General features: G+C 65.2%; 57 protein-coding genes and 2 pseudogenes (2 of these 59 running past the window's edge). 23 read left to right on the top strand and 36 right to left on the bottom strand.

Annotated elements, in window-relative coordinates:
• Both AB0I14_RS20300 and AB0I14_RS20295 read right to left on the bottom strand, forming a co-directional pair.
• A protein-coding gene (locus tag AB0I14_RS20300) for a hypothetical protein (RefSeq protein WP_358025524.1) crosses the window boundary here: on the bottom strand, nucleotides 1-34 show its beginning. It extends 89 nt beyond the left edge of the window; 34 of the gene's 123 nt are visible here — the first part of the coding sequence; the start codon lies at nucleotides 32-34; its stop codon lies off the left edge, out of view.
• 121 nt (nucleotides 35-155) lie between these two features.
• The gene (locus AB0I14_RS20295; RefSeq protein WP_358025505.1) at nucleotides 156-1,202 is read right to left on the bottom strand and encodes a DNA methyltransferase; all 1,047 of its coding nucleotides are present in this window, start codon (nucleotides 1,200-1,202) and stop codon (nucleotides 156-158) included.
• Between the two features lie 256 nt (nucleotides 1,203-1,458).
• Here AB0I14_RS20295 and AB0I14_RS20290 point away from each other — a divergent pair, with 256 nt between their 5' ends.
• Nucleotides 1,459-2,763 carry a DUF262 domain-containing protein gene (locus AB0I14_RS20290; RefSeq protein ID WP_358025248.1) on the top strand — a complete coding sequence of 435 codons (1,305 nt, stop codon included), beginning with the start codon at nucleotides 1,459-1,461 and terminating at the stop codon, nucleotides 2,761-2,763.
• Nucleotides 2,764-2,765: 2 nt separating this feature from the next.
• Nucleotides 2,766-3,785, top strand: a complete 1,020-nt coding sequence (locus tag AB0I14_RS20285; protein WP_358025246.1) for a HEPN domain-containing protein — start codon at nucleotides 2,766-2,768, stop codon at nucleotides 3,783-3,785.
• A 178-nt stretch (nucleotides 3,786-3,963) separates the two neighbouring features.
• Here AB0I14_RS20285 and AB0I14_RS20280 read toward each other — a convergent pair whose 3' ends face one another.
• The 4 genes and pseudogenes from AB0I14_RS20280 to AB0I14_RS20265 form a co-directional block, all read right to left on the bottom strand.
• Nucleotides 3,964-4,335 carry an HAD family hydrolase gene (locus AB0I14_RS20280; RefSeq protein ID WP_358025244.1) on the bottom strand — a complete coding sequence of 124 codons (372 nt, stop codon included), beginning with the start codon at nucleotides 4,333-4,335 and terminating at the stop codon, nucleotides 3,964-3,966.
• A gap of 522 nt (nucleotides 4,336-4,857) precedes the next feature.
• On the bottom strand, nucleotides 4,858-5,640 hold the full coding sequence (locus AB0I14_RS20275) for a hypothetical protein (protein ID WP_358025242.1): 783 nt from the start codon (nucleotides 5,638-5,640) through the stop codon (nucleotides 4,858-4,860).
• A 104-nt stretch (nucleotides 5,641-5,744) separates the two neighbouring features.
• Nucleotides 5,745-6,101, bottom strand: a pseudogene (locus AB0I14_RS20270) (type II toxin-antitoxin system antitoxin SocA domain-containing protein); the annotation flags it as partial.
• Nucleotides 6,102-6,457: 356 nt separating this feature from the next.
• On the bottom strand, nucleotides 6,458-6,757 hold the full coding sequence (locus AB0I14_RS20265) for a hypothetical protein (protein ID WP_358025240.1): 300 nt from the start codon (nucleotides 6,755-6,757) through the stop codon (nucleotides 6,458-6,460).
• Nucleotides 6,758-7,026: 269 nt separating this feature from the next.
• Between AB0I14_RS20265 and AB0I14_RS20260 the strand changes: the two genes are divergently transcribed.
• Both AB0I14_RS20260 and AB0I14_RS20255 read left to right on the top strand, forming a co-directional pair.
• On the top strand, nucleotides 7,027-7,176 hold the full coding sequence (locus AB0I14_RS20260; protein ID WP_358025238.1) for a hypothetical protein: 150 nt from the start codon (nucleotides 7,027-7,029) through the stop codon (nucleotides 7,174-7,176).
• Nucleotides 7,173-8,369 carry a hypothetical protein gene (locus tag AB0I14_RS20255; protein WP_358025236.1) on the top strand — a complete coding sequence of 399 codons (1,197 nt, stop codon included), beginning with the start codon at nucleotides 7,173-7,175 and terminating at the stop codon, nucleotides 8,367-8,369. Before AB0I14_RS20260 ends, AB0I14_RS20255 begins: the two co-directional genes overlap by 4 nt.
• A 331-nt stretch (nucleotides 8,370-8,700) precedes the next feature.
• Here AB0I14_RS20255 and AB0I14_RS20250 read toward each other — a convergent pair whose 3' ends face one another.
• Nucleotides 8,701-8,865 carry a hypothetical protein gene (locus tag AB0I14_RS20250; protein WP_358025234.1) on the bottom strand — a complete coding sequence of 55 codons (165 nt, stop codon included), beginning with the start codon at nucleotides 8,863-8,865 and terminating at the stop codon, nucleotides 8,701-8,703.
• Nucleotides 8,866-9,335: 470 nt separating this feature from the next.
• Nucleotides 9,336-9,815: a rhodanese-like domain-containing protein gene (locus AB0I14_RS20245; RefSeq protein ID WP_358025232.1), complete on the bottom strand. Its 480-nt coding sequence runs from the start codon at nucleotides 9,813-9,815 to the stop codon at nucleotides 9,336-9,338.
• A gap of 105 nt (nucleotides 9,816-9,920) precedes the next feature.
• On the opposite strand from AB0I14_RS20245, the gene AB0I14_RS20240 reads away from it, so the two are divergent.
• A complete protein-coding gene (locus AB0I14_RS20240; RefSeq protein ID WP_358025230.1) occupies nucleotides 9,921-10,640 on the top strand; it encodes a DUF1326 domain-containing protein in 720 nt (239 codons plus the stop codon).
• Nucleotides 10,641-10,708: 68 nt separating this feature from the next.
• Here the strand turns inward: AB0I14_RS20240 and AB0I14_RS20235 are convergent, their stop codons facing one another.
• The gene (locus tag AB0I14_RS20235; RefSeq protein WP_358025228.1) at nucleotides 10,709-11,527 is read right to left on the bottom strand and encodes a mycofactocin-coupled SDR family oxidoreductase; all 819 of its coding nucleotides are present in this window, start codon (nucleotides 11,525-11,527) and stop codon (nucleotides 10,709-10,711) included.
• A gap of 311 nt (nucleotides 11,528-11,838) precedes the next feature.
• Between AB0I14_RS20235 and AB0I14_RS20230 the strand changes: the two genes are divergently transcribed.
• The 4 genes from AB0I14_RS20230 (at nucleotide 11,839) to AB0I14_RS20215 (ending at nucleotide 15,737) form a co-directional block, all read left to right on the top strand.
• Nucleotides 11,839-12,066 (top strand): hypothetical protein, encoded by a 228-nt coding sequence (locus AB0I14_RS20230; RefSeq protein ID WP_358025226.1) that lies wholly within the window; start codon nucleotides 11,839-11,841, stop codon nucleotides 12,064-12,066.
• 113 nt (nucleotides 12,067-12,179) lie between these two features.
• Nucleotides 12,180-13,394 (top strand): acetyl-CoA acetyltransferase, encoded by a 1,215-nt coding sequence (locus AB0I14_RS20225; RefSeq protein ID WP_358025224.1) that lies wholly within the window; start codon nucleotides 12,180-12,182, stop codon nucleotides 13,392-13,394.
• Nucleotides 13,391-14,839: a carotenoid oxygenase family protein gene (locus AB0I14_RS20220; RefSeq protein WP_358025222.1), complete on the top strand. Its 1,449-nt coding sequence runs from the start codon at nucleotides 13,391-13,393 to the stop codon at nucleotides 14,837-14,839. Before AB0I14_RS20225 ends, AB0I14_RS20220 begins: the two co-directional genes overlap by 4 nt.
• Nucleotides 14,840-14,873: 34 nt before the next feature.
• Nucleotides 14,874-15,737, top strand: a complete 864-nt coding sequence (locus tag AB0I14_RS20215; RefSeq protein WP_358025503.1) for a helix-turn-helix domain-containing protein — start codon at nucleotides 14,874-14,876, stop codon at nucleotides 15,735-15,737.
• Here AB0I14_RS20215 and AB0I14_RS20210 read toward each other — a convergent pair.
• On the bottom strand, nucleotides 15,709-16,878 hold the full coding sequence (locus AB0I14_RS20210; RefSeq protein WP_358025220.1) for a Cmx/CmrA family chloramphenicol efflux MFS transporter: 1,170 nt from the start codon (nucleotides 16,876-16,878) through the stop codon (nucleotides 15,709-15,711). The two genes, AB0I14_RS20215 and AB0I14_RS20210, sit on opposite strands and share 29 nt — an antisense overlap.
• Nucleotides 16,879-17,417: 539 nt before the next feature.
• On the opposite strand from AB0I14_RS20210, the gene AB0I14_RS20205 reads away from it, so the two are divergent.
• Nucleotides 17,418-17,867 (top strand): Hsp20/alpha crystallin family protein, encoded by a 450-nt coding sequence (locus AB0I14_RS20205; RefSeq protein WP_358025218.1) that lies wholly within the window; start codon nucleotides 17,418-17,420, stop codon nucleotides 17,865-17,867.
• Here the strand turns inward: AB0I14_RS20205 and AB0I14_RS20200 are convergent.
• Nucleotides 17,864-18,469, bottom strand: coding sequence for a GNAT family N-acetyltransferase (locus tag AB0I14_RS20200; RefSeq protein ID WP_358025216.1), 606 nt, complete (start codon nucleotides 18,467-18,469; stop codon nucleotides 17,864-17,866). The genes AB0I14_RS20205 and AB0I14_RS20200 overlap by 4 nt on opposite strands.
• Nucleotides 18,470-18,500: 31 nt before the next feature.
• Complete coding sequence (locus tag AB0I14_RS20195) at nucleotides 18,501-18,935, bottom strand: hypothetical protein (RefSeq protein WP_358025214.1); 435 nt, start codon at nucleotides 18,933-18,935, stop codon at nucleotides 18,501-18,503.
• A 19-nt stretch (nucleotides 18,936-18,954) separates the two neighbouring features.
• Between AB0I14_RS20195 and AB0I14_RS20190 the strand changes: the two genes are divergently transcribed.
• On the top strand, nucleotides 18,955-19,407 hold the full coding sequence (locus tag AB0I14_RS20190; protein ID WP_358025212.1) for a cupin domain-containing protein: 453 nt from the start codon (nucleotides 18,955-18,957) through the stop codon (nucleotides 19,405-19,407).
• Here the strand turns inward: AB0I14_RS20190 and AB0I14_RS20185 are convergent.
• From AB0I14_RS20185 to AB0I14_RS20130, 12 genes are all read right to left on the bottom strand, one after another.
• Entirely contained in the window at nucleotides 19,382-20,155 is a 774-nt protein-coding gene (locus tag AB0I14_RS20185; protein WP_358025210.1) for a VOC family protein, read from the bottom strand. The two genes, AB0I14_RS20190 and AB0I14_RS20185, sit on opposite strands and share 26 nt — an antisense overlap.
• Nucleotides 20,156-20,216: 61 nt before the next feature.
• Nucleotides 20,217-21,251: an acyl-CoA dehydrogenase family protein gene (locus tag AB0I14_RS20180; RefSeq protein ID WP_358025208.1), complete on the bottom strand. Its 1,035-nt coding sequence runs from the start codon at nucleotides 21,249-21,251 to the stop codon at nucleotides 20,217-20,219.
• A complete protein-coding gene (locus AB0I14_RS20175; protein WP_358025206.1) occupies nucleotides 21,251-22,414 on the bottom strand; it encodes an acyl-CoA dehydrogenase family protein in 1,164 nt (387 codons plus the stop codon). The genes AB0I14_RS20180 and AB0I14_RS20175 overlap by 1 nt, the downstream gene beginning before the upstream one ends.
• Nucleotides 22,411-23,331 (bottom strand): acyl-CoA dehydrogenase family protein, encoded by a 921-nt coding sequence (locus AB0I14_RS20170; RefSeq protein ID WP_358025501.1) that lies wholly within the window; start codon nucleotides 23,329-23,331, stop codon nucleotides 22,411-22,413. The genes AB0I14_RS20175 and AB0I14_RS20170 overlap by 4 nt, the downstream gene beginning before the upstream one ends.
• Nucleotides 23,332-23,336: 5 nt before the next feature.
• Nucleotides 23,337-24,506 (bottom strand): acyl-CoA dehydrogenase family protein, encoded by a 1,170-nt coding sequence (locus AB0I14_RS20165; protein ID WP_358025204.1) that lies wholly within the window; start codon nucleotides 24,504-24,506, stop codon nucleotides 23,337-23,339.
• Nucleotides 24,507-24,529: 23 nt separating this feature from the next.
• Complete coding sequence (locus AB0I14_RS20160) at nucleotides 24,530-25,681, bottom strand: CoA transferase (RefSeq protein WP_358025202.1); 1,152 nt, start codon at nucleotides 25,679-25,681, stop codon at nucleotides 24,530-24,532.
• Entirely contained in the window at nucleotides 25,678-26,598 is a 921-nt protein-coding gene (locus AB0I14_RS20155) for an SDR family NAD(P)-dependent oxidoreductase (RefSeq protein WP_358025200.1), read from the bottom strand. The genes AB0I14_RS20160 and AB0I14_RS20155 overlap by 4 nt, the downstream gene beginning before the upstream one ends.
• The gene (locus AB0I14_RS20150; protein ID WP_358025198.1) at nucleotides 26,595-27,437 is read right to left on the bottom strand and encodes a TauD/TfdA family dioxygenase; all 843 of its coding nucleotides are present in this window, start codon (nucleotides 27,435-27,437) and stop codon (nucleotides 26,595-26,597) included. The genes AB0I14_RS20155 and AB0I14_RS20150 overlap by 4 nt, the downstream gene beginning before the upstream one ends.
• Nucleotides 27,434-29,281 (bottom strand): NAD(P)/FAD-dependent oxidoreductase, encoded by a 1,848-nt coding sequence (locus tag AB0I14_RS20145; protein ID WP_358025196.1) that lies wholly within the window; start codon nucleotides 29,279-29,281, stop codon nucleotides 27,434-27,436. The genes AB0I14_RS20150 and AB0I14_RS20145 overlap by 4 nt, the downstream gene beginning before the upstream one ends.
• Complete coding sequence (locus AB0I14_RS20140) at nucleotides 29,278-30,450, bottom strand: LLM class flavin-dependent oxidoreductase (protein WP_358025194.1); 1,173 nt, start codon at nucleotides 30,448-30,450, stop codon at nucleotides 29,278-29,280. Before AB0I14_RS20140 ends, AB0I14_RS20145 begins: the two co-directional genes overlap by 4 nt.
• Before the next feature lie 65 nt (nucleotides 30,451-30,515).
• The gene (locus tag AB0I14_RS20135; protein WP_358025499.1) at nucleotides 30,516-31,847 is read right to left on the bottom strand and encodes an aromatic ring-hydroxylating dioxygenase subunit alpha; all 1,332 of its coding nucleotides are present in this window, start codon (nucleotides 31,845-31,847) and stop codon (nucleotides 30,516-30,518) included.
• 32 nt (nucleotides 31,848-31,879) lie between these two features.
• Nucleotides 31,880-32,728, bottom strand: a complete 849-nt coding sequence (locus tag AB0I14_RS20130; RefSeq protein ID WP_358025192.1) for an SDR family oxidoreductase — start codon at nucleotides 32,726-32,728, stop codon at nucleotides 31,880-31,882.
• A 153-nt stretch (nucleotides 32,729-32,881) separates the two neighbouring features.
• Here AB0I14_RS20130 and AB0I14_RS20125 point away from each other — a divergent pair, with 153 nt between their 5' ends.
• From AB0I14_RS20125 to AB0I14_RS20105, 5 genes are read left to right on the top strand one after another with little or no spacing between them, the layout of a single operon-like run.
• Nucleotides 32,882-34,525 carry an SMP-30/gluconolactonase/LRE family protein gene (locus AB0I14_RS20125; RefSeq protein ID WP_358025190.1) on the top strand — a complete coding sequence of 548 codons (1,644 nt, stop codon included), beginning with the start codon at nucleotides 32,882-32,884 and terminating at the stop codon, nucleotides 34,523-34,525.
• On the top strand, nucleotides 34,522-35,259 hold the full coding sequence (locus tag AB0I14_RS20120) for a GntR family transcriptional regulator (protein ID WP_358025188.1): 738 nt from the start codon (nucleotides 34,522-34,524) through the stop codon (nucleotides 35,257-35,259). Before AB0I14_RS20125 ends, AB0I14_RS20120 begins: the two co-directional genes overlap by 4 nt.
• An 18-nt stretch (nucleotides 35,260-35,277) precedes the next feature.
• Nucleotides 35,278-36,831: an AMP-binding protein gene (locus tag AB0I14_RS20115; RefSeq protein ID WP_358025497.1), complete on the top strand. Its 1,554-nt coding sequence runs from the start codon at nucleotides 35,278-35,280 to the stop codon at nucleotides 36,829-36,831.
• A gap of 2 nt (nucleotides 36,832-36,833) precedes the next feature.
• The gene (locus AB0I14_RS20110) at nucleotides 36,834-37,619 is read left to right on the top strand and encodes an SDR family oxidoreductase (RefSeq protein WP_358025186.1); all 786 of its coding nucleotides are present in this window, start codon (nucleotides 36,834-36,836) and stop codon (nucleotides 37,617-37,619) included.
• Entirely contained in the window at nucleotides 37,616-39,100 is a 1,485-nt protein-coding gene (locus tag AB0I14_RS20105) for a long-chain fatty acid--CoA ligase (protein WP_358025184.1), read from the top strand. Before AB0I14_RS20110 ends, AB0I14_RS20105 begins: the two co-directional genes overlap by 4 nt.
• A gap of 24 nt (nucleotides 39,101-39,124) precedes the next feature.
• Here the strand turns inward: AB0I14_RS20105 and AB0I14_RS20100 are convergent, their stop codons facing one another.
• From AB0I14_RS20100 to AB0I14_RS20080, 5 genes and pseudogenes are all read right to left on the bottom strand, one after another.
• Nucleotides 39,125-39,865 carry an SDR family oxidoreductase gene (locus AB0I14_RS20100; protein ID WP_358025182.1) on the bottom strand — a complete coding sequence of 247 codons (741 nt, stop codon included), beginning with the start codon at nucleotides 39,863-39,865 and terminating at the stop codon, nucleotides 39,125-39,127.
• Nucleotides 39,866-39,928: 63 nt separating this feature from the next.
• Nucleotides 39,929-40,291, bottom strand: coding sequence for a nuclear transport factor 2 family protein (locus tag AB0I14_RS20095; protein ID WP_358025180.1), 363 nt, complete (start codon nucleotides 40,289-40,291; stop codon nucleotides 39,929-39,931).
• Nucleotides 40,292-40,332: 41 nt separating this feature from the next.
• Nucleotides 40,333-40,761, bottom strand: a complete 429-nt coding sequence (locus AB0I14_RS20090) for a MarR family winged helix-turn-helix transcriptional regulator (RefSeq protein ID WP_358025495.1) — start codon at nucleotides 40,759-40,761, stop codon at nucleotides 40,333-40,335.
• A gap of 103 nt (nucleotides 40,762-40,864) precedes the next feature.
• Nucleotides 40,865-41,938: a dihydrodipicolinate reductase gene (locus AB0I14_RS20085; protein ID WP_358025178.1), complete on the bottom strand. Its 1,074-nt coding sequence runs from the start codon at nucleotides 41,936-41,938 to the stop codon at nucleotides 40,865-40,867.
• A 19-nt stretch (nucleotides 41,939-41,957) separates the two neighbouring features.
• Nucleotides 41,958-42,263: pseudogene (locus AB0I14_RS20080) on the bottom strand (SDR family oxidoreductase); the annotation flags it as partial.
• A 167-nt stretch (nucleotides 42,264-42,430) separates the two neighbouring features.
• Between AB0I14_RS20080 and AB0I14_RS20075 the strand changes: the two are divergent.
• The 5 genes from AB0I14_RS20075 to frdD are packed head-to-tail and all read left to right on the top strand — an operon-like array spanning nucleotide 42,431 to nucleotide 45,897.
• Entirely contained in the window at nucleotides 42,431-42,673 is a 243-nt protein-coding gene (locus AB0I14_RS20075) for a hypothetical protein (protein WP_358025176.1), read from the top strand.
• Nucleotides 42,674-42,682: 9 nt separating this feature from the next.
• Entirely contained in the window at nucleotides 42,683-44,425 is a 1,743-nt protein-coding gene (frdA, locus tag AB0I14_RS20070; protein WP_358025174.1) for a fumarate reductase (quinol) flavoprotein subunit, read from the top strand.
• 1 nt (nucleotide 44,426) lies between these two features.
• A complete protein-coding gene (locus tag AB0I14_RS20065) occupies nucleotides 44,427-45,170 on the top strand; it encodes a succinate dehydrogenase/fumarate reductase iron-sulfur subunit (protein WP_358025172.1) in 744 nt (247 codons plus the stop codon).
• Nucleotides 45,167-45,541 carry a fumarate reductase subunit C gene (locus AB0I14_RS20060; protein WP_358025170.1) on the top strand — a complete coding sequence of 125 codons (375 nt, stop codon included), beginning with the start codon at nucleotides 45,167-45,169 and terminating at the stop codon, nucleotides 45,539-45,541. Before AB0I14_RS20065 ends, AB0I14_RS20060 begins: the two co-directional genes overlap by 4 nt.
• Nucleotides 45,538-45,897 carry a fumarate reductase subunit FrdD gene (gene frdD, locus AB0I14_RS20055; RefSeq protein ID WP_358025168.1) on the top strand — a complete coding sequence of 120 codons (360 nt, stop codon included), beginning with the start codon at nucleotides 45,538-45,540 and terminating at the stop codon, nucleotides 45,895-45,897. Before AB0I14_RS20060 ends, frdD begins: the two co-directional genes overlap by 4 nt.
• Nucleotides 45,898-45,966: 69 nt before the next feature.
• Here frdD and AB0I14_RS20050 read toward each other — a convergent pair whose 3' ends face one another.
• From AB0I14_RS20050 to AB0I14_RS20030, 5 genes are read right to left on the bottom strand one after another with little or no spacing between them, the layout of a single operon-like run.
• The gene (locus AB0I14_RS20050) at nucleotides 45,967-46,416 is read right to left on the bottom strand and encodes an SRPBCC family protein (RefSeq protein WP_358025166.1); all 450 of its coding nucleotides are present in this window, start codon (nucleotides 46,414-46,416) and stop codon (nucleotides 45,967-45,969) included.
• A gap of 3 nt (nucleotides 46,417-46,419) precedes the next feature.
• Entirely contained in the window at nucleotides 46,420-46,599 is a 180-nt protein-coding gene (locus tag AB0I14_RS20045; RefSeq protein ID WP_036447720.1) for an antitoxin, read from the bottom strand.
• Between the two features lie 58 nt (nucleotides 46,600-46,657).
• Nucleotides 46,658-49,144 carry an HAD-IC family P-type ATPase gene (locus tag AB0I14_RS20040; RefSeq protein WP_358025164.1) on the bottom strand — a complete coding sequence of 829 codons (2,487 nt, stop codon included), beginning with the start codon at nucleotides 49,142-49,144 and terminating at the stop codon, nucleotides 46,658-46,660.
• 58 nt (nucleotides 49,145-49,202) lie between these two features.
• Nucleotides 49,203-50,315, bottom strand: a complete 1,113-nt coding sequence (locus tag AB0I14_RS20035) for an MBL fold metallo-hydrolase (RefSeq protein WP_358025162.1) — start codon at nucleotides 50,313-50,315, stop codon at nucleotides 49,203-49,205.
• 1 nt (nucleotide 50,316) lies between these two features.
• The gene (locus tag AB0I14_RS20030) at nucleotides 50,317-51,051 is read right to left on the bottom strand and encodes an enoyl-CoA hydratase (RefSeq protein WP_358025160.1); all 735 of its coding nucleotides are present in this window, start codon (nucleotides 51,049-51,051) and stop codon (nucleotides 50,317-50,319) included.
• A 26-nt stretch (nucleotides 51,052-51,077) separates the two neighbouring features.
• On the opposite strand from AB0I14_RS20030, the gene AB0I14_RS20025 reads away from it, so the two are divergent.
• Together AB0I14_RS20025 and AB0I14_RS20020 are read left to right on the top strand one after the other, a co-directional pair.
• Complete coding sequence (locus AB0I14_RS20025) at nucleotides 51,078-52,547, top strand: carboxyl transferase domain-containing protein (protein WP_358025158.1); 1,470 nt, start codon at nucleotides 51,078-51,080, stop codon at nucleotides 52,545-52,547.
• Nucleotides 52,548-52,643: 96 nt separating this feature from the next.
• Nucleotides 52,644-53,480: a hypothetical protein gene (locus tag AB0I14_RS20020; RefSeq protein WP_358025156.1), complete on the top strand. Its 837-nt coding sequence runs from the start codon at nucleotides 52,644-52,646 to the stop codon at nucleotides 53,478-53,480.
• A gap of 52 nt (nucleotides 53,481-53,532) precedes the next feature.
• Here AB0I14_RS20020 and AB0I14_RS20015 read toward each other — a convergent pair whose 3' ends face one another.
• On the bottom strand, nucleotides 53,533-55,527 hold the full coding sequence (locus AB0I14_RS20015; RefSeq protein WP_358025493.1) for a YhgE/Pip domain-containing protein: 1,995 nt from the start codon (nucleotides 55,525-55,527) through the stop codon (nucleotides 53,533-53,535).
• 14 nt (nucleotides 55,528-55,541) lie between these two features.
• Nucleotides 55,542-55,727: the 3' end of a hypothetical protein gene (locus tag AB0I14_RS20010; protein WP_358025154.1), read on the bottom strand. It continues 555 nt past the right edge of the window; the window shows 186 of its 741 coding nt (coding positions 556-741); the start codon falls outside the window, past its right edge; its stop codon occupies nucleotides 55,542-55,544.

Here is a 55,727-nt window from a genome sequence, read left to right as displayed (position 1 = left end):
CCGCATCCCTACTCACGACAACCCGCTTCGCCATGATTTTAGGCTACTAAGTCCCATTACCAACTGAGGAGGGACGATCCAAATCGGTAGTCGGCATTGCCGCTAGGCAGAAACTCCGACCCCAGCACGTCTTGAGCCTGCCGAACTGCGGCCCGTCAGCGCAGTACCGCGAGGACGTCTACCTCATTGGCATAGGCGCCTGTCCTACCCATTTGCGATGCCTGCCGCGCTTGGTCGCCAGGTCTACCTGAATCGTGCACTCGCGTAATTTTCCAACGCCCCGATTGATCAAGTGAGCGTCGAAGAAGCTTCTCCGGCGACAAGCCGCTGTCCACGCTGGGGAGTGCGCCGAAACGTACGGCAAGCCGTGCGCCCGGATTGGAACGCAAAGCAGTGCGGTCCCACACCGCCGCGAGACCGTCTACAAAAACATCAACATTCGTGTGTCGAAGCTGATTGTCAGTCGAGTAGTCGACGTGCGGCGGACCGCCAAGAAACCACGACCTAAGCCATTGGTCAGGCACATAGGTGTACATCCGGTAGTAAGGCGGACTCGTCACAATCCAATCAAACCGTTGGCGTACGCCCTTCAATACCTCAGCCGCGTCGCCACAGTAGACCGCACCTCCGTGATGAATTGGAACCGCGGCCAGGGTGTAACGAATCCGTCGCGTTAAGGTGTCGAGGACGCTCACACGCGGCGGTGCCATGGCCCGTGTGGACCAAAAGCGCACCGCAGCATCGGGTTTCGTGGCATACGTACGCGGCATTTGGTTTGATAAGTAGGTGGGTTCACCTTTGAGTAGAGGACCGTGCAAGATTCCCAGCACAATGGCACGCAAGACTGCAGCAGCGTTGTGATCCGTCGGGAGTGACGCAAGCTGTTCACGAAGCCAACAGAGTTGATTCAGGGTTTCTGGGTGAAATGCCCAATCCCAGAACTCGCCGACAGGCACGTCGACGGGCGACTTCTCCTGCTGGAGGATGTCACACACGAGGCTTTCCACTTCGCGGGGGTCCGCACGCGCAACCTTCGCTGATGCGATCGCAGCCGCGACTGGGCTGGCATCAATCCCCACCGAGTTGAGTCCCTTAAGCCGAGCCGCGAACATCGTCGTTCCTCGCCCACAGAACGGATCCAGGACCCACTCCCCCGCCCTCGCACGAGCCAGACGCGCTAGCGGGAAGTCAAGCGGGAACATCGTGAAGTACGGACAGGCCGTGTTGAGTCGCTCCTGCACCCTCACAGCCGATGACACAGTGCTGACTGAAGCCTTCGGTGCCACGCGCGAAGCATATATGCGCCGACCGACATCGAGCTCGAAGGACATGGGCGGTGACGAGCTCCCAGGCATCCCTACGCGCATATTTGCAGTACGCCTAAGTCCACGTGGGGGCCGTTCAACGGCACACCCTGGTTGTCGAGCTAATATCCAGGCAGTAACGAAAGGTAGCGTCGTGACAGAGCCAGATGACCATGACTCAACACTGAATGTTGATTTGTTCCCTGGTGAGAGGATCGCCGCGTCGGAACCGGAAACGCTCGAGCAGTCGAGCGATGCGGAGCTAAGCGCGCGTTATCTCAGTAATGGGGTGCGCATTGTTACGGAGCAAGCTCGATATCCACTGAACCAAATCCACTCAATGTTGACTCGGAAAACCGAATCAGAGTCGGGAGAGTTCGAATTTACATATAACCGCGACCCAGAATATCAGCGCAGGCACCGGTGGGATGCCACAAGGAAATCACGGCTGATCGAGTCATTCCTTATGAACGTCCCAGTTCCGCCAATCTTTCTGTACGAAAACGAGCTTGCTCGATACGAGGTTATGGACGGCCGGCAACGCCTCAGCGCTCTTATGGATTTCTATTCTGACTCGCTTGTGTTAGAAGGCCTTCAGCATTGGCCCGAACTGAACGGTAGAACCTATAAGTCGCTGCCCACGGCCATAAGGAACGGGATTGACCGTCGATATTTATCTTCGATTATCCTGCTCAACGAAACGGCCGCCGCGGGCGAGCAGGCGGCCTTACTAAAGAAACTGGTCTTTGAGCGGCTAAATTCCGGCGGCGTCGAACTGAGCGGGCAAGAGACACGGAACGCAATATTCGATGGCCCGGTCAACTCTCTGTGCATTGAGCTGTCGGAATTGCCCGAGTTTAAAGAAATGGTTGGTGTTCCTTTTGACGTACCAGAATCGTCCGGCACCACGCAAGATGGCGGAGACGTCGACGATGAAAATGAGAGTCCAGACCTTCGAAAGGGGACACCAATTGGCAGGAAATGGTACGAATCCATGGATGATGTGGAACTCGTATTGCGCTTCTTCGCCTATCGCCACCTTCGCAATTTCTCGCAAGGCTTGAACCGTATAAGGGAATTTCTTGATCAATTCCTTCTCAAGGCTAACACCTTTGACAACGCCACGATAGAAGCGTATCGAAGCCTGTTTACGGAAAATATCAAATTCTGGTACGCCGTGGGTGGGCCGAACGCTTTTCAGCCAAGGGGAATCTCGCGCTCACGCCATTTCAGCAAGATTGCGTATGACGCCCTTATGTATTCCAGTTCCGCACTAACGCCTGAACAACGAGAAATTCTCATGAAACATCCAGATGTGCTGAACAGATCGATCAACGAGATGTACGAGAAAAACTCCGACGCCTTCGGCGGAAGAAAAACTAACGCCTCAGACGCTCACCGCCGTAATCTTTACGCATTTGAGGCCCTTCAGTCAGCGTTAACCCAGATCCAAGCCTGAATATGCTGGTCTATTACCAAGAGTTGGCGGCCGATTTAACACGCATCCGTAACTTTTTGGCTCTACCCAGTTCGACTCCATCGACTGCTGACGAGCGCACATTTAGTTATGTCGCGTGTATTTCGACCCTGTATGCTTCATTCGAAAATTTCGCCGAACGACTTGCATTTCGATTCTCGGAAATCTTGCTTTCCAGCCCGGCTTACCTCTCAAAAGAAGAAGTGCAGAAGTTACGAAAGCGGTACGTATCAAATGCTTCATCGCTACTTTCACAATCGCTCGGATCAGGCAGATACCAAGATGTCACAGAACTAGATGTCGCACAAAGCTTGGCATCGTGTCTCGACGAGAACGTCCCGTACCAACTCCGCCTCGAAATCCTCTCTCTCCACAACGCAAATCTGCGATGGCAGGTGCTCGGAGACATGTTCAGGTGGGCCGTCGATGACCTCCTAGCCGGTGTCGCCGCCTCTGACGCTGTTGCGAAATGGACCAACCTTAATGGCGCAACTAGTAAGGCGATCGCCGATGAACTAGACGCCGAGCTCAAGGAATTAGTCTCCAGGCGGAACGAGATTGCCCACCGCGGTATACCCGACGAAATCCTGTCGCCGGAAAGCATGCTAGACAAAATCGATTACATCGAAGTTGTCGCGCTTGCCATGATCGCAAGCCTCGCTACGCGCGTCTTGGAGCTGAGTGCAGAGACGGGCGATAGTGTGTCTGTCGGGACAGTAATGGACGTCTTTAAGCAGGACCGCGTCGCTATCGTGACGCTAGAGCACCCAGTCTCGGAAGGCGAGACCGTCTGGGCGACACATTCCAAGAAGGTCAGATGGGGTCGGATCAAACAGATCCAATTGGAGGACACGCGAGTACCGAGTGCAGACACCGGCGAGGTGGCCGGGATCGAACTTGAGTTTGCCACCGCCAAAGGAGCAGTGCTTCACCGGTGGGGGAATCCAACCGACGACCTGGTGCCGGCGCCGAGCAACATTTTCGGCGACAAAGGCCCACTTTAGTGGCGCCCCGACGGGACTCTGTGTGGAGTTGTTTGCCGATACGCCGGGACGCCCGAGCCGATGGTTGTCGGTTCGGATGCAAGCCCGACAAGTACCGAGCCAGCCGAACCACGGTCCGTCACGCCATGGCCAATCCGTTGCCGTTACCGCGCAAGGAGCCGGTGCGATGTCGGTGCACTCAAACACCCTCTGCGCCGAACAATGTTGCCAGTTCTCGCAGAGAATCCACCCGGATATCAGCAAGCGCCGCTTCATCTTTGAGGGCGTGAATATATCCCCACGGACCGCGCCGCACAAACACCGTGCGTATCCCAGCCGCCCGGGCAGGCAGTATGTCGTTATCGAGCCGATCACCGATATACAAGATGCTCTCGGCAGGAACGTCCGCCTCGGCGATCAGCCGGACGAAGAACCCGGGATCTGGCTTGGAGACACCCCACACCGCCGAGGAAGCCACGAAGTCCGCCTCCAGCCTGGCCGCTGCAAGCATCTCCGCGACGCTCGCCGGCTGGTTACCGACGACGCCAACGATGAGACCGACACGACGCACAGCTGCGACGCACTCCAGCGCATCGGGGTATAGATCGCCCTGGCTCGGGTCGAGTCCACCGCGGGGCGACCGACACTAAGAACATCCCATAGATCGTGATGATCTCGCCCGGTGGCGATTAACGCTCCCAGCACCCCGGCTAAGGCCAATGGCGTTACCCCTGACCGCTGGGCAAGTTCGCTCCACATCCGAGTCTCATCAACCAACGTCTCGCCGACGTCGAACGCCACGCATCGAATCTGCGACAAGAACTCCGAAGACACCGCCCCAGGGTTTCACACCACCTCGAGCCCTATCGGTGGTCCGAGTCAAACCGCCGTCTGGCTCGAACAAGGTTGACATTCTCCGCAAATGTCACGTCCGTCGATCTTGAAGGATTGGGAGGCATCAACGGCCTCGCTTACCCCTAGGGCTAGAGCGAAACAGGGTCCCTACGGGCCGGTTGCACCACCGGCCCAACGTTCCAGACGACGACGGGGAAGCAGAGGCCATCGTGTGATCCATCGTTCGTAACCACATGGTCTATCGGCTCATCGCGGCAACGAATACGATGGCTTTTGGCTTATCCGCCCACAGTTTTGCGAACCCATGAGGGAGCGGCTGCTGTCCCCACGTGTGTCCCCAGATAGGTGGATCTGCGGACCGAACCGCGTCGCCAAGGTCGTCCATCATTGCCAGTAGCCGGTTGTGACTGAGCGGAACGTCACCGTAGACCGAGGCCTCTCCCACGTGCCAATCATCGGGATCTCCCTCGTGTGAGTACCGGTCACGCAACTCACGGCTCCGCAATTCGCCTCGCTGATGCGACAGGAAGTGCCGCAGTTCGCGCACGTACTCGACAGGGGCCGGATCGACCGTACTGCCAAAGGCTTCGTGGATCTGCTTCAGCGTCATCCACGATGGCGACAAATGGTTATGAGACACTCTCGCCACCGGCCTGAGAATTTCGCCGCCTTCGGTCTTGAAGCGCAATCGCTTCAAGACCTCCTCGACCGCCTTCTCCAAGTAGACCTCGTAGGCCGTCACCGCATCACGCAACACACCCGAGCGGAGCATCCAGAAAAAATCACTCGGCCAAAGCCCGCCCGCTTTTTCCAGGTATAGCCCGACGGGGCCCCAACCAGGATCGTCTAAATCGGGATCGAAGGACGCCGAGAACTCTTCATCGGCGTCCTTCTCCGCCGCCGCGTACGCAGACTCCACCCACGCGCGTGAGGTCTCCAGGTAAGCCCTGATTTCTGCGTCCGTCTGTTTCCAGTCATCGAAGGCATGGCTCACCACACCGGCCGCTTCGTTCCAGCTCACCGTACGAATGTAGAACTACCCGCAAGTCATTTGCAGGAGTGCCGACATTAGACCGCTGTGTCCGGCGCTGCGAACCTGCCTCGCCGCTGGGAATCCGGGGCACCTCAAAGAGGTCGCCGATAGAAGTAATACTGCTGCGCCTCCTCAGCGATCCGGAATTGATGCGCGTCACCGTCGAACGCGTCCCTCCACGGAGCCTCACGATGAGCGCGCTCATGCAGCGCCCACGCCGCCAACGACCCACAGCGGTCCCACACGTCCCCGAGAAGATCCGAAACCTCAGCGAAGTCATCCCAGTCGAAAGCTTCACCCAGCGCGACGTCGGGGTCGATTGGATTCTTCCCGAAGTCCTTATACGCGCGGTATACCTCAGCGACCACCGGCCCGTGAGCCCAAGCCTGAATCGAGTCACCAAACAGCGGATACCCAGTCTCACCGAGCCGATGGCCCTGGGCGTAGTAGAGAGCTTTTGCAACTTCAGGTTCGACACCTCAGCGTCGACGTTCTCCGCCCACGCAATGAGCCACCGCGCGATGTCACTTGCACGAAACGTGGTCATGGCCAATCGCCTCCTTTCATACGCCGTCAAAGCCTGCCCCATGGACACGGCAACAGACACCTCAGGCCAGAGGAACGCAAGGACGGTGCCGCAAACGAGTTATCGGGGCGGTCGCGTCAATGTCGCTCCTACAGCTCCAAAGAGCGTTGGGGTATCTCAATTAAGGCACTGGTCATGCGATTTCAGGGACTTGGTGTCATCGATAGCGACCAGGCGCGCAGTCTCTACAAGCAGATCTCCGCGCGCGGCTGGAATAGATCAGAACCAATCGAGGTCGGAGGCGAGGACGCCATATGGCTTCAGCGGGCAATCAAGCAGATCGCCGCCGACGCGCCCGACAGTTTGCAGTTCGCATCGAAGACCGCCGGCATCGGTTTGTTCTATCTTCAGAGGTGGACACAATGGGGACCACCCGAATGCGATAGCGCGGATTCTGCACTGGCGCTCGCAATGCGTCCGCAGTCTCGAAAAAGATTGCCTCCACGCTCTGTAGGCACCGCGCCCCCAGAAGGCAACGATCGTCAGCTTGCCCGCCAGGCGCAACAGGTAGGCGGTCATGCGCCGATCATGCGTCTAACGAAGCGAGCCGCCCCCGACCGTTCCCGGGCCGAGAACGCCGTGGCATCAGTCGGCGTCACGGCGCTCAGCAACGCCGAGGTACGCTCACAACCAGTGTGTTGGCCGGGTGGGGGGTTGGCATGGCAAACGAACTACATGTGGATGCAGCGGGCCTTAAGGCAGCGGCTGCCAGCAGCGATGATGTCGCAGCGGGCCTGGCTAGCTTCTCCTTAGCGTCCGCCGCCTCCGCACTGCCCAGTGGTGCCGGCGTGGCCGCCATGAACGCCGCGCTCACCTCCGCGAAGAGCCGCCAGTCGGCGCGCATGACTGGCCAGACCGAGGACCTCTCGGTGAGCAGCGCCCGCTACGACACCACCGACACCGACGGCCACGACGCCATCACCACGGTGTCCGTGTGAGCCCCGCAGCCACGCCCGCTCCGCTGCCTACCCGCTCGGAAATCGAGGAGTGGAGTACTTCGCACCTCTCCGACGCGGCCCGCAGCTGGCGGACCGCGGCCGCCGCGAGCGAGGGCGCCTTCGACCAACACCGGCAGAACGTCTCCGCACCGGGCGGTACCGCCTGGGAGGGTGGCGCCAAAGACGCCGCGCTTGACCGGGTAACCGCAGACGTCGCGGTGGTCGGTCGCCAGAGCAGCGTCCTACGTGAGGCTGCGGGCCTCGCCGAGAACGGCGGCCACGACATCGCGGCTGCCAAGGACAAAGTCGTGGAGGCGATCAGCGCAGCCGAGAACGACGGGTTCCGTGTTGGTGAGGACCTCTCGGTATCCGACAGCCGCAAGTACGACATCACTACGATCGTCGCGCGGAACAGGGCCTTGAAGGAGCACGCCGAAGATATCCGCTGGACCGCCGAGCATCTCGTCCAGGCCGACAAGCTCGTCGGTGATCGCTTGCAGGCGAAGGCCGCCGAGCTCGATGGAATCCGGTTCGACGGTGACGGCGAGGGTGGGTCTGTCCAGGTGGCCAGCTTCGGCTCGGTGCCGGAGTCTCCCCGTTTCCCGCTGCCGGAGAAGCCCTGGGAGTACAACTTGGACCTGACAACCGATCTCAAGGTCTCCGGCGGCAAGAGTGCGGGCGAAGGGATTACGGTTGATGATGTGTGGAATGAGCTGCACCGGTGCTTTAACTGCAACTTCCCGATGGGAGGAGCACCCAAAGAGTTCCCGAAGGTGGGTGACGAGCTACCTCTCGAAATCAAGATGGCCGGCGTGAAGCTCGCAAACTTTCCCGTGAAGGTCACCCACGCGGAGAAGACAGGTTCCGAGATCAATATCGAGTTCGTCACGCTTCCTGGTCACGTGGACGGTCCAGGCAGCACCATCCACTTCCGTTTCTTCGAACAGGGCGGGGAAATCCATCTTGGTGTCAACGCGCACATCACCGACCCTGGTCCAGGCACCGCTTCTGGGCTGCCTGGTGCGCTTGCGCGCGCGGGTTATACGGGTGTCGCGCACTTGAACTGGCAGCCGTACATTGATCGGCTGGCGGACAACATCCAGCAGTCACGCGGGGTCGTACCGAACACGGGACCACCGGTGGTGCCGCCAGGCTTGCCACCCATCGCTGTGCCGAATACGGGGCAAAGATGAAGCGGGCCTTAGTCGTAGCCGCCTGGTTCGTCGGCGGTGTCGCTGCTGGAATTGCCGTGTACGCCGTCTTGACGATGTTGTTGGGAGCTCTTGGGTTTTACTCCCTGGCAGTCAATACCGCGTTCGTTTTCGGGTTCGTGTTGTCCCTTGCAGGCGCAGGCATCGCGTTGTGGCGTTGCCGCAATCGCGGACCGGCCCTGTATTCGTTCCTGGCCGGACTGTTGCTGTTGCTTGGGTATTCATCCATCCAGGTGTTGGCGCTTCAGCCTCAGACAGTCTGGCCGCTCAATCTGTGGGCCTAAGCGTCACCCTGGCGCATGATGACGGGTCGTCACGTCTCCCAAATGTCAGCCTCGGTAAGGCCGGCCGCGCGTTCAGCATCCTGCAGAGGCATCCGGTACCCGTAAGTTTCCAAGTAGTACGCACGCGACTGGGCGAGCTGGTCGAGGTCGGTCACGACCCGGGTACCGAGCGTGCCGCTAGCAAGTGCGCTCACCGTGCCACCACCTCTCTCTGCGGTTCCTAAGGTACCGCTGCGCGGTCGGCGTCGAGTACCACCGTTCGAGCAACATGTCCTAGCACCCAGCGGCCCACAGCTTGGCCAACGCGAGCGACTTGCCCGCGTAGGGATTGACCGCACGCAGCTGCGCGGCGCGGCCCTCGGCCCGCCCACGACGGCAGTTGTCTCCGGTAACCAACTTGGCCCTCTCGCCACTTTCCTGTCATAAACGATGGTAAATCTAGCTAAATCGGGATGGACGCACTTGGACGAACTTTGACTAGTCGCGTTGTTGCGCAAATACTTTCATGGACGAACAGGGACGCCTGTAATACGCGCTCCAGACTTGCCGGTGTCGCAGGTTCGAATCCTGCCGGGGGCACTCTCAATTTTTGTATGACCTCGGGTGATGCTTGACGTTTTGTCTCCGGTTGATGGGTGACAGCGTTTCGGCTGATGCCTTACACCTACGTCGGTTGATCCTTGACACTCCCTGGATGAGGGAGTTGAGCGTGGTCGACCAGTGGCCGGCCACTGGCCTGCCAGGCCCTCATCCCACCCTTGAGTTCGACCACATCGGTGTAGCCCAGCGATTTCAGCGCTTCGGCGGCAGTCGCGCTCATGGGGCCGGTTCGGCAGTAGATCGCGATCGGGGCACCGCGATCGGTGGGCAGCTGATCAGCCTGCTCGGCGATCCGATCGAACGGAATCGACAGGTCCGTACCGGCGATGTCGCCTTCGAATGGCACGTGGACGTTGATCGTCGTGCGGTCGGGTTCGCCTATGGCAGTGGAGAATTCATCAGGGCCGACCAGTCGATGCTGTACAACGCTCGCGGCCGCGGCTCCAGTGGAGGTGGCCGACGGCGACTCGGCCGGTGAGCTGCACGATGCCAGCGACACGGAAGCAACGACCGCCAGTGCACCGATGCACATCCTTGTGAACATGCCGAAAGAATACCCCTAGGGGGTACTTGCGCTCCAGTCTTCGGCGGTGCTACGTTCGCCGTGTCATATACCCCCCAGGGGTATTCAACGAAAGGAGCGGAATCGATGACCACTTCATCGACGCAGGTCGATTGGCATTTGCGCGGAGAATGGTTCGACGTGTGCAGCTGCAAGTTGCCTTGCCCGTGCAGCTTCGCCCAGGAGCCCACGCACGGCGATTGCCTGTTCACCCTGGTGTGGCACGTGCGCGAAGGCCATTACGGTGACACCGATTTGGCGGGTCTCAGCGTGATCGCCCTCGGTGAGTTCGCCGGCAACATGTGGATCGGCGATCCGAACGCGACGATGAAGTTGATGTTCTACATCGATGAGAAGGGCGACGCCGCCCAGCGTGATGCGCTGGAGCGGATCTTCACCGGCAAGGAAGGCGGTTGGCCGGCCGAGTTCGGCAGCCTGATCGAGGAGATGCGCGGCATCGAATACGCCCCGATCAGTTTCGAGGCCGCCGACGACCTTGCCTACTGGCGTGCCGAGATTCCCGGCAAGGTCGACCTCAAAGTGGAGGCCCTGACCGGCCCGACGGCCGACCCGACCCGACGGGTGACCACCACCAATGCGCCGGGCGCCGAGGTCGGCCCGGGCCAGGTCGCGACCTGGGGTGTGGTCAAGGAAGACCACGCCGTGGGCTTCGAGTGGTCGCACGAGCACACCGGTGCCTCGAGCAAGCACTTCCCGTTCGACTGGCGTCCCGAGTCTGCGGATGCGGGCACGAATGAGGCGGACACGGAAGCACAGGCTTCGTCCTCCTGCACCTGCGGCTGCTGAGTCGTTGGCCGGCGCCGGGCGGGACGGCAGCAGCCCCCGCCCGGTGCCGGATCACGGTGTACCGCGTATCAGTTCAGCCCGTTCGACAGGATCATCGACTCCCCGGTCTGCAGCCGACCCCGATCCGACACCAGGTACAGCACGGCATCGGCGACATCCTGCGGCTCGAGCAGGCCGGGCCTGGGCCGTCCCTGCGCGAACATCTCCTCGACGTCCTCGGGGCCCGGGTTCTCCAGGTCGGGCCGGATCACCTTGTACGTCGCCGGGTTGTGGATCATCGGCGTATTCACCCCGGACGGGAGCACCGCGTTCACCGTGATGCCGTACTCGGCAACCTCGTACGCCACCGATTTCACCAGTGCCACCACCCCCGCCTTGGCCGCCGCGTAATGACCGCAATTGGTCGCGCCGGTGCCCGCGACGATCGACGACGTCGCGACAATGCGTCCGGCCCGGCGTTCGATCAGATGGGGCAACACCGCACGCAAGGTGTTGAACACCCCGGTCAGATTGATGTCGATCATGGCCTGCCAGCGCTGCGGCGACATGGTTGCGATCGGGTCGTTGCTGGCGATCCCGGCATTGGCGAGCACCACATCGATACGGCCGAACCGAGAGACTGCGGCATCCACCACCGACTGCATGGCCGCCAGATCGCGAACATCGGCGGTCACCGCCAGGCAGCGTCGGCCCAGCGCGGACACCTCCTCCAACGTCTGTTCCAGGTCGGCCGGGGTCGACAACGGATAGTCGACAGATTCGACCGGCGCGGCGATATCGCACATCACGATGTCGGCGCCTTCGCGCGCGAGCGTGAGGGCATGCGCACGCCCCTGTCCACGCGCTCCCCCGGTGATGAAAGCCGTCCTGCCGTCGAGCTCTCCCATGCCTGCCCTTCCTGTTTTTCGGTCCTTGGATGCAGACCGCCAGTCCCGGCAAAACTCGTCGGCAGCACCCTTCGCACCACCCGACACGCGTGTCACACGGACCAGCTGGCAACACTCCGAAGCGACGCCACGGAACCCTGTTTCCCTTGGCAAATGAATTCAACGCTCTGACCGGGAAGGCTTCGATGAGAGCAAATTGGCTGCACCGTGGCATTCCAGGCGGTTCCCAGGAACATCGTGAGATGCACTAATGTTATCTATAGACGGGGGTCTTGAGCTCGTACACAGCTAACAACCCGGAGGCGAGAAAGATGCGTTCGAAACTGAAGAAGGTCGCGGCAATCGGGCTGGGCACGCTGGCGGTGCCGGTCGGCGTGGCGGTCGCCGCGGCCGCTCCGGCGTCTGCCGGTCCCGACATCTGCGCGACCGGGCCGTACGGCTACGTGCAGGCCTGCGTCGAAGGTCCCGGATGGGTCCGTCCGTGGTACGGCGACGGGTGGCACGGACGCGGCCATGGCCACGGTCACGGCGACGACTGAGTCGGCTTAACCACGGATAACGCCGTGGCGGGAATCCAAACCTCGATTCCTGCCACGGCGTTTTCTCGTTGACCCCCTTTAGTCACTCTCTTAGTTGTAGTAGCGTCGCCGCCATGGAGGATGTCTGGATTCTCGGCGGCTACCAGAGCGATTTCGCCCGCAACCTCAGCCGTGAACAGGTCGACTTCGCCGGACTCACCCGCGAGGTCGTCGACCACACCCTGAACAGCGCCAGGATCGACGCCACCGGCATCGGCGTCGTCCACGTCGCAAATGCCTTCGGCGACCTGTTCGCCGGTCAGGCCCACCTCGGCGCCATGCCGGCCACCGTGCATCCCGAACTGTGGGAAACCCCGGCCTCTCGGCACGAGGCCGCGTGCGCATCGGGCAGCGTTGCGACCCTCGCGGCAATCGCCGACCTGCGCTCCGGCGCCTACGACAGCGCCCTGGTCATCGGGGTCGAACTGGAGAAGACGGTGCCCGGCGATACCGCCGCTGCACACCTCGGCGCCGCCGCGTGGACCGGCCATGAAGCCGAGGACACCAGGTTCGTGTGGCCATCGATGTTCTCCGAGGTAGCCGATGTCTACGACCAGCGCTACGGGCTGGACCCCGAGCACCTGCACGCCATCGCCGCGCTGAACTTCCGCAACGCCAAGGCCAACCCCAACGCGCAGACCCGCGACTGGACGGTCCCCGACCCGATCGAGGCCGACGACACCAGTAACCCGGTGGTGGAAGGGCGACTGCGCCGCTTCGACTGCAGCCAGATGACCGACGGCGGCGCGGGCCTGGTGCTGGTCAGCGACACCTACCTGCGCGCCCACCCACAGGCCCGGCCCATCGCCCGCATCGACGGCTGGGGCCACCGCACGGTCGGTCTGGGGCTGCGGCAGAAACTCGACCGCAGCGCGACAGATCCGTATCTACTGCCGCATGTGCGCAACGCTGTTCTGGATGCTTTCGGCCGCGCCGAGGTGACGCTCGACGATCTCGACGGATTCGAGGTACACGACTGCTTCACCCCCAGCGAGTACCTGGCCATCGACCACATCGGTCTCACCGGCGCCGGCGAATCCTGGAAGGCCATCGAGAACGGTGAGATCGAGATCGGCGGGCGGCTGCCGATCAATCCCAGCGGCGGACTGATCGGCGGCGGGCACCCGGTCGGCGCCTCCGGGGTACGGATGCTGCTCGACGCCGCCAAGCAAGTCAGCGCCACCGCGGGGCCGTACCAGGTCGAGGACGCAAAGACCTTCGGCACCTTGAACTTTGGCGGCAGCACCGCCACCACCGTCAGCTTCGTCGTGGGAGGAGCCCAGCAATGAACACCGAAGTGGTGGCCAAGTACCTGTCCACGCTGCCCGAGGACGACGACCACCCCTACCGCACCGGGGCGTGGCGTCCGCAGACCACCGAATGGGATTCCGACGACCTGCGGGTCATCGACGGCGAGATCCCGACCGACCTCGACGGCGTCTACCTGCGCAACACCGAGAACCCACTGCATCCGGCGCTGCAGACCTACCACCCGTTCGACGGTGACGGAATGCTGCACATCGTCGGCTTCCGCGACGGAAAAACGTTCTACCGCAACAGGTTCATCCGTACCGACGGGTTCCTGGCCGAAATCGAGGCCGGCGGGCCGCTGTGGCCGGGCATCGCCGAGCCGATCGAACTGGCCAAACGCGACCACGGCTGGGGTGCCCGCACGCTGATGAAGGACGCCTCCAGCACAGACGTGACCGTGCACCGAGGCGTCGCGCTCACCAGCTTCTACCAGTGCGGCGACCTGTACCGCATCGACCCGTACACCGGCGATGCCCTTGGCAAGTCGGACTGGGGCGGCAGCTTCCCCGCCGAAGGCGTTTCGGCCCATCCCAAGGCCGACGATGCCACCGGTGAACTGCTGTTCTTCAACTACGGCAAGCAGGCACCCTATATGCACTACGGCGTGGTGGACGCCGACAACCGCCTGGTGCACTACGTCGACGTGGAGCTGCCCGGGCCCCGGCTGCCCCACGACATGGCATTCACCGAAAACTACGTGATTCTCAACGACTTTCCGTTGTTCTGGGATGCCAAATTCCTCGAGAGCAACGTGCACCTGCCCAAGCTGCACCGCGACCTGCCGTCCCGGTTCGCGGTGCTCCCCCGCCGCGGTGCCGCCGGCGACGTCAAGTGGTTCGAAGCCGACACCACCTACGTCCTGCACTTCACCAACGCCTACGAAGACGGCGACGAGATCGTGCTCGACGGGTTCTTCCAGGGCGACGCGACACCGGCCCTCGCGCTCGACAAGATGCAGACCAGGCTGCACCGCTGGCGGTTCAACCTGGTCACCGGCCAGACCCGCGAAGAGCAATTGTCCGACAGCATCACGGAATTCGGCATGATCAACCCCGGTCACGTCGGGCGCGACTACCGCTACGCCTATGCCGCCACCGGGAAACCGGGCTGGTTCCTGTTCGACGGATTGGTCCGCCACGACCTGCACACCGGATCCGAACAACGCTATGCCTTCGGAGACGGGGTGTACGGCAGCGAGACCGCCATGGCACCGCGGATAGGCAGCACCGGCGAGGACGACGGCTACCTGGTCACCATCACCACCGACATGAACGACGCCGCCTCCTACTGCCTGGTGTTCGACGCGGCCCGGGTCCCTGACGGGCCGGTGTGCAAACTTGCCCTGCCGGAACGGGTTTCCAGCGGAACCCACTCCACCTGGGCACCCGGTGACGAGCTGCGCCGATGGCTGGTGCGTGACTGACACACCGGCCGGCGGTACCAACGCCGTCGGGCAGATGTTGGCGCTGGTCGGAGACGAATGGACGCTGCTGGTGATGCAGCAGGCTCTGCTCGGCGCCACCCGCTACGGGGAATTCAGGACCCGGCTGCCGATCTCCAACTCGGTGCTGACCCGCCGCCTGGCCTCCCTGACCGAAGACGGGCTGCTGCAACGTCACCGCTATCAGGAGCGGCCTGCACGCGATGAATACCTGATCACCGCGCGCGGCCGGGCGCTGTGGCCGGTGCTGGTGTCCATCTGGGAGTGGGAACGCCATTGGGTGGCCGAGCACCGCGAATCCCTGCCCGCCATGCGGCATCTGGGCTGCGGCGCAGATGTCAGCCCGGTTTTGACGTGCGGCGGCTGCGATGCACCGACGACGGCCGGCGAGGTGACCGCCGTGTGGGGGCCGAGCGGCGGCTGGGCTCGGTCGCTGCCCACGGTGACGACCCGGCGCCGCTCCGAAGGCGACCGGCGAGACTCCCCGTCCGGGCTGTTCCCCCAGACCATGAGCGTGCTCGGGAACCGCTGGGCGTTTGCGATCCTGGTCGCCGCCTTCACCGGCACGACCAGGTTCTCCGATTTTCAACGGGTGTTGGTCGCTCCGCCCGCGTCGCTGGCCGACCGCTTGCAGACCTTCCGGGGCAACGGGATTCTCACCACCACCGACGAGGACCCGCGTTACCGGCTGACCCCGAAGGGCGCCGCATTCCTGCCCGTGCTCGTCACGGCGCTGGCCTGGGCACAACGTTCGTTCCCGGCCCCCGAAGGCCCCGCCGTGATCCTCACCCACACCGGCCGGGGACACGCTTTCTCCCCGGTGCTGACGTGCGATCGCTGCGGCGATCGGCTCACCGGAGCGTCGGTGTCCGCCGTCTAGCGGCGATCAACAGCGATGCCGGCAGGGCGATCCCGGTGAGCGCGATGGTGACCCACACCGGACCGAGGGTTCCCGCCGGACCGGCGAGCGACGCGGCGGCCAGCGCGGGACCGCACGCGGCCCCGATGTTGAGCGCCGCCGTCGCATACGAACCGCCCATCGTCGGGGCACCGGATGCCGCGTAAAGCACGCGTGCGATGAGAGTGCTCCCCACGGCGAAGGCCGAGACTCCCTGGGCGAACACCAGAACCAGCAGGGCCACCGGATGAGCAGCCCAGGCCGCCAACACAATCCAACCCAGCAGCAACAGCGGGCCGCCCACCCCGATGACCAGGCGTGGATGACGGTCGGAGAATCGGCCCGCCACGGTGACACCGATGAAAGACCCGAATCCGAAAAGCACCAGCGCCACGGGCACCCACAGCTCTCGCAGACCGGCGTTGTCGGTCACGATGGGCGCCAAGAATGTGAACGTGGCGAACGTGCCGGCATTGACCAGGGCCGCGAGAAGCATCGCCGATCCCACCGCGGGTGATTTGAGTTGGGCGAGCTCATCACGCAACGGAGGGTCATCGGCGGTGCCCGAATTCCCTTCAGCCCGAACGGAAATGCCCTTCAGAATGCCGAGCGCGGCGGGCAAGCACAACAGGGCAATCGCCCAGAACGCCGACCGCCACCCCAACAGTGCGCCGAGCATTGCGCCTCCCGGCACGCCCGCGATGGTGGCCATTGTCGTCCCGCCGAGCAGGACCGACAGCGCCCGCCCTTTCTGATTCGCCGCCACCAGCGTGGCGGCCGTGCTGAGCGCCACCGCCAGGAATCCGGCGTTGGCGAGTGCGGCGATCACGCGGGTGCCGAAGAGGACCGGGAAGTTCGGCGTCAGCGCGCCGACGACGTGACAGACCGCAAAGGCGACCACACAGCCGAGCAGGCTGGTCCGTGCCGGCCACCGACGCGCGAGCACGGCCATGGCCGGTGCGCCGATGACCATTCCGACGGCAAACGCGGAGGTCAGTAAGCCGGCGGCGCCGACCGTGACGCCGAGACCGGCGGCGATATCCGGAACCAGCCCGGCGAGCATGAATTCCGAAGTGCCCATGGCGAAAACCGCCAAGGCGAGAAGGTAGAGAGCGATAGGCATCGAGGACTCCGAGGTAAGAGAACGAACAGGAGACGTCTCGTCACCACGGTCAGCACCCAACGGGCGCGGAACGACTGAAGGATCAGTGATTCAGGGGGCTGACGGCGTGACCGAAAGCCCCCATCTTGTGCGCTTCCGGGCTCGACATGCCGCCACCCTACTAAACGCCCGAGGTAGGAACGCAACCGAATTCACCGGACGCAGGTCAAAACTGCACTCCAGGAAGAGGTAGCTGTTGGTTGCGCCCGACTCTCCCGCCGGCTGGCAGCGGGCACTCGGGGCACCACCTTCTGTGGCTGCGAGGAAGGCCGCCGCATTCCCGATTGAGTGCGGGTCGACGCGACCACCTTCCCGCTCCGACCGATGCTGCGCGATTACCTTCACGCCGGGAGCCACCTCTGTGACGTGCAACAACCATCGCAAAATGCGTCGAAAATATTCTGGCACTCACCTTGTCCGAGTGCTAATATCGGCGGTGCACAGTGATTGGCTGCCTGCCAGGGTGGCGGGCTCTTAGACGGTATGGGAGGTGAATTACTGTGCTTCGTTTTGATCCTTTCAGCGACCTCGATATGTTGACCAGGAGTTTGCTGTCAACCGAAACTGGGTCAACTCGCACCCCTCGGTTCATGCCGATGGACCTCTGCAAGATCGGCGACCATTACGTCCTGACAGCCGACCTTCCGGGCATCGATCCGGGCTCGGTGGACGTCAACGTCGACAACGGCACACTGACCATCTCGGCGCATCGAACAGCGCGCTCGGAGGAGTCGGTCCAGTGGCTGACCAGTGAGCGGTTCTTCGGCCGTTACCGACGCCAGTTGTCGCTCGGCGACGGGATCGATACGTCGGCGATCTCCGCCACGTACGAGAACGGTGTCCTCACCGTCACCATCCCCGTGGCCGAACGTGCCCGGCCTCGCAAGATCGACGTCGCGCACGGCGCCGATCGCAAGTCGATCGAAACCACCACTGTCGACGCGGACTAATTGGCCCCACCACGGCGGTCCAGCCTGAAATTCAGGCTGGACCGCGCCGCGGGCCATTCGATATCCAGGATGGAGTACACGACGGTGTCACGACGCGACCCGTCGGACAGCAGTTGCTGGCTGCGCAGTATCCCGTCGAGCTTGGCGCCGAGCCGCTCGATGGCCGCACGGCTGGCGAAGTTGAAGAAGTGAGTGCGGAATTCGACTGCGATGCAATTCAACTCATCGAAAGCATGGCCGAGCATCAACAGCTTGGTCTCGGCGTTGATGCCGGTGCGCCGCGCTGCGGCGGTATACCAGGTATGGCCGATCTCCAGCCTGCGGTTCGGGCCGTCGACATGTAGATAGCTCGTCGACCCCACCAATCTGCCGTCGAGGTTGCGCACCACGAAAGTCACGCCGTGGTCGGCAGCCCGTAGTTCGAACATGCGCTGAACCCACTCGGCGGCACCGCCGGGCCGTGGCGTCATGGTGTACCAGAGCGACCCCAACTCACCGTCCGCGGCGACGGCGTCGATCTCGGGGATGTGCTCGGTCGTCAACGGTTCCAGCGTCACCCAGCGCTGCCCGGTCAACTGCACGGGCGTGATGAATTCACTCATGCACTCAAGCCCTCTCTCTTCGCGCGAGCGCTCATCGGCCTAACGTCGACAACAACGACCACACCGAACACAACCCCGCCAGCACCGCCATCGCACCGCCGACGTACAGCCCGTAACCCGCGGCGACCGGCCCCTTGACGTTCAGCGTGTAATACCACACCGTCAACGCCACCAGGCCCAGCGAAATCAGCAGCCCCGCAGCCGAAGCCCACCGCTGCGACAGGCCGCGCCCGGCCATCGCACCGGCCACGATCAGGCCGGCACCCAGCAGAACGATCAGCTGCCCGGCGCCGAAACCATGCGGCAGCACGATGTTTCCCACTGCCCCGCCGATCGCGTTGGCCCGGCCGCCGCCGTTGGCGCTGGTGGTCAGCCACGGCAACCAGGCGACCACCACCAGGACCGCAGCACACAGGGCTGTCAGCCACCCCGGGGTCACGCGCCACCCTGGACGCAGACGAACCATGACGACGAGACTATCGGTTGTGACCGAACTTCCCGACTGGGCCAGACGGCTCGACCTCGCCCCGCACCCCGAGGGCGGGTGGTACCGAGAAACGTGGCGCAGCGAACTGACGGTGAGCCAGTCTTCGCTACCGACGGGCTACTCCGGACCGCGCAGCGCAGGCACCGCGATCCTGTTCCTGCTGATGCCCGGCCAACAGTCGGCCTGGCACACCGTCCGCAGTGCCGAACTCTGGTTCCACCATCGGGGCAGCCCGCTGGTCCTGGAGATCGGCGTTGACAGGAGCACAGCTGACGCGCGGCTGCTGGGCCCGGACATCGAAGCCGGGCAGCACCCGCAACTGCTGGTGCCGCCCGGTCACTGGCAGCGCGCCAAGCCCCGCGACGATGAGCCCGCCCTGGTCAGTTGCGTGGTGGTGCCCGGCTTCGACTTCGCCGACTTCGCGCTCAGCCCTGCAGCGACGACAGATTGAACCCGGCTCCGGTCGGATCGGCCACCGCGGCCAGCCGACCGTACGGGGTGTCCTCGGCCGCGCGCACCACCGAACCGCCATTGGCGACAACCAGCTCGATCGTCTTGTCCACATCGTCGGACCCGAAGAACGTGGTCCAGGTCGACGGCGCGCCCTCGGGGATGAACCCCGACCCGTCCATCACACCGACCAATTCCTCACCATCGAATGCCGCTGTGCTGTAGCGGAACTCGTCGGTATCCGACACCGTCTGAGTGGTCCATCCGAACACCGTCCGGTAGAAGTCCAGCGCCTTGGCGTAGTCGCTGGTGGTCAGCTGGTGGTACACCGGCGCGCTCGCCTCGTTGAACAATGCGAAGCCCTCGTGGCCGCCCGGCTGCCAGATACCGAAGAACCCGTTGGCGGTGTCGGTCATCATCGCCATCCGGCCCTTGGCCGGGATGTCCATCACGCCACCGCAGTTGCTCCCTCCCGCCCCAATCGTCGCCGCCACGGTGGCGTCGGCATCGGCGGTGTGCAGATACGTGGTCCAGGCGTCCGGGGCGTTCCACTGCGGGTCGTTGCGCATCAGCCCGGCCACCACATTGCCGTCGACGGATGCGGTGACGTAACCGCCGTACTCGGGGCCGCCGGTCTCGAACGTCCAGCCGAACACCGCACCGTAGAACTGCTGGGCACGCTCAACGTCGGACGTGGTCAGGTCGATCCAGTTGGGGGCGCCCAGCGGGGCGCTCTGACGGGTAACCACGATATGTCTCCTTCACGGTGAATGGTCGGTCGCTAGGTCTGACCATCGCCGCGCGGAAAACTCATCGGTAGCGCGCAGAGATCCTGGCGCGGTGCTCGGCAGGCGACCCGAACAGTGATCGGTTGAGCGCCGCCCGCTTGAGAAAGACGTGCACGCCGCTCTCCCAGGTGTAGCCGATACCGCCGTGCAGTTGCATGGCCTTGCCGGCCACCTCGACGGCGGCTTCGGTGGCATGGGCCTTGGCCATCGACACCTCGCGAGGCCCCGGAGATTCGACGGCCGCGTGCACCAGTTGACGGGCCACCGAGATCTGCACGAGCATGTCGGCGCAGGCGTGCTTGACGGCCTGGAATGAGCCGATCGGGCGGCCGAACTGGTGACGAACCCCGGTGTAGGACACCGTGGCATCTAGCATGGCCTGCGCGACGCCGAGGCTGTCGCAGGCCACCGCGAGCGCGGCCCGTTCGGCGAGCGCGCGCAAACCGGCCTCGGCATCGCCGTCGAAGCGCCACACCGCGTCCTCGTCGACCTCGACACCCTCTGCCGACACGGTGGCCAACCTGCGGGTCTCGTCGAGCACCGGCTGGTCTGTGACCGTCAGCCCGGGAGCATCCGCGGCCACATCGACGAGCACCGCCATCCCGTCGGCGTCACGTGCGGGCAGCAGCAGCCGCTCGGCGTCGGCCGCGTCGGGCACAAACGCGGCCCTGCCGTGGACGCGCCAGCCCAGCCTGGTGGTGGCCAGATCGAACGGTGCCGCTTCGCCCGACCCTGGCAAGGCCAGCACGGCCCGGGTGTCCCCGGTCACCACCGCTTGCAGCAACGCATCACGGGATTCGTTGGGTCGCACCGCATTCAGGGCACCGATGGCCAGCACGGCACCGCCCAGGTATCCGGTGGCCGCAGCGGCCCGGCCCAGTTCCTCGCAGATCACCGCGACCTCGGCGAACGTAGCGCCGGCACCACCAGCGTCCTCGGGCGCGTCCAGTCCGATCCAGCCTGCCGAGACCAGCAGCGGCCAGTCAATGGTGTCCTTGGCCAGCAGATCAGCGGCTACCGAACGCAGTTCGTCATGGATCTCTGAGAATTCGCTCATCACACCGCACTCGGTTCTCTCGGCAGGCCCAGACCGCGCTCACCGATGATCGTCCGCTGGATCTCGCTGGCGCCACCGGGGATGGTCCATTCCCACGATCCGATGAAATCGAGCATCCAGGCGCCCGACTCCCAGCCGCTGGAGGCCGGTTTGGTCAGCACGGTGTGGGCGTTCAGGCCGCCGATCTCCGCGCCGAAACCCGTCATCCGCTGCAGTAATTCGCTGTAGTAGAGCTTGACGATCGACGCGTCGGCGGGCCCGGCCTGCCCGGCCTCGGTGCGCTCCACCAGATCCCGGCACAGTCCGCGCAGGCCGGTCAGCTCGAGCTCGAACTGCGCCAGCCGGTCGGCCACCACGGGATCGTCTGCCGGGGCGGCATCCAACAGCCAGTTGAAGCCCGCATTGCCCAGCCGCTCGGACAATTCCAGCATGGTCATGCCCCGCTCGGCGCCGAGCGTGGCCTGCGCGACCTGCCAGCCCTTGTTCACCGGGCCGATCAGGTTGGCTGCGGGCACTGCCACGTCGTTGAGGAAGATCTCGCAGAAATGCGAATCCCCCACGGCATTTCGGATCGGACGCACATCGATGCCCGGTGCGGTCATGTCCATCAGAAAGTACGAGATGCCATGCCGCTTGGGTGCATCCGGATCGGTGCGGGCCAGCAGCAGACACCAGTCGGCATGCAGAGCACCACTGGCCCAGAGCTTCTGGCCGTTGACGACGAAGTTCTCACCGTCGGCGCGAGCCGTGGTGCGCAGTGCGGCCAGATCCGATCCGGCCTCCGGTTCGGAGAACCCCTGCACCCAGATCTCGCCATCGAGGATGGCGGGCAGGTGCCTTCTGCGTTGCTCGTCGGTGCCAGCGGCCAGCAGAGTGGAAGCGGCGTGGTGGATACCGACGAACGCCAGCACCAGGCGAGGCGCATCGTGAGCGGCCAGTTCCTGGTACAGGACGATCTGCTGGGGTACGGACATGCCGCCGCCCCATTCGGCCGGCCAGTGCGGCACGGCGTATCCGGCGGTGTGCAGCTCGGCGAACCAGGATTTCTGGAACGCTGCGAACTCGTCGTCGCCGACACCGGTCTGGTTGGGGCGCCAGTCTTTCGGGACGTGTGCTGCGCACCAGTCCCGCACGGCGGCCCGGAACTCGTCGAGCTCGCTCACGAGAACAACCCGGTGAGTCCGCGCCGGCCCAGCCGCCCAGTCAGCGTCTCGCGGGTCTTGGACACCCCGAATGGCAAGCGACGCAACGGCTGGCTGTACCGCGACAGCCAGGACAGTACGGTCTCGTCGCAGAAGCCGACCGCCCCGTGCAGCTGATGGCACACCCGGAACACCACCTCGGCGGCCTCGATGGCGGCCAGTCGCAGAGCCAGCGCGTCGTTGATCGCCTCGTCGGACGGGTTCGTTCCCAGGCTCCACAGCGCGTGTTTGGCCAGCATGTCGACGCCGCTGCGCTCCACCTCGGCGTCGGTGAGCTGGAACTGCACGCCCTGGAACGACGACAGCGGCTGACCGAACTGCTTGCGCAGGCTGACGTGTGCGACGGTGAGGTCGATGGCCCGGTCCAACATGCCGAGTAGCGTCCACGACGGCAACGTCAGGGCCAGGGCCACATCTGCGGTGCCCTGGGTGTCCACCGCGTTGACCTCGAGTGCGGTGACGAACGACGGTCCCGACGCGCCGGTCTTGGCCACCATGCTGCGCCTGCCGTCCAATGTGACGGTGGCCCAGCGGTTGTCCAGCCCCTGCAGCGCCGCCTCGGGAGCACCCCCGTCGACGACGATCAGCCCGTCGACGTCGAGATCCTCCGGGCGCGCCAATCGCTCGGCCACCGGATACGGGAGGGCCCAATACCCCGCGCTGCGGCACAACGCGGCCGCGGCCTCCAACGAGTCCGCATCGGAACCTGGTTCGAGCTCGAGGGCGCCCAGGCTTTCCAGGACGGGGGTGACCAAGGCTGCGCGGGTGTGCGGCTTGGCGTCGGCCTGGGCCAAGAGTTGGTCACCACCGGCGGCCTCGAACGCCTTGAGGGCTTGGCGGCCATATTCTTTGGCGTCGTCGTTGAGATCGAGAATCATCGCCATCACGCCCTTCCGGCCAGCATGGTCCGCGACAGCAGGATGCGTTGCATCTCGATACTTCCCGAGGACACCGTCGACGCCTGCGAGTACCGCCAGTGGTCCTCGACCTCGGCGCGGAAGTACTCGGCTTCTGTGCTGCCGCCCCTGGGGAGGGCCGCAGCCATCTCCATCAGCACCTCGGCGCTCTCCTGGTCCAGTCGGGTCACCGCGATCCGATATGCCGCGGAGTCACCGGGATTCACCCGCCCGGTGGCCTGCATCGACACCACCCGGTAGGCCATCAGCCGGGCCCGGCGGCAATGCGTGAGCATCCGGGTCCACCGTCCGCGCAGTTCGGTGGGCAGCTGGTCCCATTTGTCGCCGAGCACCTCGGGGGCGGCCTGCAGCAGCCGCTCACAGCGTGCGTAGCGGGCGATGCCGACGCGCTCGAACGACACCACGTCCTGCACGATCGACCAGCCCTGGTCGACGGTGCCGAGCACATCGGCCTCGGTCACCTTGAGGTCGTCGAAGAACACCTCGTTGAGATGGTGCGGGCCCATCATGGTGCGGATCGGGCGCACCTGAATGCCTGGTGAATCCATCGGCACCAGGAAGATGGTCATGCCCTGTTGTTTCTTCTGGGTTGCGCCTTCTCCCACCTTGGAGGTGCGGGCCAACAGGAAGATCCACTGCGCCATGGTGGCGTACGAGGTCCAGATCTTCTGGCCGTTGACCCGCCAGCCGCCGTCCTCCCGACGCGCGAAGGTGCGCAGCGAGGCCAGGTCTGAGCCGGCCTCCGGCTCGGAAAAGCCCTGGCACCAGATCACTTCACCATTGGCGATCGGTGGCAGGTGCTTGCGCTGCTGTGCTTCGGTGCCGTGTCGCATGATGATCGGCCCGACCCAGTTGACGCCCATGTACTGGGCGCCGCGCGGCTCGTGGTGCGCCCACATCTCCTCGCGCACCACGGTCTGCTCCCACACCGAGGCGTCGCCGCCGCCGAACTCCTTCGGCCACGACATGCACAGCAGGTGCTGTTGCGCCAGCGTCCGGCAGAACTGCTGGGCCACCGCCAGATCGGCGGGGTCGTCGGTGAACGCGCCGAGAAAGTCGGCGGGCACCTGGTCGGCGATCAGCGCACGCAGCTCACCGCGCAGCGTGTCGGCCACCTCACCAAAATCGAAATCCACTCCTGGCCTTTCTTTTCCGACCGCTAACCGGCGATGTCCCGCGGACCGAGCTCGGCAAGCACCGCGGCGGTGTCCGCGCCCAGCTCCGGCGCGTACCCAGCGATGTGACCCGGGGTGCGGGAGAACCAGGTCGGCACACCGGGCATCCGCACCCGCCCGTGCGGGGTGTCTACGGTCTCGAACAGTCCGACGGCGTTGAGGTGCTCGTTCTCGAACAGCTCATCGGGGGTGAGCATGGGGGCAGCGGGAATCTCCAACTCCGCGAACAGATCCAGCCACTCGGCGGTGGTGCGCTCCTTGAGGGTCTGGGCCAACAGCCCGTACACCGTGTCGATCTGCCGCGCCCGCTGCTCCAGCGTCGCGTATTCAGGGCTGTTCCAGGTGGGTTGCACCCGATCGATGAACGCATTCCAGTGCTTGTCGTTGTAGATCAGCGCCGCGATGTGACCGTCCTTGGTCTCATACGGCTTTCGGTTCGGGGTGACCGCCCGCGGATACACCGCAGGCCCCAGCGGGGGGTCGAACATGGCGCCGTTGGCATGTTCGACCAGCATGAAGGAGGCCATGGTCTCGAACATGCTGACCTCCACCTCCTGGCCCTCGCCGGTGCGCTCCCGGTGGAACAGCGCCATCGTCGTGGCGTACAGCGCGGTCAGCCCGGCCACCTTGTCGGCCATGATCGTGCCGACGTAGGACGCCTCACCGGTCAAATGCTGTTGCACCGCAGGTATTCCGCACTCGGCCTGGATGGTGTCGTCGTAGGCGGGCCGATCGGCATCCGGGCCGCGCCGGCCGTAGCCATAGCAGTTGGTGTAGACGATGCCAGGGTTGATGGCCGCCACGTCGTCGTAACCGAACCCGAGCTTGGTGATGGCCTTGGCCCGCATGGAGTGGATGAACACATCGGCATCGGCGATCAGCGCACGCAGGTCGGCCTTGCCCTGCTCCGATCGCAGATCCAGGACCACACTGCGCTTGCCGCGGTTGACGTTGACGAACACCCCGCTCATACCCGGAGCCGGACCCACCGAGATGTAACGGGTGTTGTCCCCCGCCGGTGTCTCCACCTTGATCACGTCGGCGCCCATGTCGGCCATGATCTGCGTGCAGTACGGCCCCATCACCATGGCGGTGAGGTCGATGACCCGAACCCCGTGCAGCGGACCATTTGTCATGATCTGGCCCCCTCTGCTGCCCTTGAGAAGCTGTAGCGGATGTGCTCGGCGTGCCCGTCGGGAACCACCGGGAAGACCACCGGTTCGCTGAGGTCGCGGATGCGGTCCATCTGCTCGCCGACCTCCTCCACGGTCCACGACGGCCGATACACGCCCGGCGACTCAGCGACGACGGCGCGAGCCAGCCGTCCGGCGATCGCCACGAAGAATTCACCGGTGACCGAACAGGATTCGTGAGCCAGCCAGCCTACGGCCGGTGCCACCAGGTCCGCACCCATCGGCGGGTAGGCCGAGGTGTCCAGGCCCTCGGCCATCCGGGTCACCGCGCCCGGCACGATCGTATTGCAGACGACGCCCTCGGCGGCACCCTCGAGAGCCACCACATTGCACAGCCCGAGGATCCCGGCCTTGGCCGCGGCGTAGTTGGCCACCTCATGGTTGCCGTAAAGACCGCCGATCGACGAGGTCAGCACCACCCGGCCGTAGCCGGCCTCGCACATGAGTGGAAATGCGGGGCGGACAACGTGGAACGCGCCGCGCAGATGTACGTCGAGCACCGAGTCGAAATCGTCGTAGCTCATCTCCTTGAGCGAGCCGCGGCGTACCGTGCCGGCGTTGTGGATCAGGATGTCGACGCGACCGAAGTGCTCCACGGCAGTGCCGATGATGGCCTGACCGCCTTCGGGGGTGGCCACCGAATCGGTGACGGCGATGGCTTCTCCACCGGCCGAGACGATTTCGTCGACCACCTGCTGGGCGGGTGCGGTGTCGGCGCCGTCTCCGGCGAGACTGCCACCTGGGTCGTTGACGACCACCTTCGCGCCCTTCGATGCCAGCAGCAGGGCATACTCGCGGCCGAGCCCCCGGCCGGCGCCGGTGATGACCGCGACACGATCGTCGAATCTCAGAGTGCTCAAGCGAAGGGCTCCTCGCCCTCGAGTTTGGTGCGCTGCAACGGCCGGCCCGACGACGGGTCGTACGGCGTGGCGCGGTGCATGGTTCCGGTGTTGTCCCAGATCACCAGGTCACCGACGCTCCACTTGTGCCGGTAGGTGAATTCGGGCTGGGTGGCCCAATCCCGCAGCCGCACCAGCAGTTCGATGCTTCGCCTGAAGTCGATCGGGCCGTCGGCGTCGACGATGTGGCGCGCGGTGGCACCCAATACCAGCGACTTGCGGCCGGACTGATGCGTCCACACCAACGGCAGCTCGCGGTCACCGATCGCCATCATGCGGCGCAGCGACTCGGCGCTGGGCTCGGGGTCGTAGTAGAACAGCGTGTTCCACGCCGAGTGCATCACCCGCAGCCCCTCGATGTCGGCCTTGTCCTCGTCGGACAGGTCGTCATAGGCGGCATAGGTGTTGCAGAACTCGGTGTCGCCTTCCTCGGGGTTACCCAGTGCCACGCTCTGCAGCAGCGAGGCCAGGATCGGCACCTCGTTCATCGTGCCGTCGATGTGCCAGTACAGCGAGCCCTTGAGATAGTCGGCCTGCTTGTTCACCTCGGTATCCAGCGACACCTTGTAGAGCTTCCCGCCGAACGCCTCCGGGGCGAACGTGCCCAGCGTTTCGGTGAACGCGATCTGTTCCTCGTCGCTGAACCCGACCTGCGGGAACACCAGCACCCCGCGCTGCTCCAGCAGTTCCCGGATCCGCCCGGCATGCTCGCCAGAGAGAAGCGTGGCCTTGTCGGCGCGGATCTCGGTTCCGATGCGCGGCTTGATGTCCCGGGTGTCAAGCACTGTTGTCGTCGTCATGTGGTGAGCTCTAATCCGTCCAGGTCGCCCTTGGCCCGCCAGTCAGCGATCAGCTCGTCGAAGGCGTAGAACCCGGGCGAGTAGAAATCACCCAGGAAAGCGCCGTTGCGCTCCGCGCCACCGCGGCCCTCATTGTTGTAGTAGCCAGGCGTGCACGACAATTCGAACGCCGAGTTGTCGATCGCCAGTTCGCCCACTGTCGAGACCCAGGTGTCCTGGCCCTCCTGGCTGGGCTCGACCTTGGTGGCACCCCGGTTCTGCGCCTCGGCGATGATGTAGGCGATGTGGCGGGCCTGCTGTTCGAACATCGCCGTGGTGTTGGCCGACACGCCGCCCTGGATGAAACCCATGAAGAACTGATTGGGGAATCCACGGCTGGTCATGCCGTGCAGTGTCTTGTAGTCGTTCTGCCAGTAGTCGAACAGCTCGAGCCCGTCACGCCCGACGATGCGATCGATCGCGAACCGGCGGCTGATCTCGGTGGAGATCTCGAAGCCACTCGCGAAGATCACGCAGTCGACCTCGTATTCGACACCGTCGGCAACGATGCCCTTCTCGGTCAGCCGTTCCACACCCTTCGAGGCCGAGACGTCGACGAGGGTCACATTGGGGCGGTTGAACGTGGCGAGATACTGCTCACTCGACGTCGGCCGCTTGCACATGAAGCGGTAGTACGGCTTCAGCGCCTCGGCGGTCGCGGGATCCTCCACGATCTCGCCGACGAGCCGGCGCAGCCGCTCCATGATCTTGAAGTCTTCCTCTTCCCGGAAGGCCATGATCTGCTCGATGGTCACCGCCGCCGGGTCATCGCTGGCGGCGATCCGGGCGGTCAGATTGCGCCCGAGCTCGGTCCAGAAGTCGCACACCAGGTCTGGCTCACCGAACACCACACCGACGAACGGCGACCAGTTGTGGAAGTTGCGCTTCCGCTCTTCCTGCCAACCCGGTTGCAGGGACGCGGCCCACGCCGGATCGGTGGCCGGGTTGGATCGGGCGTCAACCGACGACGGAGTCCGCTGGAAGACGAACAGCTGCTGGGCGTCGCGGCCTAGGTGCGGTACCAGCTGGATGCCGGTCGCGCCGGTGCCGATGAGGGCGACGCGCTTGTCGGCCAACTTATGCAGGCCGCCGTCGGCGTCCCCGCCGGTGTAGTCGTAATCCCACCGGGCGGAATGAAACACGTGGCCGGCGAAGTCCTTGATCCCGGGGATGCCCGGTAGCTTCGGCCGGTTGTAGGAGCCTTGCGCCATGACCACGAAACGGGCCCGGATGTCATCGCCCCGGTCCGTGGTGATCTGCCAGCGTTGCGTCGCGTCCTCCCAACGCAGTTCGCGCACCTGCGTGGAGAACAATGCGCCGTCGTACAGGCCGAAATGCTTGCCGATGTTGCGGCAGTGCTGGAAGATCTCGGCGCCGTCGGCGAATTTCTTGCTCGGCATGAAGTCGAGCTCTTCGAGCAGCGGGATGTAGCAGTAGGCGTCGTTGTCACACTGGATGCCGGGGAAGCGATTCCAGTACCAGACCCCACCGAAGTCGCCGGCCATCTCGATGACGCGGATCCCCTCGACACCGGCCTTCTTCAGATACGCCCCGGCCAGCAGCCCGGCGAAGCCACCACCGAGGATGACGACGTCGGACTCCTCGGTGATCGGGTCCCGTTCGGTCACCGTCGTGTACGGATCGACCTCGTAGAAGTCGGCGAAATCGCCTTCCAGTTCCAGGTACTGGTCGGCGCCTTCGGGCCGCAGCCGCTTGGCCCGCTCGGCGGCGTAGCGCTCACGGATCGCGTCGATGTCGATATCGGTGGGCGTATCGGTGGGCCCGCAGGTGTCCGGCTGGGTCATGCGTTGGCCTTCTCCGGCAGCGCGGCGGCGTGCAGCGGGGCGGGCATGTCGTGCACCGCGGGCAGCACCTCGGCGGCGAACAATCGGACGCTGTCGAAGGCCTTCTCGTACGGCATGGTGCCGAACTGCGGGACGATGGTGACCTCGGAGAACGAGCAGGCCTCCTGCGCCGCCTTGAGCTTGGTGAACACCGTCTCGGGGGTGCCGATCAACAGGTTCGAGGCGTGGTATCCGGGCGGGCCACCCTTCTTCTGGTTGCCGACCTCGGAGGCCAATACGGCCGTCGCGGATGCTTCGCGGGCGGCATACGCCTCATAACCCTTGACGCCCTTGAAGTTCGATGCGTCGGCAAAACCGTAGTGCACGTTGACGTCGCGGTTGGCGGTCCAGATCCACTCTTCGGTCTGGGCCACCTCGTCCTCGGACTCCACGCAGTACATGAACATCACGTTCTTGGGCTGACACGGTCCCAGGCCCTCTTCGGCCCGGAAAGTGTTGACCTTGCGGACTTCCTCGCCGGCATCAGTGATCGGCTTGTTTCCGACAAACAGCGGCACCATGCCGCGGCGGGACAGGATCTCCAGCGACTCGGCGGTCGAGGACGAGCTGTAGATGCGGTCGAACAGGTCGGTGCTGATCGGCTCCGGACGCAGCGACATCTCGGGGAACGAGAAGATGTTGCCCTCGTACGAGAACCGCTCACCGGAGAAGGCCAGCTTGAGGATGTCCAGCGTCTCGTTGAACCGATCGCGGCTCTCCTCGCGCGGCACGCCGACCGCGGCGAACTCGCCCTTGGACACACCACGGCCCAGGCCGATGGTGGTGTAGCGACCGTTGGACACGATGTCGAGGTAGGCGATCTGGGTGGCCAGCCGGATCGGGTTCCACCACGGCACCACCGCCACGAAGGTGCCCAGGCTGACCCGCTCGGTGCGTCCGGCGAAATAGGTCAGGGCCTGAATCGGGTTGGGTGTCATGCCGTATGGCGTGCCGTGGTGCTCGGGGAACCAGATCCCGTCGAAGCCCAGCGGCTCGGCGAGGTCGCCGAGTGCCAGCGCGGCCTGCACGCACTTGTAGTCCGGTGTGGCGGGCGGGGTGCTGAAGTCACCGGCCAGCACGCGGTCCCAATCGTGGGAGTTCTGCGCCCCGGTACCCAAATTAACTTTCATTACGGCTCCTTAACGGGCGATTTGGGTGCAATTAGCGGCGGTGACCGCCGGTGGATGCACCCAAATCACTGGATGTCGGTGGGCTCTCCGCTGCCCATGTACTTGGAAAGTTGGTAATGCAGGTTGACGGTGCTGCGTTCGCGGTACGGATTGGGCTTGGTGCCCGGAAATCCTGCCGACTTCATGCCCTGCTGCACCGCGGCCATGTTCGAGAAGTCCTGCGGCAGCACCGAGCGCCAGTTCGGACTGTCCGGCGGGGTGTACTCCCATTCGGTCTGCGGCTCTTCCCCTTTCGGATAGAGCTCGAACACCGACACCTCGAAGATGCACTTGTCCGGGTCGTAGCCCGGATCGGGCCGGGCGCTGTAGCACAGCGCACTGGTGAGGCCCTGGCCGATCTGGAAGTTGGGGAAGATCTGCCAGGCGGTGCCGCTCTGCCCGAGGATGTCGGGTGGGATGGTCGGCCAGACCACGCCGCGAGCCTCGTCGTCGCGACGGGCCGAGGACAACCAGTGCTCAAGCACCTTGTCGGCGGGCGTGCCTTCGGGGAGCTCGTCGACCAGGCGCTTGGCGGCGTTGACCAGGGTCTGCGTGGTGGTCGCGTTGGTCTCTTCCATGGTGTAGACCTGCATCTCGGCGGTGGAGATGCGCGGATCACCGGTGCCGAGGCGGATCTTGGACTTGGTCTCCTCCATGTCCTTGGGCGCGTCATAGCCGATGTTGGAGTGCCTGCCCTGCGCCTTGGCCCAGCCCTTGAACTCGCCGAACTTGTTGAACTCGGGGTGGGTGGTGAATACGTGGTAGGTCTCGTTGAAGGCCTCCATCGCAACTTTCCAGTTGCAGTCGAACTTCAGCCATTTGCGCCACTTGTAGCGCATGTTCTCCAGACCGAACGGATCGAGGATCTTGGCGGCCGGAAACAGGAAGTCTGCCAACGGTTCGCAGTCGGGGTCCATGTTGATGAACAGCCAGCCGCCCCACGTGTCGACCCGGACCCCGGCCAGATGGGTGTTCTCCGGGGTCAGCGTGCCTTGCCAGTCGTCCTGCTCACGGACATGCGTGCAGGCCCCCTTGAGGTCGTAGGTCCAGCCGTGGAACCCGCACATGAACGACTTGCGGGTACGTTCGCAGGCATTTTTGGCGCCGGCGGGGGTGTCGACCAGGCGCCGGCCGCGATGCATGCACACGTTGTGGTGGGCGGCAAAGGATTCCGCCGAGGACCCGGCGGCGGTGCGCACCACCAGGATCGAATCGTCGAGGATGTCGTAGGTGATGTAACTGCCGACCTCGGGAAGGTCCTCGATGCGGCCAATCTGCTGCCACACCTTGCGCCACAGGCGATCCCGCTCGTTGCGGGCGTACTCCGGCGAGATGTAGGCGTCGACCCCGATGGTCATGGGGGAAGAAAGCTCGCCGGTCAATTCTTCGGTCACTTGTGCCTCCTGATGGCCGCGCGGAAGTCGTCGTCCTTGAGGAACAGCGAGGTGTTGTCGCCGCCGAGATGGGTCCAGCGCAGGTTGAGCCCACCGTCGACCAGGATGGTCTGGCCGGTGATGTAGCTCGAAAGATCTGAGAGCAGAAACAGGATGGCGCCGGCCTGCTCCTCGGGCGTGCCACGCCGACCCATCGCGATGGCCCGCTGGTCACGCTCGGGGTCGGCGTCGACATAGGTTGCCGAGGCGGCGGTTTCGGTCACCCCCGGGGCGACGGCGTTGACCCGGATGCCGTCATCGGCCAGTTCGACGGCCATGGTTCTGGTGGCCGCCACGATCGCGGCCTTCGCGGTGCCGTAGGCGACGTGATAGGGCGCGGTGTTCATCCCGCTGATCGAGGACACTGACACGATCGAGCCCGAATTGGACTCGGCGCGCAGCTCCCCCGCAACGGCCTGGCTCATGAAGAACATGGTTTCGAGGTTGGCGGTGAACAGTTCGCGCCAGTCGGCCCGTGACACCCGGGTGGCCGGCATCCAGGTCGACGGGGCGGCGCCGCCGGCGACATTGACGAGTCCGTAGAGCTTGCCGTCCGCGCGACGTGCCACGTCGAGGACCCGGGCGATGCCCTCATCCGTCGACGCGTCGGCCGCCACCGTCACGACGCTCAGGCCCTTGTCGGCCAGCGGTGCAACGTGGGTGTCGAGGTTGTCCTGCGATCGGCTCACCGCCACGACCGTGGCCCCGGCTTCGGCCGCCATCCGCGTGACGGTGGTACCGATGCCGCCGCCTCCGGCGCCCGACACCACCACGACCCGGCCGTCCAGGCTCAGGGAGCTCTCCATACGTGACCCTTATCGACCTATTTGTCCGGACAACATATTGCGATCTTCATATTGGAGAACACTATTCCCCAGCACTTATGCACCGTCAAGGGCAGATCTGTTCGTTCAGATCGCTATTGTCTGGACTACGTGGAGTTGCTAACGTCCGAGGTCATGAGCGCGCTATCGGTATCTGATGCCAGGTACACCGCAAACCCGACGGTCGCCGGGAATTGGACGCTGGAGCAGGTCACCGCACCCAGCCGGCTTTTCGGCGCGAACGGACTGCGCACCGGCGCGGATGGGCGGATCTACGTCGCACAGGTGACCGGCAGCCAGATCAGCGCCCTCGACCCGGTGACCGGGCGGTTGGAAACCGTCAGCGCCAAGGGTGGCGACATCGTCGCTCCGGACGATGTGGCGTTCGACGCCGACGGCAACCTTTATGCCACCGAGGTGATGGACGGCCGGGTCAGCGTGCGCGCGGCCGACGGTCGCACCCGTGTGCTGCGCGACGACATCCCCTCGGCCAACGGCATCACGTTCCACCAGGGTCGGCTGTTCGTCGGCGAATGCCGCGAGGGCGGCCGGCTCATGGAGTTCGACCTCGCCGGCGGCGCCCCGCGCGTCCTGTTGGAGAACGTGCCCTCCCCCAATGCCATGGAGGTCGGCCCCGACGGGTTGCTCTACTTCCCGGTGATGGGCGCCAACGAGATCTGGCGTATTGATCCCGACGGCGGGCAACCCGAGGTGGTGGCCGGCGGGCTCGGAGTGCCGGACTCGGTCAAGTTCGACGCCGACGGCTACCTCGTCTCCACCCAGGTCGCCAGCGGCCAGGTGCTGCGCATCGACCCGCGCAACGGTGAGCAGACGCTCCTGGCGCAACTGAATCCCGGCCTGGACAACTGCACCTTCGTCGGCGACCGGTTGTTCGTCTCCAACTTCACCGGTGAGATCACCGAGATCCTTGATAGCGGCGGCGGAGCCGCCAATGTGCCTGCGACCCAGACATTATTGTCTGGCGGGCTGAACTGGCCGCTGGACCTGACCGTGTGTGCCGACGGCGAGTTGTACGTCGCCGACGGCACGTACTTCTACCGGGTCGGCCCAGACGGCGCCCTGCATACCGTCGCGATGCTCTTCTCTCCTGGTTATCCGGGCTTCCTGCGCGGGGTGGCTGCCTCGGGCCCAGGAGAATTCATCGTCACCACCGCCGCCGACACCGTGGCACGCTTCCGCCCGGCAGGCGCCCAGGATGAGGTGAGCGAAGTGCTCGCCGGTGGCATCGACCAGCCCTACGGGGTGGCCCTGGCACCCGACGGGTCTGTGCTGGTGGTCGAACAGGGCGCGGGACGGCTGCTGTCGGTGCGCGACGGCTCCACCACGGTGCTCGCTTGGGGCCTGGACACCCCGGTGGGTGTGGCGATCGGCCCCGACGGCGCACCGCTGGTGTCGGTGGCCGGTGCTGTTGTTCGTGTGGACGGCGGGAAAGCCATACCGCTGGTCGACGGATTACACACGCCGCACGGGATTCTCGTACGTGACGGCGCGCTCTACATCGTCGACTCCGGCAGCAAGGAGCTCATCAGCTACGACGTGAAGAACGGCCCGGCCACCGCTCGGACCGTCATCGCCTCCGGGTTGCCGGTCGGGCCGCCGCCGGGAGTGACCCCCAAGCCGCTCAAGGGCATGCCCCCGTTCTCCGGCCCGCAGGGCCCGTTCGCCGGGATCACCGCGGGAGTCGATGGGACGCTCTACATCTCGGGTGACGGCGACGGCAGCGTGCTGGCGCTGCGCCGGGCCGCAGCGAGAACATGACAGTCACACCGGCCGACCACCGTTACCTCCAGGTGGCGCGCACCCTGCGCAAGGAGATCGTCGACGGGGTCTACCCGGTGGGCTCGCAACTGCCCACCGAACACGAACTCTGCGAGCGCTTCGAGGTCAGCCGCTACACCGTGCGCGAAGCACTGCGACGGCTCCGCGACGACAATCTGGTCACCTCGCGCCCGCGGGCCGGAACCACCGTGGCACCGCGCGCCGCGGCGAACACCTATGCCCAGGACGTGGTCTCGATCAATGACCTGTTGGCGTTCGCCACCGGTGCCCAGTTCACCATCGAGTCCAACGCCATGGTCACGATCGACCGCGAGTTGGCCGAGCGCACCGGACTACCCCTCGGCGAGCAGTGGCTGGCGGTGCGCGGTTACCGCCAGGCTGACGACGATGCGGCACCGGTGTGCCGCACCGAGTACTACATCAACCGCAGCTTCGCCGGGGTAGGCCGGCTGCTGCAACGGCACTCCGGGCCGATCTTCCCGTTGATCGAGGATTTGTTCGGGGTCAGCATCGTCGAAGTGCATCAGGAGATCTCAGCGATCGTCACCTCCCCCGAACTCGCGGCGGGCCTCAAGGTTGCCCCAGGTTCCGCGGCCCTGCAGATGCAACGGACGTACACCACCTCCGACGGGGAGATCGCCCAGGTCACCGTCAACACCCACCCCTCGGACCGGTTCCGGCATGCCATGACGATGCGCCGGGTCAAGGGCTGAGGCGTGGTGCGAAATCCCGTGCGATGGGACGAGGACCGCGCGGCCGACGCCTACGCCCGCGGGCTGTGGGTGTCCACCACCCTGGCCGACGCGCTGACCGACGCGGCGCGTGACTCCCCCGACCGGGTGCTGCTGGTAGACGACGAGAACTCGCTGACCGCCGGTGAATTGCACACCCGGGCACGGGCTGTGGCGCTGCAGCTGACCGCGTGGATGCCGCAAGGCAGTGTGGTGTCCTTCATGCTGCCCAACTGGCACGAGGCCGCGATCATCTATCTGGGTGCCACGCTGGCCGGCATGGTGGTCAACCCGATCCTGCCCTCACTGCGGGACCGGGAACTGTGCTTCATCCTCGATGACGCGCAGAGCCGGGCGATCTTCATCCCCGCCGAATTCGGCAACCATGACTACGCGGCCATGCTGACCCGGGTGTGCCCCCAGCTGGACACCCCACCGCAAGTGGTGGTGCTGCGCGGCGATCCGGGCCCGCACCGCGCGTTCGCTGCCCTACCCGACGCTCCGGATCGGGATCTTCCGACGCTCGTCCCGGACGACATCCGGATGATCATGTACACGTCGGGCACCACGGGACGCCCCAAAGGCGTACTGCACAGCCATAACTCGATCAACGCACTCATCCGCCAGTTGGGCGAGCACTGGATGGTCGACCCCGGCGACACCTTCCTGGTGCCCTCCCCCATCGCGCACATCGGCGGCTCGATCTACGCCTTCGAATGCCCGCTGCTGCTGGGCAGCACCGCGGTGCTGATGCAGCGCTGGAACGCCGACGGCGGCGTGACCCTGATGACCGACCACGGGTGCACCCACATGGCCGGGGCGACACCGTTTCTGGAACAACTGCTCGGCGCCGCCGAACGGGTCGGCACCCGGTTGCCCGACCTCAAGGTGTTCATCTGCGGTGGTGCGTCGGTGCCGCCATCGCTGATCCGGCGGGCGTCTGACTACTTCGACCGGGCCGTCGTCAGCCGGGTGTACGGCTCCACCGAGGTACCGGTCACCACCGTCGGCTCACTGTCCCCGGGAGGGGTCGAGCACGCCGCCGAGACCGATGGCCGCCCCGGCATCGCCGAGATCCGGCTCGTCTCCGGCGAGATCCGGGCCCGCGGTCCACAGATGCTGCGGGGCTATCTGCACTCCGAGGACGAGATCGAATCCTTCGACGAGGACGGCTTTTTCCGCACCGGCGATCTCGGCCGCTGGGTGGACGGCGACTACCTGCAGGTCACCGGACGGGCCAAGGACCTCATCATCCGCAACGGCGAGAACATCTCCCCCAAGGAAGTCGAGGACCTCCTGGTCGGCGAACTCGGCATCACCGAGGTGGCCGTCGTCGGCCTGCCCGATGAACGCACCGGGGAACGCGCCTGCGCGGTAGTGGTGACGGCCGATGGCCAACACCCCGACGTGGCCGATGTGGGCCGGGTGCTGGCCGGGCACGGGCTGGCCCGGTTCAAATCACCCGAACGGGTGGAGGTCTGGGATGCCCTGCCGAAGAATGACGCGGGAAAAGTGTTGAAGCATCACATCCGAGCAAGGCTGAAGGGCGAATAGAGATGCAGGTTGCGATCGTCACCGGGGCCAGCAGCGGCATCGGATTCGGCTGTGCCACCACGCTTGCCGAGGCCGGAATAGCCGTGCTCGGCACCGGACGGGATGAGGAGCGACTCGGCGAACTGGCCAAGGCCGTCCGCGATCCGGACCTCATCGCCACGCTGGCCGTCGACCTGACCGCCGACGATGCCCCACAACGCATCGTGGAGGCTGCGCTTGCCCGCTGGGGCCGCATCGACTTTCTGATCAACAATGCCGGTGTGGGCAGACCCAAGCCTTTGCACGAGACCGACGACGCAACCCTGGACCATTTCCTCGGGATCATGCTGCGCGCACCATTTCGGTTGGCCCGCGACGTGATACCGCACCTGGGCCCTGGCTCGGCAATCATCAACATCACCTCCACATTTGCGGTAGTCGGCGGATTGCGCGGCGGGGCATACTCGGCGGCCAAGGGCGGGTTGACGGCGCTGACCACGCACATCGCCTGCCAGTACGGGGCCCAGGGCATCCGGTGCAACGCGGTGGCCCCGGGCGTCACCGTCACCCCGATGGTCGAACAACGCCTCAACGATCCGGGCTTCCGCAAGATGCAGACCGAGATGACCCCGCACACCCGACTGGGCCGGGTCGAGGACATCGCCGCCACCGTGGCGTTCCTGTGCTCCGACGGCGGCAGCTTCATCAACGGACAGACCATCGTCGTCGACGGCGGTTGGAGCTCAACGAAATACCTGTCCGATTTCGCGCTGAACTCCACCTGGGTTGAGGGTGGGTCTCCGTCATGAACATTTTCGCGGTACTCGATCAGGCCGCGGCGAGATTCGGCGACCACGGCGCGGTTTTCCTGGGCGAACGCCAACTGCACACCTGGACGCAGTTGCGCGACCGGGTACTGCGGCTGGCCACCGCGCTGAAGACCGTCGGCGATCGCGGCACCCGCATCGCCGTCGCCAGCGAGAACCGGCCCGAGGTCATCGAGCTGATGTTCGCCATCTGGGCGGCTGAATGCGTTTTCGTGCCGATCAACTACAAGCTGCATCCCCGCGAGATGGCCGACATCCTGGCAGATTCCGGTGCGGCACAGGTGTTCGCATCGGCCAAGATCGCCGAAGGCCTCACCGCCACCACCGAGGCCCCCGTCGAAACCATTGGCAGCCAGTCGTACTCGGACCGATTCAGCGCCGAGCCCGCAGAGCCGCCGTCGACCGATCCGGACACCCTGGCCTGGCTGTTCTACACCAGCGGCACCACCGGAAAATCCAAGGGCGCCATGCTGTCCCATCGCAACCTGATGGCGATGACGGTGGCGCACCTGGCCGATTTCGACGATCCGGACGAGAACTGCAGCCTGATCCACGGCGCCCCGATGTCACACGGTTCCGGCCTGTACATCCCTCCGTACGTGCTGCGCGGCGCCCGCCAGGTGGTGCCGGAATCTGCCGCGTTCGAACCCGACGAGTTCCTGGACCTGTGCGGCCATCACCCGGGCAGCAGCGCCTTTCTGGCTCCGACGATGGTGCAGCGTCTGATCCAGACCGGCAGGCCCCGCCCGGAGAACCTGAAAACCGTTGTCTACGGCGGCGGACCTATGTACGTCGACAGCCTCAAGAAGGCGCTGGCCGCCTACGGCCCGATCTTCGTGCAGCTCTACGGGCAGGGCGAGGCGCCGATGACGATCACCGGGTTGCGCCGGGCCGACCACCTAGAAGCCGACGACGCGACGCTCGGTTCAGTGGGGTATCCGCGCTCCGGCGTCGAGGTCGCCGTCCTCACCGAGGACGGGACCCCGGCCGCCATTGACGAGATCGGGCAGATCGTCTGCCGCGGCGACGTGGTCATGTCCGGCTACTGGAACAACCCGGCCGCCACCGCCGCGACACTGAAGAACGGCTGGCTGCACACCGGCGACATGGGCTCATTCGATGCCCGCGGCTACCTCACCCTGCGCGACCGGTCCAAGGACGTGGTGATCAGCGGCGGCAGCAACATCTATCCCCGCGAGGTGGAGGAAGCACTACTGGAACACCCCGATGTGGTCGAGGCCGGTGTCGTCGGCGCACCCGACGCCGACTGGGGTGAGGTGGTCGTGGCGTTCGTGGTCGCCGGCGATGCCAGCGCGGTCGATGCCGCCGCGCTCGACGCGCATCTCCTGGAACGCATCGCCCGGTTCAAGCGACCCAAGCGCTACGAGTTCATCGACGCACTACCGAAGAACAGCTACGGCAAGGTGCTCAAACGCGAACTACGGGATCGGTTGACGCGGTGACGTTTCGGTCCCACCACGTTGAACTCAGACCTGAATCTGCCCACCGTCTACAGCCAGCTCCGCTCCGGTGATGAAGCTGCTCTGGTCCGAGGCCAGGAACAGCACCGCGGCGGCGATCTCGTCGGGCCGGCCCACCCGCTTCACCGGCAACTGAGCCGCCCAACCGTCCAGCAGATCCTGCGTCTGGTCAGCGGGTGCCAGGCCCGTGAGTCCGGGGGTTTCGACCGGGCCGGGAACGATGGTGTTGACGCGGATCTTGCGGTCAGCCAGTTCGGCGGCCCAGGTGCGGCCCAGGGATCGGATTGCTGCCTTGGACGCGGCGTACAACCCGAATGCCGGGATGCCCTTGGCGGCGGCGGTGGATCCGGCCAGCACTACCGAGGCGCCTTCATTGAGCAGTGGCAGCGTCTTCTGCACGGTGAACACCGTGCCGGCCACGTTGCGGTCGAAGTTGTCGCTGTAGTGCTGCGGTGTCACCTCGGCGAGAGTGGCGAAGTCGCCGCCGCCGGCGTTGGCGAAGACAACGTCGAGGCCCTGGCCGTGCTTGGCGATCTCGGCGGCGAGGGTGTCGAGTTCTTCCGGCTTGCTGATATCGCTCTGCACGCCGTGCGCGCCGATCGACGCGGCAGCCTCGTCGAGGCGGGTGCGGTCGCGTCCGGTGATGAAGACATACGCGCCTTCATCGGCCAGCCGCTTGGCCGTCGCCAGACCGATGCCCGAAGTTCCACCGGTGACCAGTGCCGTCTTGCCGTCGAGTTGTCCCATGATCGGGCTCCGTTCGTGTGTGGTTCGTGCGGTTCGCCCACTACAACATAGGTGATATATCACCTATTCCGGCGAGTTCAGAACCGTCCACATCCGAATGATGCGCTCATCGGATATCTCGGCGACGTCGAAGCCAGACGCGACCGTCGTGTCGTCCGGCGTGCGGACCTCCCAGGCCAGAAAACCCAGGCCGCGCGTCTGACGCACCGGGCCCGCCTTCACGAAGTGAAGACCCGGTAGCTTCTCCTGCAGTTCAGCAGCCTTGGCGTTCAACTCGTCATGACCAGTGGCGGTGCCTTCGTCATCGATCCACTGCACGTCGGCCGAGTAGGTATCGGCGATCACCGCGGCGCGGCGTTGCGGGTCGCGCTCGTCGAACACGGCCAGCAGATTGGCCTCCATCAGGCGGGTGATGACCTCATTCAATGCTCTGCTCCTGAATTTTTAGGTGATTAATCACCTAAAGATTAGCTCGGTTCGGGCGGAAGTGAGCAGTTGTGATTGAGGTGGACGTGTATGTGCTCCAGCGCGGCGGTGAACGGGCCGAGCAAGTTCTCGGGCAGAGGATCGAAGAACAGGCTGCGCACCAGGTCGACATGCCCGGGTGCCGCCTCAACGATCGCCCGCCGGCCGCTCGCGGTGAGCACGACGTTGGTGGTGCGGCCGTCTTCGGCGCTGGGGCGGCGTTCGGTCAGGCCGCGTTGTTCCATGCGCCGCAGCTGATGTGACAGCCTGCTCCGTTCCCAGCCGATCTGCGCGGCCAGATCGCTGACCCGCATGCCCGCGGCGTTGTCGGCACTGAGCGCCACCAGCACGTCATAGTCGGCCAGCGACAATCCGGAGTCGGCCTGCAGCTGGCGGTTGATTTCGTAGTTCATCCGCAGCTGGACCCGCATGTACGCGACCCAGGCGCGCTGTTGTTTCGGCGTCAGCCATCCCCGCTTCGGTGATGTGTCCCGCACTTTTCTCGGCGTCACATTTGTCAGTATGACGGTCCCCTCACCACATCACGCCACGAATCAGCTCCGTCTGCGGGATATCTTCGGCGGCAACCAATCCCGCGGGTGCGCGGCACACCCAATCGATCGCGTTGACCACCCGGGCAGCCGTGGAGACGCAGCCGGCGTCGGTCACGTCGAGGACGGGATGGGAGAGGCTGGTGCTCACCTCGATGCGCGGCTCGCCCTCCACGATCACCATGTGCACCCCGGACTGTCCTTCCGGCGGATACTCCCAATCCGGCGCTGCCGCAGGCGTCAACCGCGTGGTGTGCTCGACGGTGATCACCGGAACGCCGCCGCGCAGGCCCTCGGCGGCGAATCGCGTCCCGGCCAGCTGCCCTGGCTCGACGGTCATCATCGTGCATTCGATGCGCTCGGTGGCGTACCACGGCTCGAACCGCTGGGCGACCTCGTCGAGCTCCACCCCGAGACGGTTCGCGAGATTGCGCACCAGGCCGCCGAACATCGACGTGATCACTCCAGGCTGGAACGCCATCGGCAGGTCGTCGTCCGGGGTGGTGCCGAAACCCATAGCGGTGCCGGTGTATTCGTAATCGTCGTAGTTGCCGTAGTCGAAGATCTCCTTGATTGTCACCGATTCGGCCCGCGTGACCAGACTCAGTGCGGCGTACGCCGCGGTGTCGCCCGAATAACCCGGATCGATGCCGTTGACATACAGCGAGGAGTTCCCGACGGTGCACGCCTCTTCAAGCGGTACCCGCAACCAGTCGTCGGCCTGGCGCGGTGTCACCAGCCACACCATCGAGGTGCCGACGACGTTGATCCCGGCCGCCAGGAACCGCGACATCTGCCCGATGGCCTCCATCGGCCGGGTCTCGCCCAATGCCGTATAGACCACGCAATCGGGCCCGAGCGCGATGAGCGCGTCGATGTCGTCGGTCGCGGTGACATCCGTCGGCTCGCTGAGCCCACACAATTCGGCAGCGTCGCGCCCGATCTTGTCCGGGCCGGAGGCATGGACACCGACCAGCTTCAGATCCGGTCTGCCGATGATCGCCGCCAGCGAATGCCTGCCGACATTCCCGGTGGAGAATTGGACCACTCTGCGCATTTTCACAACCTGTTTCTGCTCAGTAGTCGGGGATCGGCAACGGCGAGTTGTTCGAGTCGATCCCGCCGTCAACGAGGAAGATGGCGTTCGCCGCATAGCAGTCGCGCGTGGACAGATACACGCACAACCTTCCGAGGTCCTCCACATCGCCGAGGCGATGCAACGGCGTCGCCTCCTTCATCTTCTCCATCGACCCGGGTGACAAGTCAAGGCTTACTTGTAAACCATCGGTCGCGAACGATCCCAGCGCGATCGCGTTCACCCGGATCTTGGGCGCCAGCTCCTGCGCCATCGCTCGGGTGAGCACCTCCAGTGCGCCCTTGGCATTCCTGGCACCTCGAATACGGCCGAGGCGCCGTGGTGACCCACGCTGCCCTCGCTTTGGTCGAGGAAGCGCTGGAGACCAGTTGAAGTAGCCATGGACGGGCGGATTGCGACAGGCATACGCTGATGTGATCTAGATCACCATGCTGGACCCGAGGAGGCGGAATGATGACCGCCACAACGACGCATTTCCCCAGCCAGAAGGCGCCCTGCGGACGCACCACCCAAGGCGACCACCACATCGAGAATGACGACGACGGCCTGAGCTTCGACGACTTCACATTCGCCTGCGGCTGCCGCGAGTCTCGGCACACCTACCACGACGGCTGCGTCAGCATCCGCACCATCAGGCACGACGGCAAAGTCCTCCGAGACGAGCGCTGCGGCGAACATGAGGCCTTCGAAGTCTGAGAACAGCCGATGACGGCCTCACACGACATAGTGGTGATCGGTGGGGGCGGCGCCGGTCTGCGCGCCGCGATCGCCATCGCCGAGACGAACCCGCGCCTGTCCGTGGCGATCGTGTCGAAGGTGTACCCGATGCGCAGCCACACCGTATCGGCCGAGGGCGGTGCGGCCGCCGTGGCCGGGGCCGACGACAGCATCGACGAACACGCCTACGACACCATTTCCGGCGGGGACTGGCTGTGCGACCAGGATGCGGTCGAAGCGTTCGTCGCCGAGGCACCCCGTGAACTCATGCAGCTCGAGCACTGGGGTTGCCCGTGGAGCCGGACGCCGGACGGGCACATCGCCGTTCGCGCCTTCGGCGGCATGAAGAAGCTGCGCACCTGGTTCGCCGCCGACAAGACCGGATTCCACCTGCTGCACACCTTGTTCCAGCGGGTGCTCTCCTATCCAGGCATCGCACGGTACGACGAATGGTTCGCCACCACACTGCTCGTCGACGACGGCGTGGTGCGCGGTCTGGTCGCGATCGAGCTGGCCACCGGACGTATCGAGACCATCCTGGCCGACGCGGTGATCATGTGCACCGGCGGATGCGGCCGGGTGTTCCCGTTCACCACCAACGCCAACATCAAGACCGGCGACGGGATGGCACTGGCGTTCCGGGCCGGAGCACCGCTCAAGGACATGGAATTCGTGCAGTACCACCCGACCGGGTTGCCGTTCACCGGAATCCTGATCACCGAGGCCGCCCGCGCCGAGGGGGGATGGCTGCTCAACAAGGACGGCTACCGGTACCTGCAGGATTACGACCTGGGCACACCCACTCCCGAACCCAAGCTGCGCAGTATGGAACTCGGCCCGCGAGACCGGTTGTCGCAGGCGTTCGTCCATGAGCTGGACAAGGGCCGCACCGGCGAAACTCCTTACGGTCCGGTGGTTTATCTGGATCTACGGCACCTCGGCGCCGAGCTCATCGATGCCAAGCTACCGTTCGTCCGGGAACTGTGCCGCGACTATCAGCACATCGACCCGGTCTCCGAACTGGTACCGGTGCGACCCGTCGTGCACTACATGATGGGCGGCATCCACACCGATATCACCGGCGCCACAGCACTTCCCGGCCTCTACGCGGCCGGCGAAACCGCATGCGTCAGCATCAACGGGGCCAACCGGCTGGGTTCGAACTCGCTGCCCGAGCTGCTGGTGTTCGGCGCCCGTGCCGGATACGCCGCGGCGGAGTATGTGTCCGGGGCCGGCACGGCCTCCACCTCTGTGCAGACGCAGGCCCGCACCGAGGAACAGCGCCTGGAGCACGATCTGAGCCGGCGTGCCGAAGGCGGTGGTGAGCGTATCGCCGACATCCGCACGGACATGCAGAGCGTGCTGGAGACCGCGGCGGGCATCTACCGCGACGGCCCGACCTTGACCAAGGCCGCCGAGCAGGTGCGCGAGCTGCAGGAGCGCTTCGCCAACGCCGGCATCGACGATCACAGCCACACCTTCAATACGGAACTGCTGGCGCTTCTGGAGCTGTCGGGGATGCTCGACATCGCCCAGACGATCATCGAATCGGCCTCGCACCGCACCGAATCCCGCGGCGCACACCAGCGGACCGACTTCCCCAGCCGCGATGACGAGCAGTTCCTGGCGCACACCATGATCCATCGAGAGCCCGACGGCTCAGCGCGGATCGGCTACCTGCCGGTCACTGTCACCCGCTGGCCACCGGGCGAACGTGTCTACGGGAGATGAGATGGCAGACCGAATTGTCATGGAGGTGGCTCGATATCGACCCGAAACCGATACCGAGCCGGTGCTGCAGTCCTACGACGTTCCGCTCACGCGGGAGTGGGCGGTACTGGACGGGCTGAACTACATCAAGGACCAGCTCGACGGCACGCTGAGCTTCCGGTGGTCATGCCGGATGGGCATCTGCGGCAGTTGCGGTATGACGATCAACGGCGACCCCAAACTGGCATGCGCGACCTTCCTCGTCGACTACCTGCCCGGACCGGTAAGGGTGGAACCGATGCGCAACTTCCCGGTGACCCGCGACCTCGTCGTCGACATCAGCGACTTCATGACCAAACTCCCCCGGGTCAAGCCGTGGATCATCCGTGACGGCGACACCCCAGCCGAGGACGTCGAATACCGCCAAACCCCAGCCGAACTGGAGGAGTTCAAACAGTTCAGCATGTGCATCAACTGCATGCTGTGCTACTCGGCGTGTCCGGTCTACGCGCTTGACCCGGATTTCCTGGGGCCCGCGGCGATCGCGTTGGCCCAGCGCTACAACCTGGATTCCCGCGACGAAGGCGAGGAAGACCGGCGCGATGTGCTGTCTGCCGCCGACGGGGCGTGGGCGTGCACCTACGTCGGCGAATGCTCGGTGGCCTGCCCGAAGGGCGTCGATCCGGCCGGCGCGATCCAGCGCTACAAGCTCACGGCCGCAACACATTCGGTGAAGAGCCTGCTACTCCCGAGGGCCGCGAGATGACGACGTATCGACAGCCGGTCCCTCTGTTGTGGTGGATCAGACGCGCCGCGTACCTGCGGTACATGCTGCGCGAGCTCAGCTGTGAGTTCGTGGCCTGGTCGGTGATCTACCTGCTGGTGCTGGTGTGGGCACTCGGCACAGGTCGTTATGACTGGTTTGTGGATTTCAGCACTCATCCGGTCGTGATCGTGCTGAACCTCGTGACGCTGGCATTCCTGTTGTTGCACACCATGACCTGGTTCAGCCTGGCGCCGCGCGCGATGATCGTTCATCTACGAGGCCGGCGCGTGCCTGCGGGTGCGGTGCTCGCCGGCCACTACGCCGCCTGGCTTGTCGTCACGGCGGTGATCGCATGGGTGGTGCTGGCATGAACGCGCCGGCCCGTCGAACGCCGGAACCGTACTTCTGGCTGTTGTTCTCGGCCGGGGGCATGGTGACCGCGCTGACGCTGCCGGTGCTGATGTTGCTGTTCGGCGTGGTGTTCCCACTCGGCCTGCTCGATGCCCCCGATCCCGCACATCTACTGGCCGTGGTGCGCAATCCGCTGACCCGAATCGTGCTGGCCGGTGTCTTCGTGCTGGGGCTGTTCCACTGGGCCCACAGGTTTCGCTTCATGCTCGAACACGGCCTGAAACTCGGCCGCTTCGACCGGGCGATCGCGGTCTGCAGTTACGGTGCGGCCGCCTTGGGCTCGATCGTGGCGATCTGGGTGCTGGTCACCCTCTAACGGCGAGCAGACACAGAATTGCACTTCTATCGGTGATTTCGTGCAATTCTGTGTCTGCTCGCGGACGGACTACGACGGAGCGTAGAGCGACTTGAACTTGTTGAGCGACTGCTGGATATCGCCCTTGAGCGCGGCGGCGACCACCATGCCGATGGGCCCGAACAGGGCCGGCCCACCGAGGTGCACGTCGAAGGTCACTTTCGCGCCTTCTCCCCCGTCAACCGACGCCGGTGCGATCTTTCCGATCAGCTTGACCTTTACCCCGCCACGGCCATCGCCGTTGAGGGTCAGGGTCTGCGGCGGCTTGTAGTTCACCAGCGTCCACTTCACGCGGTTCAACATGCCCTTGACTTCGACGATCGAGTCAATGACCGTGCCCTTTTCCAGGGTGTCGGGCAGCTCCGACCGCCAGGCCCGGTGGATGCTGAGCCAGTCGTCGTAACGGGACAGATCTGAGGCGTACTCCCACGCCTTCTCCGGCGGCAACGGAACATCGACGGAGACAGACAATTTAGCCATTGGTTACTGCTGCGGTTCTTCCTTGTTGATGGCGTTCTTGGCCGCTTCCTGCGCCTTGTCGACCGCGCCGGAGTACTTGCCCTGCGTCTTCTCGTCGACGATGTCGCCGGCCTTGTCGATCGCCTGCTCGACCTTGTCAGCATTCTGCGACAAAAGGTCCTTGGCCTTGTCCAGGAATCCCATCAGCCCACCCTATCTTCTCGATTTTCAACTGACCGCTGGCTATTGTCCCCGCAGCCAGCTATCTCCACAACCGGCGCTTCTCCCCCAGGACCTTCCCCTGAACCCACCACAGCACCTCGATCAGTGTTGCCCCGACCAGGCCGATGCCCAACGCAATCGCGGTGACCTTGAGGTTCGACGGATCCAGCATGAACAGACGCTGAGCCATCGGCAAACAGAAAATCAGCACATACGCCAGCGCCGAAGTCGCGACGAGCGCCACCCGCCACCACTCATACGGTCGGGCCACCACCGACAGCACCCACAGCGAGGACACCAACAACGTGATCAGAGCCGCCGTCGAGGCTTGGGTCTGTTCCACCAGGCCGGCCTCGCGGCCCTGATAGGCCACCAGGTAGGAGATGAAGGTGACGGTGCCGACCACCAGGCCCGAGGGCAGCGCGGCCGTCATCACCCGGCGCACGAAACCCGTATGGGCACGTTCGTTGTTCGGGGCCAGCGACAGGACGAACGACGGGATACCGATGGTGAACCAGGCCGCGATGGTGACGTGGATCGGCTGGAACGGGAACAACAGCGGATCGGTGCCGAACAACTTGGACGACAATCCGGCCAGTGCAACCAGGATCGCCAGCAGCACCGAGTACACGGTCTTGGTGAGGAACAGGTTCGAGACCCGCTCGATGTTGCCGATCACCCGCCGGCCTTCGCCGACCACATACGGCAGGGTGGCGAACTTGTTGTCCAACAACACGATCTGCGCCACTGCGCGCGAAGCCGAGCTACCCGAGCCCATCGCGACGCCGATGTCGGCATCCTTGAGGGCCAGCACGTCGTTGACACCGTCCCCGGTCATGGCCACGGTGTGCCCACGTGATTGCAGGGCATGCACCATGGCCCGCTTCTGATCCGGGCGCACCCGACCGAACGTGGTGTACTGCTCCAGCGTGTCCGCCAACTGCTCCGGCTCGTGCGGCAACTGCCTGGCATCCATCGTCTCGCCGTGCAGGCCGAGCTTGCCGGCCACCGCGCCCACCGACACCGCGTTGTCCCCGGAGATCACCTTGACCGAAACATGCTGGGAAGCAAAGTAATCGAGGGTGTCACCGGCGTCGGGGCGGATCCGTTGTTCGAGCACCACCAGCGCGACGGGCGTGACATTGCCGGGAGCCTGCGGGGCGTCGACGGCCAGATCGGACGACCCGACCAACAGCACCCGCAGTCCCTGGGCCCCGATCTGCTCGGCTTCCTCGGCCACCGGTGAGCTGGAGTCCAACAACACATCCGGGGCACCGATCACCCAGTTTCCATGCTCGCCGTAGGACGCACCGCTCCATTTGGTGGCGGACTTGAACGGAGCCGTAGCGGTCGCCGTCCATCCCGGCGGCCTCGCGAAGGCCTCGGCGATGGCGACCATGCTGGCGTTGGGCCGGGCGTCATCGGCAGCCAACTGCGCCAACGCCTCTGCGACATCGCTCTCGGCGACCGTCTTGAGATCGCTGACCCGCATACCGTTCTCGGTCAGGGTGCCGGTCTTGTCCGCGCACACCACGTCGACGCGGGCCAGGCCCTCGATCGCGGGCAGCTCGTTGACCAGGCACTGACGCCGGCCCAGCCGCACAACCCCGACCGCGAACGCGATCGACGTCATCAACACCAGGCCTTCGGGCACCATCGGCACCAACGCTCCCACCATGCGCAGCACCGGTTCATGCCACACCGCGTCGGTGGTGAAGACCTGACTCATGATGATTCCCAGCGACTCTCGCCAACCGCCCTCATTGGCGACGATGTCGCGGTAGGTCTGCTTGAGCGAATCCAGGATCCGGGGGTCGGTGGTGAACAGCTGGGTGTAGATGGTGAGCAGGCCGGCAGGCACCAGCAGGTAGGTGATGAACTGCAGGATCTTGTTGATGCCGTTGCGCAGTTCGGATTTCACCAGGGTGAACTTGGAGGCCTCCGCGGCGAGCTTCGCGGCGTACGCCTCGTGCCCCACCTTGGTGGCCCGGTAGGCACCGGAGCCCGCGACCACGAAACTGCCCGACATCACCGTGTCGCCCACGGCTTTGACGATCGGATCGGCCTCACCGGTCAACAACGACTCGTCGACCTCAAGGTTGGAATCCTCAATGATCTCGCCGTCCACCACGATCTGATCGCCCGGGCCGAGTTCGATGATGTCGTCGAGCACAACCTCGGCGGGCAGCACGGCGCGACTGCCGGATTCCCTGCGCACCGTGGGCTTGGCCTGCCCGACGATGGCCAGCTTGTCCAGGGTCTGTTTGGCCCGGATCTCCTGGATGATGCCGATCGCACTGTTGGCGATGATCAGCAGGCCGAACGCCCCGTTGATCAACGAACCGGTGGACAGCACGATCAGAAACAGCACACTCAGGATCGCGTTGATGCGGGTGAACACGTTGCCGCGGATGATGTCCGAGATGCTGCGGGCCGCCCGCGTCGGGACGTCGTTGCTCTTACCCTCGGCTACTCGCTGGGCCACCTCGGCATCGGTGAGACCAGTGACATTGATCGTCGTCGTCATGCGCCCTCGTCCCGTCGGCGTGATGGTGCCGAACCGTCAGTTTGCCATCGGAAACCGGTCAGAACTCCCACCATGGGTCGAGCTCCGCAGACGCGGCGTCCACCCGCTGCCCCGGGCGCGGCACCGCGATCTGCACCCCGGCCGGGTCGGCCGCCGTCAGCAAGCGGCGCACCGGATCGGCCCACGGGTGCGGAGCCAGCCGGAACGTCGCCCAGTGGACCGGCACCAACAACCCGGACTCGGTGACGTCCAGATGGGCGCGCACCGCCTCCTCGGGATTCATGTGGATATCGGGCCAACTCGGGTGATACGCCCCGACCGGTAACAAGGTCAGGTCGAAAGGCCCGTATTCCGAACCGATTTCGGAGAAGCTCTTGGTGTAGCCGGTATCCCCGCCGAAGAACGCCCGGTGCTGCGGCCCGATGAAAGCCCACGAGGCCCACAGCGTGGTGTTGCGCTGGAACAGCCGCCCCGAGAAATGCCGGGCCGGCGTGCACACCAGGGTCAGCTCACCGATCCGGTGGCTCTCGTTCCAATCAAGCTCGATGATGCGGTCTTCGGGTATCCGCCACTTCCGCAGGTGCGCCCCGATCCCCAGCGGCACCACGAACGGCGCCCGCTGAGTGCGGGCCAACCCCAGCACCGTCTCGATATCGAGGTGGTCGTAGTGATCGTGGCTGATCACGATGGCGTCGACGGCGGGCAGCGCCTCCAGCGGCAGCGGCGGTTCGTGCAACCGCTGCGGACCCACCACCCGCGACGGCGAGCAGCGACGGCTCCACACCGGATCCGTCAGCACCCGGTAGCCGTCGATCTCGACCAGCGCGGTCGAGTGCCCCAACCAGGACACCGCGCACGCGGCCGCCTCCCCGTCATTTTCGACAGGATCGACCAGCGGAATCGGGCCCGGCGGCCTACTGGCCGAACGCGGGGCCAACATCTCGGCGATCAGCATGCGCCACTCTTCGCGGCTCATGCTGATGCCCGGCGAGGCCGGCTCGATATTGACGAACACACCGTCGGCGTACTGCAGGGACCGCTGCGCCACCGGGCGGATGTCGCGAGGCAGGGCCCCCACCGAGGCGGGGGTCCCGTTCAGCGCGCGCACCAACCACCCGCCGGCCAGCAACGAGGCCGACCTGGCACCCAACCGCAGCGCAGCGCGCAGCATGTCAGGCCCCGTTGAAGTTCGGCGGCCGCTTCTCGATGCGGGCCACCTGCGCTTCGATGACGTCCTGGCTGCCCCACGCCCTGTCGAACAGCTCCTTGTGCTCGGGCCACGACTCCTCGTAGGCACCGTCGTCGTTGAGCACCCGCTTGGCGTGCTGCAGGGCCAGTGGCGCGAACCCGGCCAGCTCGGCCGCCCACTTCTGCGCGTCGGCCAGCGTGCCGATGCGGTTGGCCATCCCGGTCTGCAACGCGGTCTCCGCGGTCAGCCTCTCGGCCCCGAGCAGCATGCCGCGCGCCCGGCCGTAGCCGACCAGTGAGGTCAGCCGCCGGATGCTCCAGTTGTCCAACGCCAGGCCGTACCGGGCGACCGGGAACTGGAAGTAGGCCTCGGGGGCGACGACACGGAGATCGCAGATCATCGACAGGATCACGCCCGCGCCGATCGCCGGCCCGTTGATCGCGCCGATGACCGGAACCGGGGCCTTGTCGATCGCCAGGTTCAGCGCCAGCGCCTTGTCAGGGAGCTTCTCGGCCATGCCCGCGGCATCGGTCAGGTCCGCGCCCGAGCTGAACACCGAACCGGACCCCGTCAGCACAATGGCACGGATGTCCTGCTCGGCGGCATGCTCGACCGCTTCCCGCAGGCCGTCGACAAGCTCGCAGTTCAGCGCGTTGCGCCGCTCCGCACGTTGCAATTCCAGGGTCAGGACATTGCCGTCTCTGGTCACACCAATCATGTGGCCAGCCTATATAGGCTGGCGCCGTGAGTCGGATCGGCGCCCGGACGCTTCGTGATGCAGTGCTCGACGAGGGCTCTTTCCAGAGCTGGGACGAGCCGCCCCTGGAAGTGGCCCGCTCTGAGGACTACCAGCGAGAACTGGCCGAGGCGGCGGCGAAGACCGGACTCGACGAATCCGTGCTGACCGGCGAAGGCACCATCTTCGGCCGCCGCGTGGCCGTGGTGGCCTGCGAGTTCGACTTCCTGGCCGGGTCGATCGGGGTGGCCGCCGCCGAGCGGATCACCGCCGCGGTGACGCGCGCCACCGCCGAGGGGCTGCCGCTGCTGGCATCGCCGAGCTCGGGCGGGACCCGGATGCAGGAAGGCACCGTGGCGTTCCTGCAGATGGTCAAGATCGCCGCCGCCGTCGAACTGCACAAACAAGCCCACCTGCCTTACCTGGTGTACCTGCGCCACCCCACCACCGGCGGGGTGTTCGCGTCCTGGGGTTCGCTGGGCCACGTCACCGCCGCCGAGCCCGGCGCGCTGATCGGCTTCCTCGGGCCACGGGTGTACGAGCACCTCTACGGCGAACCGTTCCCACCCGGGGTGCAGACCGCCGAGAATCTGCACGCCCACGGGGTCATCGACGGGGTCGTGCCGCTCGCCCTGCTGCGCGACACCCTCGACCGCACGCTCCGAGTGGTCTTGGACACTCCTGTCCCGCTTCCGGCCGCCACCGCCCCTGAACCACTGCCCGACGTGCCGGCCTGGGAATCGGTGCTGGCTTCGCGGCGCCCGGACCGGCCCGGCGTCGGATACCTGTTGCGGCACGGCGCCACGGATCGGGTGCTGCTCTCCGGGACCGAGCGCGGCGAGGCCGCGACGATGCTGCTGGCGCTGGCCCGCTTCGGTGGGCAGCCCGCGGTGGTGGTCGGCCAGCGCCGCAGTGAGGGCGGGCTGGTCGGGCCCGGCGCCCTGCGTGAGGCCCGGCGCGGCATGGCGTTGGCGGCCGGACTGCAGCTGCCGCTGGTCCTGGTGATCGACACCCCGGGGCCGGCCCTGTCGATCGAAGCCGAGCAGGGTGGCCTGGCGGGTGAGATCGCCCGCTGCCTGGCCGAATTGGTCACGCTGGACACCCCGACGGTCTCGGTGCTGATGGGACAGGGCAGCGGCGGGCCGGCCCTGGCGATGGTGCCCGCCGACCGGGTGCTGGCCGCCGCGAACGGCTGGCTGGCCCCGCTGCCGCCCGAAGGTGCCAGCGCCATCGTCTACCGCGACACCGCACACGCCGCGGAACTGGCTGCCGCGCAAGGGGTTCGCTCGACCGACCTGGTGCGGGCCGGTATCGCCGACGCGATCGTGCCCGAACATCCCGACGCCGCCGACGAACCACGGGCCTTCACCCAACGGCTTTCGGCCGCCATTGCCGGCGAGCTTGCCCAGTTGCGCGCGGTGCCAAGCGAGCAGCGACTGCAGACCCGCCTGGAGCGCTACCGACGAATCGGGCTCTGAGTTCGTCGTACGTAACGCCACGGCGCAATTCGGGCGGAATCTTCGCCGTGGCGTTACGCACGTGACCCTGTCGGTGGCGGTCGGCACACTTCGGCCGTGGGAGAACCATTCATCGGCAGCGAGGCGCTGGCAGCGGGACGACTGACCCGGTACGAATTGCGGAGTCGGTTTGTCGCAGTGCACCAGGACGTGTACGTCGCGAAAGACACGTTGCCGACTGCGGTTCTGCGGGCCAAGGCCTGCTGGCTGCGGTCGAGACGTCGCGGCGTGCTGGCAGGTTTCTCGGCATCAGCCCTGCACGGCGCACGCTGGATCGATGCGAACCTGCCCGCGTACATCATCGACAGCAATCGTCGGCCCGCACGCGGAATCGTCGCGTGGGCAGACGCGATCGATGACGACGAGGTCTGCCTCATCGGCGGAATGCAGGTGACCACGCCTGCGCGCACGGCGGTCGATCTGGCATGCAAGTTTCCGGCGGACACCGCGATAGCCGCAATCGACGCCTTGGCCAGGGCCGCGCGACTGAAGGCCGCTGATACCCCGTTGGCCGCCGAGCGCCACGTCGGGCGTAAGGGCATCAGGCAGGCGCTGGCCAGCATCGCGCTGGTTGATCCCGGCTCGGAATCCCCGCGAGAAACATGGTTGCGGCTGTTGGTCGTTCGCGCCGACTACCCGCCTCCACAGACGCAATGCCCCATCTACAACGAATACGGCGCGCTGATCGGCGAAGCTGACATGGCGTGGCCGGAGCTGAAGATCGCCATGGAATACGAGGGGCGCCACCACACCGACCCTGACCAGCTCCGAAAAGACATCGCGCGGATTGACGAGATGATCGACGCGGGCTGGATCGTCATCAGAGTCACCTCACGTGATGGTGAGGCCTCGGTTCTCGGCAGGCTCCGCAAGGCCTGGGCATCGCGTACGTAACGCCACGGCGAGAATCGGGCGGAATTCTCGCCGTGGCGTTACGCACGCCGCCTCACACTTCGATCGGCGGATGCAGCCTGTCCATGGTGTACTGCCGATCTCGTCGCGCAGCCCACGAACTGGCGGCCAGCGAGACCGCCAGCACACCGACCAGGACCGCGACCGCGACCCACAGCCGTGAGTCGATCCCGCCCACGATCAGTTGGCGAAGGCCGTTGACCGCGTAGGTCATCGGATCGACCGGGTGCAGTATCTGGAAGGGTTTCGCGGTGGTCTCCACCGGATAGATGCCGCCGGCCGAGACCAGTTGGAGCATGAGGAACGCCAGCGTCACCACGCGGCCCACCGACACTCCGAACACGGCGTTGAACGCCTGGATCAGGGCCAGGAACGTACCCGCCACCAACAGCAGGAACGCCACGGTGGACAGCGGGTATTTCGCCTGCAGGCCCACCCCGAAATGCACCACCACATACATCACCACAACCTGGCAGAACACGATCAGCAGGGCGGGCCAGTAAGACGCGAGCACCACACGCAGCGCCCCCAGCCCGTTGACGACCGGACGGGACTGCAACGGCTTCAACAACATCCAGATGATGAGCGCGCCGATGAACAAGGCCAGCGGCAGGAAGAACGGCGCAAAACCGGTGCCGAACGTGGCGGCCGGATTGTGTGTCTGAATGTCGAGCGCCACGGGCGCGGCCAGGGTCCGCGCCACCTCGGTGCGCTGCTGCGGGCTCCACGACGGGACCCGGGTCGAGCCCTCTTTGAGCGCGGTGGCCAGTTGCTGATTGCCGGCCTGAAGCTTCTCCGTGCCGGCCGCGAGTTCACCTGCGCCACCGGATAGTTGGCGGCCACCGTTAGCCAGCTGCACCAGACCGCCGTTGAGCCGCTGGGCACCGTCGTTGAGTTGGTGCGCGCCGTCCCGCAATTTGACGACGTCGGAGCGCAACCCACCGGTGACCGCCTTGGTGATGAACACCCGCAGCTTGCTGTTCGGGTCACCCAGTTCGTTCTCCAACTGGGTGGCGTTGTCCCGCAGACGGATCAGGCCCTCATCGGTGGTCGGATCGAGACCGCGAGCCTGCAGAATCCGTTGCGCACCGGCCAGGAACTCCCCGGTGTCGCGCACCGTGGGATCGGGGCTGTTGCGCAGCATGCCGACCGCCTGATCGACGATCGCCGCGGCCTGCGCCTGGTCGATGTTCAGCGCCGCGATCCGGTCGGTGGTCGAGCGCACCGCACCCGACAACCGCTGCGCGGCCATGCCGACCTCGTTGGGGTCCAGGCCGAGTCCGCTGACACGGTCCAGCACGGTCAGCATTGGATCAGTTGCCTGGTCGACCGCCGTCGACAACTGTCTCGTGCCCGCGGCCAACTGCGCAGACCCGTCGCGCGCGGTGACCAACCCCGTGGTCAGGGCGTCGGCCCCAGCAGACAACCGGTGCGCGCCGTCATTGGCCGCCGCACTCCCGGTGGCCAACTGCTGTGCGCCGTCAGCCGCCTTCACCAGGCCGGCTCCGGCATCGGTCAACCCGGTCAGCACGGTGCCGACCGTGCGTTCGCCGATGTTGGCGTTGATCTGGTTGATCACCTCACGGGCCGCGTTCTGCCCGATGATCGAACCGAGGTAGTTGTTGGCATCGTTGAAGGTGAAGCGGATGTTGGCCTGATGCGGCGACCCACCCGACGGTGACGAGATGCTGGTGCTGAAATCCTCCGGCAGCGTGATCGAGAAGTAGTACTTACCGTCGGCCACGCCGTCGGCCGCCTCCTGCGCCGAAACCCGGTGCAGCTGAAGCTGACCCGAGTCGACCAGCGCATCGGCGACCTCGTCGCCGGCCTTGATCAGCTGCCCTTCGGCGACGGTGCCCCGGTCCTCGTTGACCAAGGCCACCGGAACCTTGTCCACCTCACCGAACGGGTTCCAGAACGCCCACAGGTACATCGCGCCGTACAGCAGCGGCAGCAAGATGACCGTCACCAGCGCGATACGCGGCATCGTGCCGCGCGAGAAACGTTTGAGGTCGGTACCCAGCGACATTCCGGCTAGCACGGCTACTCGCCACCTTTCTGCGAACCGGCCAGCTCGGCCAGCGTCGTGTTGGGCACTGTCAGTTGGGCACGTACGGCCGAGGCCAGATGGCCGGGCACCCCGTTGACCGTCGCGGTGATCACGGTCTGCTTCTCCCCCAGCGCGATCAGCCGGCCCAGCAGGATGTCGCGGTTGCGGTCATCGGTGAG

The sequence above is a fragment of the Mycobacterium sp. NPDC050441 genome (assembly GCF_040655355.1).
Lineage (GTDB): Bacteria > Actinomycetota > Actinomycetes > Mycobacteriales > Mycobacteriaceae > Mycobacterium.
Note: the sequence above shows the minus strand (reverse complement) of the source record. Positions and strands in the feature narration are given on the sequence as shown.

Coding starts and splice junctions, on each gene's coding strand:
- AB0I14_RS20180 (WP_358025208.1), bottom strand. CDS start 21,251: ATGAGCGAATTCTCAGAGATCCATGACGAACTGCGTTCGGTAGCCGCT.
- AB0I14_RS20135 (WP_358025499.1), bottom strand. CDS start 31,847: ATGACCATCGGGGTCGACGCCTACATCTCGCCGGAGTACGCCCGCAAC.
- AB0I14_RS20125 (WP_358025190.1), top strand. CDS start 32,882: ATGAGCGCGCTATCGGTATCTGATGCCAGGTACACCGCAAACCCGACG.
- AB0I14_RS20100 (WP_358025182.1), bottom strand. CDS start 39,865: ATGGGACAACTCGACGGCAAGACGGCACTGGTCACCGGTGGAACTTCG.
- AB0I14_RS20075 (WP_358025176.1), top strand. CDS start 42,431: ATGACCGCCACAACGACGCATTTCCCCAGCCAGAAGGCGCCCTGCGGA.
- AB0I14_RS20035 (WP_358025162.1), bottom strand. CDS start 50,315: ATGCTGCGCGCTGCGCTGCGGTTGGGTGCCAGGTCGGCCTCGTTGCTG.
- AB0I14_RS20060 (WP_358025170.1), top strand. CDS start 45,167: ATGACGACGTATCGACAGCCGGTCCCTCTGTTGTGGTGGATCAGACGC.
- AB0I14_RS20215 (WP_358025503.1), top strand. CDS start 14,874: ATGTTGGCGCTGGTCGGAGACGAATGGACGCTGCTGGTGATGCAGCAG.
- AB0I14_RS20210 (WP_358025220.1), bottom strand. CDS start 16,878: ATGCCTATCGCTCTCTACCTTCTCGCCTTGGCGGTTTTCGCCATGGGC.
- AB0I14_RS20110 (WP_358025186.1), top strand. CDS start 36,834: ATGCAGGTTGCGATCGTCACCGGGGCCAGCAGCGGCATCGGATTCGGC.
- AB0I14_RS20200 (WP_358025216.1), bottom strand. CDS start 18,469: ATGAGTGAATTCATCACGCCCGTGCAGTTGACCGGGCAGCGCTGGGTG.
- frdA (WP_358025174.1), top strand. CDS start 42,683: ATGACGGCCTCACACGACATAGTGGTGATCGGTGGGGGCGGCGCCGGT.
- frdD (WP_358025168.1), top strand. CDS start 45,538: ATGAACGCGCCGGCCCGTCGAACGCCGGAACCGTACTTCTGGCTGTTG.
- AB0I14_RS20130 (WP_358025192.1), bottom strand. CDS start 32,728: ATGGAGAGCTCCCTGAGCCTGGACGGCCGGGTCGTGGTGGTGTCGGGC.
- AB0I14_RS20265 (WP_358025240.1), bottom strand. CDS start 6,757: ATGACCGCCTACCTGTTGCGCCTGGCGGGCAAGCTGACGATCGTTGCC.
- AB0I14_RS20140 (WP_358025194.1), bottom strand. CDS start 30,450: ATGAAAGTTAATTTGGGTACCGGGGCGCAGAACTCCCACGATTGGGAC.
- AB0I14_RS20105 (WP_358025184.1), top strand. CDS start 37,616: ATGAACATTTTCGCGGTACTCGATCAGGCCGCGGCGAGATTCGGCGAC.
- AB0I14_RS20090 (WP_358025495.1), bottom strand. CDS start 40,761: ATGCGGGTCCAGCTGCGGATGAACTACGAAATCAACCGCCAGCTGCAG.
- AB0I14_RS20230 (WP_358025226.1), top strand. CDS start 11,839: ATGCGTTCGAAACTGAAGAAGGTCGCGGCAATCGGGCTGGGCACGCTG.
- AB0I14_RS20065 (WP_358025172.1), top strand. CDS start 44,427: ATGGCAGACCGAATTGTCATGGAGGTGGCTCGATATCGACCCGAAACC.
- AB0I14_RS20235 (WP_358025228.1), bottom strand. CDS start 11,527: ATGGGAGAGCTCGACGGCAGGACGGCTTTCATCACCGGGGGAGCGCGT.
- AB0I14_RS20245 (WP_358025232.1), bottom strand. CDS start 9,815: ATGTTCACAAGGATGTGCATCGGTGCACTGGCGGTCGTTGCTTCCGTG.
- AB0I14_RS20045 (WP_036447720.1), bottom strand. CDS start 46,599: ATGGGATTCCTGGACAAGGCCAAGGACCTTTTGTCGCAGAATGCTGAC.
- AB0I14_RS20050 (WP_358025166.1), bottom strand. CDS start 46,416: ATGGCTAAATTGTCTGTCTCCGTCGATGTTCCGTTGCCGCCGGAGAAG.
- AB0I14_RS20015 (WP_358025493.1), bottom strand. CDS start 55,527: ATGTCGCTGGGTACCGACCTCAAACGTTTCTCGCGCGGCACGATGCCG.
- AB0I14_RS20030 (WP_358025160.1), bottom strand. CDS start 51,051: ATGATTGGTGTGACCAGAGACGGCAATGTCCTGACCCTGGAATTGCAA.
- AB0I14_RS20220 (WP_358025222.1), top strand. CDS start 13,391: ATGAACACCGAAGTGGTGGCCAAGTACCTGTCCACGCTGCCCGAGGAC.
- AB0I14_RS20225 (WP_358025224.1), top strand. CDS start 12,180: ATGGAGGATGTCTGGATTCTCGGCGGCTACCAGAGCGATTTCGCCCGC.
- AB0I14_RS20285 (WP_358025246.1), top strand. CDS start 2,766: ATGCTGGTCTATTACCAAGAGTTGGCGGCCGATTTAACACGCATCCGT.
- AB0I14_RS20295 (WP_358025505.1), bottom strand. CDS start 1,202: ATGTTCCCGCTTGACTTCCCGCTAGCGCGTCTGGCTCGTGCGAGGGCG.
- AB0I14_RS20040 (WP_358025164.1), bottom strand. CDS start 49,144: ATGACGACGACGATCAATGTCACTGGTCTCACCGATGCCGAGGTGGCC.
- AB0I14_RS20170 (WP_358025501.1), bottom strand. CDS start 23,331: ATGATTCTCGATCTCAACGACGACGCCAAAGAATATGGCCGCCAAGCC.
- AB0I14_RS20085 (WP_358025178.1), bottom strand. CDS start 41,938: ATGCGCAGAGTGGTCCAATTCTCCACCGGGAATGTCGGCAGGCATTCG.
- AB0I14_RS20240 (WP_358025230.1), top strand. CDS start 9,921: ATGACCACTTCATCGACGCAGGTCGATTGGCATTTGCGCGGAGAATGG.
- AB0I14_RS20120 (WP_358025188.1), top strand. CDS start 34,522: ATGACAGTCACACCGGCCGACCACCGTTACCTCCAGGTGGCGCGCACC.
- AB0I14_RS20145 (WP_358025196.1), bottom strand. CDS start 29,281: ATGACCCAGCCGGACACCTGCGGGCCCACCGATACGCCCACCGATATC.
- AB0I14_RS20195 (WP_358025214.1), bottom strand. CDS start 18,935: ATGGTTCGTCTGCGTCCAGGGTGGCGCGTGACCCCGGGGTGGCTGACA.
- AB0I14_RS20160 (WP_358025202.1), bottom strand. CDS start 25,681: ATGACAAATGGTCCGCTGCACGGGGTTCGGGTCATCGACCTCACCGCC.
- AB0I14_RS20150 (WP_358025198.1), bottom strand. CDS start 27,437: ATGACGACGACAACAGTGCTTGACACCCGGGACATCAAGCCGCGCATC.